Origin of the sequence: Rhodanobacter soli (assembly GCF_040548735.1) — a bacterium.
Taxonomy (GTDB): Bacteria; Pseudomonadota; Gammaproteobacteria; order Xanthomonadales; family Rhodanobacteraceae; genus Rhodanobacter; species Rhodanobacter soli_A.
This window is the reverse complement of the sequence record NZ_JBEPSD010000003.1, coordinates 342934-399566: the sequence shown is the minus strand read 5'-3', so window position 1 is coordinate 399566 and position 56633 is coordinate 342934. Positions and strand designations below refer to the sequence as shown.

Below are 56633 nucleotides of genomic sequence, written 5' to 3'. Positions count from 1 at the left end.
CCGGCGTTCGGCAGCAACAGCACGCTGCAGACGCTGAGCGCCGACATCCACAGCACCAGCAACGGACCGAAGGGTTACCTGGTGCTCGACGGCGTGTTCAACCACACCGGAGACACCCACAAGTGGTTCGACCGCTACAACTGGTGGACCAGCATCACCGGCGCCTACGAGTCGCAGTCCAGTCCGACCTACGGCTACTACACCTTCCAGAGCTGGCCCAACACCTATTCGGCCTTCTTCGGCTTCTCCAGCATGCCCAAGCTGGACTACGGCGCCAGCGGCTCGGCGGTACGCAACGCGATCTACGGCAGCGCCAGCTCGGTGGTGAAGACCTACCTGGCGTCGCCCTATTCGATCGACGGCTGGCGCCTCGACGCGGCGCAGTACCTCGACGCCGGCGGCGGCAACGGCAGCGATACCGCCAACCACCAGATCATGGCCGAGCTGCGCAGCGCGGTGAAATCGGTCAACGCCAACGCGGATATCCTCGGCGAGTTCTGGGGCAACGCCGGCCCGTGGACCAGCGGCGGCGACCAGTGGGACGGCGCGATGAACTACGACGGCTTCACCCAGCCGGTGTCGGAGTGGATCACCGGTCAGGACTACGGCGGCAACGCGGCGAGCATCCCGGTCTCGCAGTTCGACAGCTGGCTGCACGGCACCCGCGCGAACTACCCGACCAACGTGCAGCAGGCGATGAGCAACTTCCTCAGCAGCCACGACATCACCCGCTTCGGCAACCGCGCCGGCGGCGACATCTGGAAGACCTACCTCGCGCTGTTCTTCCAGATGACCTACGTCGGCACGCCCACGATCTACTACGGCGACGAGTACGGCATGCAGGGAGGCGCCGACCCGGACAACCGGCGAACCTTCGACTGGACCATCGGCAGCATCACCAACAGCGCGGTGGCGCTGACCCAGAAGCTGACCACCATCCGCAACGCCTACCCGGCGCTGCGCACCGGCTCGTTCATGACCCTGCTCACCGACGACGCCAACAAGCTGTATGCCTATGGCCGCTTCGACGCCACCAACCGCATCGCGGTGGCGCTGAACAACGACAGCGTGTCGCACACCGTCACCGTGCCGGTGTGGCAGCTGAGCATGACCAACGGCAGCACGGTCACCGAGCTGATCTCGGGCACGCACTACACCGTGCAGAACGGCCAGGTCAGCGTGGCGGTGAACGGCCACTATGGGGCGATCCTGGCGCAGTAGACCGGATTCATGGCGACGGGCGGATTCGCTCCGCCGCCGCGAGACCGCTTTCGATCCCGCGGAATCCGGCTGCGGATGGCTGGACGCGGGTCCCCGACGTGTAGGAAACTCCATCGGGATGTAAACGTTTACATCCCGATGGTTGCAGGCCTCGCCCGGCCGGTTTCCGGGCCGTCGAACAGGATCCCGCCATGACTTTTTCCGGACAGTTGCGAAGCCTGGCCCTGGCGGTTTGCACCGCCGCCCTGCTGTTCACCAGTACGGTCAGCGCCGCGCCGCCGGCAACCACCACCCGCCTGCATATCGACGCCAGCGCGCAGGGCACGCCCTTCCCGCATTTCTGGGAGCAGATGCTCGGCTCCGGCCGCGCGTCGCTGGCGCTGCGCGACGACTACCGCAAGGATCTGGACGCCGTGCACCAGGCCACCGGCGTCGGCTACATCCGCTTCCACGGCATCCTCGACCACGACGTGGGCCTGGTGCAGCGCGACGCGCAGGGGAAGATTTCCTACAACTTCTCCTACGTCGACCAGATCTACGACGGCCTGCTCGAGCACGGCTTCAAGCCGTTCGTCGAGCTCGGCTTCATGCCGCCGGAGCTGACCTCCGACCCGGCCGCGTTGCAGGCATTCTGGTACCGCCCGAACGTTGCGCCGCCGGAGGACTACGCCGAATGGGACGCGATGATCGGCGCGCTGGCACGACACCTGGTCGAGCGCTACGGCATCGACGAGGTGGCCAGCTGGTACTTCGAGGTGTGGAACGAGCCGAACATCGGCTTCTGGGTCGGCAAGCCGGCGCAAGCCAGCTACTTCACCCTGTACGACCACACCGTGCGCGCGCTCAAGGCGGTGAATCCGCGCATCCGCGTGGGCGGTCCGTCCACGGCGCAGGCCGCGTGGGCCACCGATTTCCTCGCGCACACGCACAAGAACAACGTGCCGGTCGATTTCGTCAGCACGCATGTCTACGGCGACGACACCGCCGACAACGTGTTCCACACCAGCGAAAAAATTCCACGCGCCGACATGGTCTGCCGTGCGGTGGACAAGGTGCACAAGGAAATCGCCGCCTCGCCCTACCCGCACATGCCGCTGATCTTCAGCGAATACAACGCCAGCTACGCCAACCTGCCCAACGTCACCGACACCGTGTTCATGGGCCCGTGGATCGCCAACACCATCCGCCTGTGCGCCGGCAAGGTCGAGGCGATGAGCTACTGGTCGTTCTCCGACGTGTTCGAGGAACAGGGCGTCGTGCGCAACCCGTTCTACGGCGGCTTCGGCCTGATCGCCGCCAACCGCATTCCCAAGCCCGCGTTCAACGCATTCGCCATGCTGCACAAGCTGGGCGACAAGCGCCTCGCGGTGAATTCCGACTCCGCCCTGGCCACCCGCCGCGACGACGGCAGCGTGGTCATCGCGCTATGGAACTACGCCCCGCCCATCGGCAACACCGCCAGCTACACGCCAGGCGAACCCGCCGGCACGCCGAAGCACTTCAGCATCGACGTACGACACCTGCCTGCCGGCGCCCACGCCACCGTGTGGCGGCTGGACGAAAGCCACGGCAACGCCATCGCAGCGTTCGACCGCATGGGCCGTCCCGACTCCCCCAGCCGCGCGCAGATCATGCAACTGCGCGAAGCCGGCAAGCTGGCCGCGCCGGCATCGTCGAGCGTGCGCGACGGCCGGTTCGAGATCACCGTGCCGGTGCAGGGGTTGGTCGTGGTGGAGTTGCGTTGAGTCGGGCCCGCCGGCTCAACGCGAAACCCACGCTAACGGCTTGTCACATCCTCGCCTTCGCGGTGTCGAAGATTTTCCTCGCTTTCGCCGGCGCGTCGTCCACACCCGAAAATACGATCTGCACAAAGTCCTCGCCGCTGCGAATCCACAGTGACGTTCCGACGGATACCGCCTGGTCGCCGATGCCCGCGTAAGGGTCGTCTGCGCCCGGTTTGCCGTGGCCCATCGCGCCCGCCGCCCTCATCGCCGTCTCGGCTTCACCCCATTCGACCGAGAACTCGACGTAGGGGCTGGCCCCATCGGCCGGCTTGTAGATGCATTCGGTCTTGCCGGACGATTTGTGGCTTGGCTCGGCACCGACCACGGCGCTGCCTAGAATCGCGGACATTTCCTGCGGGGTGACCAGATCGCATGCCCGGGCATCTTCCCTGGGTGGTTTTCCCGGGACCGACACGGATGGTGGCGATACAGCAACCGCCGCCGGTGTCGCCTCGGCGGGACGTTTCGAACAGCCATCGAGGGCCGGGAGCGTCAGCAGCACGCCAGCGAAAACGAGACGGGTCAATTGCATGGGAGGCTCCAGTAGGATCGCGCCAAGACCGGGTCAGGGTGAGTTTCCGGCACTGCGGCGGGGCTGCCACCCGATCAGCCATCCGCCCCGACAAGCCTGTCCATCTTCCGCTGCACTTGCTCGCGGCACAATTGCTCGACCAGGGCACGGTGGTCCGGGAGGTCGTTCAACGCATGGCCGGCCATCTGCCGGATCATCGCGAACTCGCGCTGCGCCGCCTCCATCTGCGGGTAGGCGCTGCGCATCGGTTCGAGGTCGGTGCGGAACTCCATGCCGTACAGCACGTATTGCCAGCTGGCCGGCATGAACATCTCCAGGTCGGTGACGAAGTCCAGCCGGTGCGGCGGGCGATGGCGCCATAGCGCAAGTCTGTCCTGCAGGGTCTGCGGGATGCCGGCCGGGTCGGTGTTGTCGATCCAGAACGCGCTGTCACGGCGCTGCGTGAGGCAGTAGTGCATCTTGATGAAATCGATGACGCGCTCGTAGCGCGCCACCATCATGTCGTTGAAGCGACGCGCGGTGCGTTCCATGTCGTCGACGTCGCCCGGCAACAGATGGGTGATCAGGTAGGCGGCCAGTTCGACCAGGGCAATGCCGGTGGATTCCAGCGGTTCGACGAAGCCGCCGGCCAACCCCACCGCCACGCAGTTGCGACGCCAGTGTTCCGGTCGATAGCCGGTCTCGAACTTGATATGCAGTGCTTCCAGTCCCGCCGCCTGCTCGCCAACGTAGTTGCGAATGACTTCTTCCGCGCGGTTCGCATCGCTATGCCGCGACGAATAGACGTAACCGATGCCGCGCCGTTTCTGCAGGCCGATGTCCCAGATCCAGCCGGCTTCCTGCGCGGTGGCGCGGGTGAACGGCAGGATCGGCGCGTCTGGGCGTGGATACGGCACCTGCAACGCCACCGCGCGGTCGGCGAACAGCACGTCGCGCCGGCTGTGGAACGGCGACTGCATCGCTCCGCCGATCAGGGCGCCGCGCAGGCCGGTGCAATCCACGTAGAGGTCGGCGCTCAGTTCGCCGATTTCTCTGGTGACGATGCGCGCGATCGCGCCTGATCCGTCCAGTTCGGCCCGTTCCACCGTGGCCAGGTGACGCCTGACGCCCAGGCTCTGGCCATGCTCGGCCAGCACGGCGGCGAAGCAGGCCGCATCGAAGTGATAGGCGTGATTCATCGGTCCCTGGTAATCGGGATCGGTGGCGCGCTTCGGCGCCCGGCCGTGATCGATCAGGCGTTGCTGCATGGTCACCGCCTCGGCGAAGGCCATGCCGCCGGGGGCGCCGCCGAGCAGCCAGTACGGCAACAGCTCCGGGCTGCCGCTGCGCTGGCTAGGCAGGCTGAACGGGTGGAAGAAACGGTCCGGCCCCGGTTCGCCGGGCGGGCGCACCCAGTTCACGTACTGGATGCCCTGCTTGTAGGTTGCGCTGGCACCGACCAGGAAGCGGCGCTCGTCCAGGCCGATCGCGGCCAGCGTGCCGCGGATCGACGGAAACGTGGCCTCGCCCACGCCGAGCAAGCCGATGTTCGGCGATTCGACCAGTTCGACCCGGATGCTTTCCGGCGCCGCGGTATTCAACGCCTTGGCCAGATAACAGGCCGTCAGCCAGCCGGCAGTACCGCCGCCCACGACCAGAATCCTCTGAATGCGCGCCATGCCACTCCCCTCCCCGCTTGTTGCTGCGCAACAAGCCAATTGTCGAATTTCGCAGTAGGATCGCCCTCGATGACAGCGCTGTCATTTAATTTGACAGCGCTGTCATGCAAAGATTACCGCATGTCCACGACCACTGCATGTCCACGACAATTTGGGGAGAGGGTGAAATGAAATTACGCTACTCGGCTTTGTACGTCGCCATGACCGCCATATTTGCCTCGGGCGCCGTCTACGCTGCGGCACAGGACCCTGCCCCGAAAGACACGGCGGCCAGCAGGAAGGTGAAGGATCTGGACAGCGTCCAGGTCACCGCGACCAAACGCGAGACTCCGCTGCAGAAGACTCCGGTCGCGATCAGCGCGATCAGCGCCGACACGCTCGACAAGGAGCGGGTGATGACGGTGCAGGACATCACCAAGCTGGTGCCGGGCTTCCAGGCCACGTCGCAAGGCGATCATGGCGTGGTCACCCTGACCATGCGCGGCATCGGCAACGACAGCGCCAAGACCGAGTATGCCGATCCGGAAGTGGCGATGTTCATCGACGGTGTGTATTCGCCGCGCCCGGAAGCGGCCGCCGGCCTGCTGCTGGACATCGAAAGCGTGGAAGTATTGCGCGGTCCGCAGGGCACGCTGTGGGGGCGCAACTCCACCGCCGGCGTGGTCAATTTCCAGACCGGCAAGCCGGACACCAGCGGCTTCTATGGCAATGCACAGATCGAGGCCGGCAACTACAGCCACGTCGGCACCCGCGCCACGGTGAATCTGCCGATCAGCAGCACCTTCGCGATGCGCGTGGCGATGGCGCAGGAGCAGCATGACGGCTACGTGGATTTCCAGAACCCGTCGCAGCAACTGCCCAGCGTGGCGCAACAGCAGGCGGCCTACCTGGCCAGCGGCGGCACGCTCGCCACATTCCAGCCGATCAACGCCAGCAACTACGTGACCGGCGGCGACAAGTACAACGCGCAGGACCAGTCGGCGGCGCGCGTCAGCGCAATGTGGCAGCCGAGCGACGCGTTCACCTGGAACCTGTCCTACGAATACTTCCGCGACCGCGGCACGCCCGGCATGAGCCTGATGCAGCAACCGCGCGCAGGCCAGGATTTCTGGTCGGCCCTGATCGACACCGCGCCCTACCTGAAGCGCGACTCGCACACGGTGCGCAGCCGCATGGACTTCAACATCAACGACGCGATGACGCTGAGCTACGTCGCCGGCTTCAACCGCTTCTCCGGCAAGAGCAACTTCGACCAGGACAACGGCGTCCAGGTGCCGACCAGCTTCACCACCGGCGCGTCCTACCAGGCCGACCGCACCAACTTCTCCAACTACAAGAACTACAGCCACGAACTGGACCTGAAGTCGGCCGGCGACAACGCGGTGGACTGGATCCTCGGCGCCTACTACGCGGCGGAGGACAACAACATCCGCTTCGACATCCCGATCCTCAACGGCACCGCGCAGGGCACCGTGGCCTGGCAGGGTTCGTTCATCCAGCCGAAGGAGACCGTGGAAACCACCGCCTTCTTCGGCCAGGCCACCTGGCACATCACCGACGGCCTGCGCCTGACCGGCGGCGCGCGCTGGTCCAACGACGTCAAGAAGAACGAGGGTGGCCGCGGCTGGGGCTGGGCCTACGACCCGACGGTGCCGCAGGTGCCGATCTCGCCGGACGTCGAACCGGGCAACGTGGGCTTCAACGTCTCCACCGTCAACGATGCGAAGTACGACAAGAGCAAGGTCACCTGGCTGGCCAGGCTGGATACCGACATGGGCCAGCACGGCCTGCTGTATGCCAGCGTATCCACCGGCTACAAGTCCGGCGGCACCCAGGACGCCGGCACGCTGTACGAACCGGAGACGCTGACCAACTACGAAGTCGGCTCGAAGTTCAGCTTCCTCGACGGCCACCTGACGTGGAACAGCGCGATCTACTACGAGCAGTTCAAGAACTTCCAGTTGGCCGCGCCGATCACCTACCCCGACGGCAACCGCGGGCTGGGCTTCTCCAACGTCAAGGGCACCACCAAGGTGATGGGCTTCGAATCGGAGCTGGCGCTGTCCAGCGAGAACGACCGCCTCAACCTGGTGTTCTCGGCGATCCCGAAGAAGGAACTGGGCACGCTCAAGTATGCCGGCAGCAACGACTACCAGGGCCTGCCCGCCTGCGACCCGGCGTCCGGCATCAGCGCCTGCATCGACGTCAGCGGCAACGACCTGCCGCATGCGCCGAACGCCTCGCTCACCGCGATCTACGAGCACGACTTCCGCCTGGCCAACGGCGGCCGGCTAACTCCGCGCATCTCCGCGCAGTACCAGAGCTCGCAATGGCTGAGCACGTTCAACCTGGGCGACGGCGACAAGCAGAAGGCGTACGGCCGCGGCGACATCTCGCTGCGCTACAACGAGCCGCAGGACCGCTGGTGGATCGGCGCCTACGTGCAGAACGTCAGCGACAGCAAGGTGCGCACCAGTGCCGGCCGTTTCGCCCTGCCCGACGGCAGCTTCGCCTACACCTCGCAATACCTGCCGCCGCGCACTTACGGCGTCAACGTCGGCGTGTGGTTCTAGGTTTCACCCTTCCCCCCTGGCGACCGATCCTCCCCTGTCGCCACTGGATGCCCCGGCAACGGGGCATCCTTTTTTTTGCGGGACATGGCGCAGGCGGTAATCCCGAACGCACAGTCGGACCGGAGATCCGTCCGTCCCAGCACAGGTCAGCCGGACCCCGCGCCGGCACGCGAGGCGGTGTCGGGCAAAGGCGATGGCATTCATCGGTCGATCCCGGCCGCGCAGCGTCCGGGTCGGAGCCACCGTATGGCGGGTGGCCTAGTGCGCGCGGCAGTCCAGCGTCCGGTCCGCCACCGTGCCCAGCGAGACGTCGGTGACGGCGATGCGTTCGCCCGGGCCGCTGGTCCATTCGAACGGCCGGTCCAGCTTGCTCATGTCGGCGCCGGCGTCGCGGAAACATTTCAACGGCACGCCCACGCGCAGCCACTGCCCGCGCGGCAGTGCAGCCAACTGCTTGCCGATCGGCACCGCGGCGCCGCAACCGCTGCCGCAGGCGACGCCGACCGTGGCGCCTTGCGCCGATACCGCGTCGATACGCAGGGTGGTCACCAGCATCACGTCGCCATTGGTCTCGCGCTCCACGTCCAGCGGCGCCGGCGCCACCAGCGCGGCGCGCGCGGTGCCGCGGCCCGACCAGTCCAGGCTGCGCGCGTCCTCCTGAGCCTTGTAGTCGAGCGCGACGATGCGCAGGCTGCCATCCGCCGTCGCGGCGGGCGTGGCGGTGACGTTGGCGGCCGCGCCGTTGGCGCCGGTCAGGCGCAGCGTGAAACCCTGCGCCGGCTTGCCATGGGTGAAGTAGACGCCGGCCCGCGCGCTGCTCAGTTCGATCCCGGCATCCTCGGACAGCGGGCCGGTGTCGCCGCGATCGGCATAGGTCAGGCCGAAGCCGTAGGGAAACTGCGGCTGCTCGCCGCGCGCGGCCGCGGCGACCGGAATCTGCACCGCCGTGCGCGGCCACGCGTACGCCAGCTTGCCGTGGAAGTCATGCGCGACGCGGCCGTCGCGCGTGCGCAGCAACACGTCGGCGATGCCCTCGCCTTCGCTGCCGGGCAGCCACGCCACCACGAACGCATCCGATGCATTGATCTCGCGGTTCATCCATAGCGGCCGGCCGGTGAGGAACACCGCCACCACCGGCACGCCCTGCGCGTGCAGGCGACGCAGCAGGTCGAGGTCGTGATCGTTGCCGGGCCGGTACGCCAGGTTCGGCAGGTCGCCCTGGAATTCGGCATAAGGGTCTTCGCCGAACACCACGATGGCGACGTCGGGTTTCTGCTTGTAGCTGCCGTCGACCGACAGCTCCGCGGTGCCGCCGGCCGCCTTCACCTGCGCCTGGATACCGGCAAAGATCGAGGTCGCGCCCGGGAAATTCGCATTGGTCAGGCCGGTGCCCTGCCAGGTCAGCGTCCAGCCGCCGTTCTGCTTGGAGATGTTGTCGGCGCCGTCGCCGGCGACCAGTACGTGCTTGCGCGGATCGATCGGCAGCACGCCGTCGTTCTTCAGCAACACCAGCGACTCGCGCACGGCCCGGCGCGCCAGCGCGCGATGCGCGGGACTGCCGACCACCTGCGCCGACTTGATCACCAAGGGGTTGGCCGACGGCAGTCCGGCCTCGAACATGCCCAGGCGCAGCTTCACGCGCAGGATGCGGCTCACCGCGTCGTCGACGCGGGCCATCGGGATCACCCCGGACTTCACCTCGGCCAGGGTGTTCTTGTACAGGCCCTTCCAGGAATCGGGCGCCTCCAGCATGTCCAGCCCGGCGTTGTACGCCACCGGGCAATCCTCGTTGGTGCAGCCGGGCACCTGGCCGTGCGCGTTCCAGTCGCCCAGCACGATGCCGCCGAAGTCCATGCGGCCCTTCAGCACGTCGGTGATCAGCGCCTTGTTGCCGGCCATCTTCACCCCGTTCCAGCTGGAGAACGAGACCATCACCACCTGTACGCCGGCCTCGATCGCCGGCGGATAACCGGCCGCGTGCACGTCGCGCAGCACCGCTTCGCTGACTTCGGCGTCGCCCTGGTCCTTGCCGTCGCGGGTGCCGCCATCGCCGACGAAATGCTTGGCCGTGGCGATCACGTGGTCGGCATCCAGGTAGTGCGGCGTACCGAGCCTGCCTTCCAGGCCCTCGACCACGGCGCTGGCGTATTGCGCCACCAGCGCCGGGTTCTGCGAATAGCCCTCGTAGGCACGCCCCCAGCGGCCATCCTGCGGCACCGTGAGGGTGGGTGCGAAGGTCCAGTTGATGCCGCTGGCGCGCAGTTCCCGCGCGGTGACGTCGCCGATCGCGTGGATCAACTGCGGATCGCGGGTGGCGCCCAGGCCCACGTTCTGCGGGAACAAGGTGCTGCCGACCAGGTTGTTGTGGCCATGCACCGCGTCGATGCCGAACAGCACCGGGATCGCCAGGCGCCCGCCCGAGGTATCCATCGACGCGCGGTAGAACGCATCGGAAAGTTTCTGCCACTGCGCGGCCGTGCCGTATTGCTGGCCGTCCGGCCCGGAATTGCCGCCGGCCAGGATCGAGCCGAGACGATACGTGCGCACGTCATCCGGGGTCACGTACTTGATGTCGGCCTGGATCATCTGGCCGACCTTGTCCTCCACCGACATCTTCGCCAGCAGCGCCCTGACCCTGGCCTCGAGCGCGGGATCCGGCGGCAGCGGCCAGCGGCCCTGCGGCCACGATGCGGGGTGGACCGTGGCGGCGGTGTCCGCGGCCAGCACGAAATGAATGGGCATGATCAGCGCGCCAGCGAGGGATGCGGTCAGGAAAATGCGACGCAGGAACAGGGGCGATGGGGACGACAAGGGCACAGCATGGCTCCAGGCTGGCGCACCGGCGGCACGCGTCGAAACCGCATACTGACAGGAATGACAGCGCTGTCAATTTGCTGCGCAACATGGCCGCGATCCGCGGGTGGCCGTTGTAGGGCGGGCACTGCCCGCCGGCTCTCCGATGCGCCTCGGCAAGAGCAGCGGACATTGCCCGCCCTACGACGCGAGGCATCGCGCACGACCGAAGGAGGTCCCACGTGGAGGGGGCGCTCTTGCAGGAACTCAGGGAGCGCGGGCGGTGGAGCCGCGGATCTGCAGGGCGAACGGCACCTGCACCAGTTCACCGGGCCCGCGGCCGCGCAGCACGCCCAGCAGTTGCTGGGCGGCGATCCGGCCCATCTCGCGGCTGGGTTGCTGGATGGTGGTGAGCGCGGGCCACAGCTGGCGCGCCAACGGGGTGTCGTCGAAGCCGCAGACGGAAAGGTCGTGCGGCACCTTCAGCCCATACTCGCCGGCCGCCCACATCACGCCGGTGGCCATGTCGTCGTTGGCGGCGAACACGGCGGTGGGTCGCTGCTGCAGCGCGAACAGTTCGCGCGCGGCGGTGACGCCGGAGCCGAACGTAAACGCGCCCTGCACCACCAGTGCCGGGTCCTCGGGCAGGCCCGCGGCAGCCATCGCCTCGCGATAGCCGGCCAGGCGCCAGCGGCTGGCGCCGTGGTCGGCGATGCCGACGACATGGGCGATGCGCCGATGGCCCAGCGCCAGCAGGTGCTCCACGATCGCCCGCGCGGCCGCCTGCTCGTCCATGCTCACGCCGATGCCGCCGCCGCTTTGCGGCGACACGCTGGCATACGGCACGTCGCGTTCGCGCAGGCGTTTCAGCAGCGGCGCGTAGTCGGTGATCGGCGGCGTCAGCACCACGCCGTCGGGGTGGTGGTCTGAAATCAGCGCGTCGAGGCGGCGGATGAAGTCGTCGCTGCGCATGCGCAGCGGGCGCACCATCATGCTGTAGCGATGCGCATCGCAGGCCTCGAGCACGCCGTCCTGGATCTCGGCGAGGTAGGTCGAGGCGGGGTTGTCGTTGTTGTCGTACAGCATCGCCACCAGGAACGAGCGGTTCCCGGCCAGGCTGCGCGCCGACGGATGCGGGCGGTAATCCATCGCCTCCATAGCGGCGCGCACGCGCTTGCGCGTGGCATCGCTTACGTTGGCCTCGTCGTTGAGCACACGGGACACCGTCTTGGGCGATACGCTCGCTGCGCGCGCCACATCTTCGAGGCGTACCCGCATGGAATCTCCCGCTGTCGTTGCTGGTGTCGATCGACTATGCCGCCATCGCCCTGCGCTTTACAAGAACCGACCCGGCGCGGAAGGCGCGGCGAACGGCGCCGCGCGCCGCCGACCGCCATGAATACGTATGCAACCACTGGTTGCTGCATTGCGACGCTACCTACCATGCAGGGCTCATCCCCACGCCGGCCGGTGGCCGATGTTGCGACCGCAACATGCGGGACATGCCGCACCGTGACATAACAGCTGCCGGAGGGCTCACGTCGATGACCAGCACGATCCGCATCCCGCTTCACTGGACCCGCCCATGCTGAGCCTGCTGCTGACCGCGGCGATGGCCGCCAGCGCGGGCGCACCGGCCTGGCACGACGGGCTGGACTGGCATGGCGTGCACGTCGCCATCAGCCGCGACGCACAGCACAACTACACGCTGGCGTGGCCATACGGCGAGCGCGTGATCGCCGCGCAGCCACTGCGCACCGAGACCGCCAGCGCGTTGTTCGACGGTCTGTTCGCGATGGCGCAGGACGACCTGGCGCTGGATTCGGTCAGCGCGATCCGCGACGGCGCGTTCGACCACGGCCAGCCGATTCCCTGCCAGTGCTTCGTGACCGGCCTGAAGTGGCCGTACGTATGGACGCGCGACCTGTCCTACGCGATCGACCTGGGCCTGTGGCGTTTCGACCCGGCGCGCTCGCTCAACGGGTTGAAGTTCAAGCTGTCCGACGTGCGCGTTCCGTCCGCGCCGCAGGGCCTGTACCCGATGCAGGACACCGGCTCCGGCGGCAGCTGGCCGATCAGCACCGATCGCGTGGTTTGGTTCCTCGGCGCGCGCCACCTGCTCGGGGACAAGGCCTTTGCCGGCGACGTCGACAAGGCGCTTGGCGCCACGCTGGCGCAGGATCGCCAATACGCGTTCGACGCCACGTTCGGCCTGTACCGCGGCGAGACCTCGTTCCTCGACTGGCGCGAGCAGAGCTACCCCGCGTGGACAGCGGACGAGGTGACCTTCATCGCGCAGTCCTACGCGCTGTCCACCAACGTGCTGCACTACCAGGCGCTGCAACTGGCCGCCACGCTGGCCGACGGGCGGCACGACGCGAAGACGGCGGCCGGCTACCGCAGCCAGGCCGCCGCGCTGAAGAGCGCGATCAACGCGCATTTCTGGCGCGCCGACCGCGGCATGTACATGAGCTACATCGGCGGCGACGGCACGCCCTACGACACCTACGATCTGCTCGGCATTGCGCTGGCGATCGACAGCGGCGTGGCCGACGGCGAACGCGCGCGGCAGGCGCTGGCGAACTATCCGACCTGGCCCGCGGGCAGCCCGGTGATCTGGCCCGAGCGTTCCGACCAGCCGATCTACCACAACCGCGCTATCTGGCCGTTCGTCAGCGCGTACGCGTTACGCGCCGCACGCATGACGGAACAGCCCGCGCGCATCGCGCACGAGATCGAATCGGTGATGCGCGGCGCGGCACTGTACGGTTCCAACATGGAAAACTACGAGCTGCTCACCCAGGGCCAGCACGTGGACGAAGGCAAGCTCAGCGGCCCGGTGGTGAATTCCCCGCGACAGCTGTGGTCGGTGGCAGCCTATTTCGCGGTGGTCACCGAAGGCGTGTTCGGTCTCGGCGAAGACGGCCGGGTGGAACCGAAGCTGCCCACCTCGCTGGTGCCGATGCTGTTCGGCCAGCGCCGCGCGATCACGCTCGACCTGCGCGACCGGCAGATCACCTTGCAACTGCCCGAAAAGATCGCCGGCAACCTGCTCGTCGCCGACCACACCGCCACACGCGGCACGGCCACCACGGTTACGCTCAAGGCGATACAGGTGCCGGACGCGCCGCTGCGCACCGATGCGCCGCTGTACGCACCCATCGCGCCTGCCGCGCCGCTGCTGCGTGCCGATGGCGACGGCTGGAAGATCACGACGGACGGCAAGGTGCGGCTCTACCTCAACGGCCGCGTCCACGGCAGCGTCGACGGTGACGGCCATCTCGCGCGGCAACCCGGCCTCGCCTGCCTCAGCGCCACGCGTGTGGATGCGCACGGCCTGGAGTCGCTGCACAGTCCTGCCACCTGCGTGGGCGAGGTGGCGAAGGTCGCCGGAAACTGGCCACGCTCGTGGACTGCATCGGCCGGCGGCAGCTATCGCGTCGCGCTCGACTACGCGAACGACCACGGCCCGATCAATACCGGCATCACCGCTGCGGTGAAGATGCTGGTGATCCGCTGCGCGGGCAGCGACGAGCAGCGTCTGCCGATCGTGATGCCGCACAGCGTGCGCACGCAGCCATCCACCTGGGGCCGCTTCGACGCCAGGGCGGGCGCCACCTGCCGGTTCACGCTCGAGGACGGCTTCAATATGAGCTACCTCGGCCACTTCGCCCACTACACCGGCGGCAGCGGCGGCAGCGACGGCGCCTTGAACCAGGCCGACGTGCACGCCCTGCTGATCGCCCCGCTCGCCACCGGCCACGCCACCCCATGAAGGACGGCACCCTCTTGAACAACAAACCGGCGCTGTCGTTCTGGCAGATATGGAACATGTGCTTCGGCTTTCTCGGCCTGCAGTTCGGCTTCGCGTTGCAGAACGCGAACGTCAGCCGGATCTTCCAGACCCTGGGCGCCGACGTGAACGACATCCCGGCCCTGTGGATCGCCGCGCCGCTGACCGGGCTGATCGTGCAGCCGATCATCGGCCACTTCTCCGACCGCACCTGGAACCGGCTGGGCCGGCGCCGGCCGTACTTCCTGATCGGCGCGGTATTCGCGTCGCTGGCCCTGCTGTGGATGCCGAACGCGCCGGTGCTGTGGATGGCCGCCGGCCTGCTGTGGATCCTGGACGCCTCGATCAACGTGTCGATGGAGCCGTTCCGCGCCTTCGTCGGCGACCAGTTGCCCACGCAGCAGCGCCCGAGCGGCTACGCGATGCAGAGCTTCTTCATCGGCGTGGGCGCGGTGGTGGCGTCGGCGCTACCGTGGATCCTGGCGCAATTCGGCGTGGCCAACGTGGCCGCGGACGGCGGCATCCCCGACACGGTGAAGTACGCGTTCTACGCCGGCGGCGCGGTGCTGCTGGGCGCCGTGCTGTGGACGATCCTGCGCACGCGCGAGTACCCGCCCGCCCAGCTGCAGTCGTTCACCGACAACGTGGCCGCGCAGCCGGCGGTGGATGCGTCGCGCGCCTGGAAACTCGGCCTGCTGCTGCTGGCGGCCGGCGTGCTGGTGCTGTTCGCGATCCGCCACTTCGCGCTGGAGAAGGAGTTGTACCTGCTCGCCGGCGGCCTGATCGTGTTCGGCCTGCTGTTTGCCTGGCTCACCTTCACCCGCAGCCGCGGCATGCTGCGCGAGGTGATGGGCGACCTGTACAGCATGCCCGGGCCGATGCGCCGGCTGGCCTGGGTGCAGCTGTTCTCGTGGTTCGCGCTGTTCGCGATGTGGATCTACACCACGCCGGGCGTGACGCAGACCATCTACGGCACCACCGACGTCGGTTCGGCCCTCTACAACGAGGGCGCCAACTGGGTCGGCGTGCTGTTCGCCGCGTACAACGGTTTCGCCGCGCTGGCGGCGGTGGTGATCCCGCTGATGGTGCGCCGCTGGGGCCTGCGCATCAGCCACCTGCTGAACCTGGGGCTGGGCGGCGCAGGACTGCTGTCGTTCCTGGTCATCCGCGACCCGCAGTGGCTGCTGGCCTCGATGGTCGGCGTGGGCTTCGCCTGGGCGTCGATCCTGTCGCTGCCGTACGCCTTGCTGTCGGACAACCTGCCGGCAGCGAAAATGGGCGTCTATATGGGCATCTTCAATTTCTTCATCGTGATCCCGCAGCTGCTCGCCGCCAGCGTGCTCGGCCTGCTGCTGCGGCTGTGCTTCCACAACCAGCCGATCTGGGCGCTGGCGCTGGGCGGCGCCTGCCTGCTGGTCGCCGGCCTGTTCACCCTGCGCGTGCGCGAGCCGGTCTACGCGCCGCCCGCCGCTCTCGCTACCGGAACCCCGACATGATCAAAAGGACCACCCTGCTGGCCGGCGCGCTGACGCTGGCCTGCGGCTGCGCGCAGGCCGCCACGCCGGAATTCGTCGGCACCGATGCGCCGTTCGCATCGAACGCGATCTACTTCGTGATGACCGACCGCTTCGTCAACGGCGATCCGTCGAACGACCAGCGCGACCAGGGCGGCGCCCACCCCACCTTCGACATCCCGGTGGCCGGCGCGCCGAAGGGCGAGAGCGCGAACATCGGCTACCTCGGTGGCGACTTCAAGGGCGTGCTGGACAACGCCGGCTACATCCGCGGCATGGGCTTCGGCGCCGTGTGGATCACCCCGATCGTGGACAACCCGAACGAGGCGTTCACCGGCGGCGACCCGGTGAGCTGGGGCTCGAAGTTCACCGACCGCGGCAAGACCGGCTTCCACGGCTACTGGGGCGTCAACTTCTACAAGCTCGACGAACACCTGCCCAGCAAGGGCCTCGACTTCGCGCAGTTCACCGCGAAGATGCGCGCGCACGGCCTGAGGACCGTGCTCGACATCGTCGCCAACCACGGCTCACCCGCCTTCACGATGCCCAAGGCGCAGCCGATGTTCGGCCAGATCTACGACCGGGACGGCAAGCTGATCGCCGACGAACAGAACCTGCCGCCCTACCGGCTCGACCCCGCGCGCAACCCGCTGCACCGCTTCTACCACGCCTACGACGACCTGGTGCAGCTGTCCAACAATGACGACCAGAACCCGGCCGTGCTGGACTACTTCGTCGGTGCGTACAATCAGTGGGCCGACCAGGGTGCCGACGCATTCCGCATCGACACCATCAGCCACATGTCCACCGCGTTCTGGAAACAGTTCGCCGCGCGCATCCGCGCGAAGCACCCCGGCTTCTTCATGTTCGGCGAAGCGTTCGACTACAGCCCCGATAACATCGGCCAGTACACCTGGCCTTCGAGCGGCAGCATCAGCGTGCTCGACTTCCCGCTGCGCGGCCGCATCGCCGACGTGTTCGAACACCCCGGCAGCGACTACGCGAAACTGCTCGACCGCCTGTACCTCACCAATGGCCCATACCAGAACCCGTACGAGCTGGTCACCTTCTACGACAACCACGACATGGCACGCCTGAACGCCAGCGACAACGGCTTCATCGACGCCAACAACTGGCTGTTCACCGCCCGCGGCATTCCCGCGATCTACTACGGTTCGGAAACCGGCTTCGAACGTGGCAAGGCCGAACACCAGGGCAACCGCAACTACTATGGCCAGCAGCGCATCGACGCCGCATCGAAAAGCCCGATCTACCGCCAGCTCAAACGCATCGTCCAACTGCGCGAGAACACCCCCGCCCTGCAACGCGGCCTGATGCTGCCACTGCGCTTCGCCGGCAACCAGGCTGCGTTCTACCGCGTGTACCAGAAAGGCGACACCCACCAGATCGCGCTGGTCCTTCTCAACAAGGGCGACGCCGCCGCGCAGTTTGACATCAGCGACTACCTGCAGGCCGGCCACTGGCAACCGGCGCTCGGCGGCACCGCGATCGATGTGCCCGAAGGCGGCCACCTGCGCACCAGCGTCCCGGCGCACGACGTGCAGGTCTATCTGCTGGATGCCGCAGCGAAGCGCGCGGACCTGGTGGCTGAGCTGACGCGACTGATGCAGGAGCGGGGGCATCCGGAGCGCTGATCCACCCAATTCAACGCAGAATCGAGGTTCGGGATCGGGCTTTCACGGCCTTAACTCAACTGTCCGCGAAAACGAGGTAGAACCCATCATTGCCGCTGATACCAATTTAAGACCTTGCGTTCCAGGCGATGAGGCCTCTCTTGCTCTCGTAGGCCAAGCCACGTTCCTGGAGACCTTTGCCGGCATCCTTGCTGGTACGGACATAGTCGCCCATTGCGCACAGGCTCATACCGCCGAGATCTATCGTGAGTGGTTGACGGATCCAAGGTACGCCTTGTGGCTGGTCGAGAGTAACCCTGGCAACGCGCCTGTCGGATTCATGGTTGTCGCGCCGCCACAACTGCCTCTACCGGACACAGCAGGAGACCTGGAGCTAAAGCGAATCTACTTGCTAGGCAAGTTTCAGGGCGGTGGTATCGGCAAGCGACTGGTTACAACTGCAGTGGCACACTCCATTGCCGCCGGCGCCAGGCGCCTGCTGCTCGGCGTTTACGCGCGCAACCAATCCGCCATTGCCTTCTATGAGCGCGCCGGCTTTAGCAAGCTCGGGACTCGCAAGTTCAACGTTGGTGGCAAAGACTATGATGACAACATCATGGGGATGCCGCTCAACACGTAACAATTTATCCAGGGTGGACGGCTTCGTTGCCGCTTAACTACAGCGTTGGCCCCGCGAGAGAAACATCATGGATTTGGCGCAAAAATCAGACGTGGAAATTTTGGCCGTCGCTGCCCCCATCATGGACAACCTGATGGATGCCTCCACAGCCATCGACTACGAGAGGCACACTCGGGACTTCACCGAACGTGCAAAAAGCGTTCTATCCAAAGATGCACTTCAGTCGATTTGCGAGCAATACCAAAGTACCAAGGGATTCTTTGCCGAGCGCGAGTTCGTGGCGGCCTTCAAGCGTCCGGAGTCGGTCGCCGTGGTTTGGCGGCAACGGTTCACAAAAGTGCCGGGCGAATTCGTAGCGGAGCTCGTCTTGGTTCAGCGTGAGGGCAGGTACTTGGTCGACCATGTGATGGTCTTCTAGTTGCCGCTAGCCACTCTGTAAGAAACTTCCAATCAATACCGAGCGTGGTTGCATCACCGCAGAAGAACGGACCTGGCATGAACGCGAAATTCGGGAGGTCGGCAATGAACTACAAGGGAAGCTGCCACTGTGGCAGGGTCGCATTCGAGGTGGAAGGCGAGATCGAGGGCGCCCTGGCGTGCAACTGCTCGATTTGCCAGCGCAAGGGTTCGCTGCTCTGGTTCGTTCCGCGGGAGAAGCTTCATCTCCTCACGCCCGATGATGCGGCAAGCAGCTACACGTTCAACAAGCACGCCATCAAGCACAGGTTCTGCCCGGTCTGCGGCGTGCATCCGTACGGCGAAGGCACGGACCCGAAGGGCAATGCCATGGCTGCCATCAACATCCGTTGCATCGAGGGCATCGACCTTTCAGCCATCCCGGTCCGGCACTACGATGGCCGTTCGGTGTGAATCGGCTTCGGCCCTTCCTTCCGCGGAACGGCCTGCAGCCGTCCGTGAAGCCACGCGCAGTGCGCTACGCCATGAGGTGAACCCATGCGGCACTTGATCACTTTCGCCATCTTCCTCGCGGCTGTCGCGGCCTATGCCCTCGGCATCGGGCCGCTGTTTTTTGGCACTCCGCTGGTCGGCGCCGTACTGGTTCTCGCCGGCGTGCTGCTCGAGCTGGCGTTCTGGCTGCGGCTGTTTCGCACGGCACCTGCAGCGCCAGCATCGACGTCGGCGAGCAAATGATCCGGCGCCGATAGCTGCCCGGGCATCAGGGCAAGGGGCTGGGCAAGCGCATCATGCGGGAGATCATGGATTACCTCGACGCGAACGTGCCGCCCAGCGGCTATGTCAGCCTGATCGCGGACGGCAAGGCGCAGGAGTTGTATGCCCAGTTCGGTTTCGAACCGACTGCCCCGGCGGGAGCCGGGATGGCGTACAAGCCCAGGGCTGCGCAGCCGGCACGCTGATCGATCACGCCCCGAGGATCAGCCGCCATGAGCAACGCCGTCTCGGACCTCGCCGAACTGCTGCACTCGATGAACCCCGTGTTGAATCGCGGCATGTATGCGTTCGTCTCGCTGCCCGTGGGCGGCGTGCCGGATCGGATCGAGCCGATCGCCACGTTCCGCGAGAGCGAGGGACTTACCCTGATCGTCGAGGAGCAGCAGGCGAAGGATGCGGGACTGCCGATCCTGTTCCGCGCCGCATGGATCACCCTGACCGTGCACTCCGACCTGCAGGCGGTCGGCCTGACCGCCGCCGTCGCGACCGCGCTGGCCGAGGCCGGCATCAGCTGCAACGTCGTCGCCGCCGCGTATCACGACCATCTCTTCGTGCCCGTCGAGTCGGCCAGCCAGGCGATCGCCGCCTTGCGAACGCTGCAGGAGCGTTCCGGTCCAGATCCCGGCACGACCTGACCAAGTCGCGCTACGCCGCGTTCTTCCGGCAACGCTGCGCGGCAACGTCGAGTGATCGGGCCCGAAGCCCACCCGCCCCGTGGAACGCGATCCGGGTTTGATGGCGCGCTCCGTCGCGTCGCATACTGCCGCGACCTGGTCCGGGAGAGCCACGATGCGAAGCAGGCTCGCGCTGCTGTGGATGGGCTTGCTGCTGGCCGGTTGCCAGACCGCGCCACGCCGTGCGGCGCCACTCGAATTGATCGGTACGGCGACACCGCCTGGATTCCCGCCCAGCGTGCGGCTGGTCACCACCGACCAGCGCACGTTCAGCGCGTTGGCGCCGGATTTCTTCGGCGGCATTCGCGACGCGGCGAACGACGGCACGGTCGACATCCTGGCGCTGTCCGGCGGCGGCTCGGGCGGCGCCTACGGCGCCGGCGCCTTGACTGGGCTGAGCCGGGCGCATGCAAGGCCGCAATTCGAGATGGTGACCGGGGTGAGCGCCGGCGCGCTGCTGGCGCCGTTCGCGTTCCTGGGACCGGAGTGGGACGCGCGCATGCGGGAGGCTTTTACCGGCGAGCGCAGCGCGCACCTGCTGCGCTCGCCCACCCGCACCATCCTGGCGCGCCTGCTATCGCCGCGCGGGCGGCCGCGTCACAACCCGCTGTTCGAACTGGTCGACCACTTCGTCACGATGGAGATGATCGACGCCGTGGCGCGCGAGGCCGACAAGGGCCGCCGGCTGGTGGTGGCCACGACCGACCTGGACAAGCACGAGACCGTGCTGTGGAACCTGGGCGAGATCGCGCAGCACGGCGGCGACGCGGCGCGCACGCTGTTCCGCGACGTGCTGGTCGCCTCGGCCAGCGTGCCGGGCGTGTTTCCGCCGGTGTTGATCCACGTGCGCGACGGCAGCCGCGAGTACGACGAGATGCACGTGGACGGCGGCGTCACCACCTCGGTGTTCAGCACGCCGCTGATCGCCGGCATCCAGTCCACCGAATTGCCGCTGCTGCGCGGGGCGCACCTGTACATGATCGTCAACGGACAGCTCGCGCGTGCGCCGCAGACCACGCGCTACAACACCGTCGACATCCTCTCCAACGCCTTCGCCGCCGAGCTGACCTACAAGACCCGCGAGGCGATCATCGACAACATCGCGGCGGCGAAGCGGCTGGGCATGCAGTTCCGTCTCACCGAGATCCCGGTGGACTACCCGCAAGCCAGCTTCATCGACTTCGACCAGACGCACATGCAGGCGTTGTTCGACTACGCCGCCGACTGCGCGGCACGCGGCCTGCTGTGGCTGACCCCGGCGCAGTCGGTACGGCGCAACATGGGCTTGCGGCGCACCGCCACCTCGAACCGCCCCGCCTGCCCCGTGGCGGCGTCGCCCGGCACGGCAAGCCGGTGACGCCACCCGGATAACGGCGGGCTCAAGGCTCGCCGTCGACGAAGCGCTCCCCGGCCTGCGGCGTGCGCAATGCCGGGCCGAGATGGTTGCCCTGCAGTTCGTCGCAGCCGGCGGCGGCGAGGAAGTCCGCCTGTGCCTGGCTCGCCACGCCTTCGGCCGCCACGCACATGTGCAGTTCGTGCGCCATCGCGATGATGGTGCGCACGATCGCCGCATCGGCGGCGTCGGTCGGCAGGCCGCGCACGAAAGCCTGGTCGATCTTCAGCTTGTCGATGGGAAACTGCTTGAGGTACGCCAGGCTGGAATAACCGGTGCCGAAATCGTCCAGCGACAACTTGATGCCCAGCGCCTTCAGCTCGGCCAGCGTGCGCTGCACGCGCCACACGTTCTCCATGAACGAGCTTTCGGTGATCTCGATGTCCAGCATCGCCGGCGGCACGTTGTGCCGTTGCAGTGCCGCGCCGACCTGCGCGACCAGGCCGTGACGCTGCAGTTGCTGCGCCGACACGTTCACCGCAACGGTGAAGTCGCGATGGCCGCGGTCCAGCCATGCGCGCAATTGCCGGCAGGCCGCGTCGAGCACCCATTCGCCGATCTCGTGCATCAGGCCCAGCGCCTCGGCGATCGGGATGAAGCGGGCCGGCGGGACCTGGCCAAGGTTCCGGCTGTTCCAGCGCAGCAGCGCCTCGAAGCCGGTCAGCCGGCGATCGGCGGCGCGATACTGCGGCTGGTAGTGGAGCTCCAGCTCGCCGTGCCGGATCGCGTCGCGCAACTGGTTGCCCATCACCAGGCGGTCTTCCAGGTCGCGCATCTGCTCGACGGAGAACTCGGACACCCGGTCGCGCCCTTCCCGCTTGGCCAGGTTCATCGCGGCCTCGGCCCGGCGCAACAGGTTGTTCGGGTCGGTGCCGTGATCGGGCGAATGGCTGATGCCCACACTGGCGGTCAGCAGCAGCCGGTAATCGCTGCCCTCGACCGGTTCGGCCACGGCGGCACGTAGGCGCTCGGCCAGCGCATGCGCGCCATCCGCCGACAGGCCGGCCACGGTCACCACGAACTCGTCGCCGGCGAACCGGGCGATCCGGCCCTGCCCGGCCAGCGCTGCCTGCAGGCGGGCGGCCAGTTGCCGCAGCACGTCGTCGCCGGCGAGATGGCCCACCGATTCGTTGACGCCCTGGAAGCGGTCCAGCCCGATCACCAGCACCCAGACCGGGGCCGGCGTGTCCTCCAGCATGGCTCGCAGCGCCCGCCCGAGTTCCAGGTGCTGCGGCAGCCCGGTCACCGGATCGTGGCTGGAGGCGTGGGCCAGTTCCGCCTGTACCCGGCGCCGCTCGGTAATGTCGCGCGCCACCGCGTAGACCAGCCCGTCGGGCGCGGCGAACGAAACCCACTCCAGCAGCCGTTCGCTCCCGTCGCGGCAGCGGCAGCGGTTGACGAACTCGTGGACCCGCTCGCCGGAGCGGCCCAGCACCACCATCGGATCGGAGCCGTCGCCGGGACCCTCCGGCTGCAGGAATTCGCGGTAACTGCGCAAGGTCAGTTCGCCGGTGCCGTAACCGGTCAGGCGCGGCAATGACGGATTGAACTGCAGCAGCCGCTCGCTGCGCGGGTCGAGGATGCAGAAGATTTCCTGCGACATGTCGAAGAAGCGGTTGCGCGCGCGCAGGCGCTCGACCAGGCGCGCGCTTTCGATCGCGATGCCGGTGATCGGCAACATGCGGTCGATGCTGCGCAGTTCCTCTTCACGCGGTTCGCGCGGCTCGCGGAAATACACCGCAAAGGTGCCCAGCACTTCGTGATGGCTGCCGAACACCGGCGTCGACCAGCACGCCTTGAGGCCATGCGCCAGCGCCGGCCCGCGGTAGTCCTCCCAGTACGGGTGACTGGCGATATCGGCCACCACCACGCGCTCGCCATGCCACGCGGCGGTACCGCACGAGCCGTGCGCCTCGCCGATCTCCAGCCCATGCAGGGTGCGGTTGTACGTTTCCGGCAAGCTCGGCGCGGCGCCGTGCAGTACATGCCGGCCGTCCTCGTCGAGCAACAGCAGCGAGCACAGCGCGCCGGGGTTCATCGTTTCGTGCAGGCGGGCGATCTGTTCGAGGCTTTCCACCAGTGGCCGTTGTGCGGCGATGCCCTCCAGAATCTCGTGCTGGCCGGCATCCAGTTGCTCGGCGCGCTTGCGCTCGGTGATGTCGTGGAAATAGATCGTCAGCCCGTCCGCCGACGGATAGATGCGGTTCTCGAACCAGCGGTTGTACGGCGGATAGAACGCCTCGATCTGCAGCGGGCGCTGTTCGGCCATCGCCTGTTCGTAGGCGTGATGGAACGGCTGGCCGGCGCCTTCCGGAAATTCCGTCCAGATGTGCCGGCCGATCAGTTCCCCGACGGCGCGCCCGAAGAGCTGGCAGGCCTTCGCATTGGCGTAGGTGTAGCGCCAGTCCCGATCCAGCGCCACGTAGGCATCGGTGACCCGCTCGAACACCTGATGAAAGTCCAGTTCCAGCCGCGGGTGATCCATGGTGCGAGCGTCCCGTCATGCAAGTGGGTAGGCAGCCAAGGCAGGTTAAGCGATCGCGCATGAAGGCCGCAACGACTACGCCACGGCGCTTTCAGCGCAGGCTCGACCGCCGCACCACCAGCTTCACCGACAGCACCTCGCTGTCCACCGGTTCGCCGCGGATCAGGCCGAGCAGGCTGTCCACCAGTACCTCGCCGGCCTGCTTGGTGTCCTGCAGGACAGTGGTCAGCGGCGGATTCACGAAGCTGGCCATGGGGATGTCGTCGAAGCCGGCCAGCGCCACATCCTGCGGTATGCGCAGGCCGTGGTCGCTGAGCGCGCGCATGGCACCGATCGCGATCAGGTCGCTGGCGGCGAATACCGCGTCGAAGCCGGCCTCGCGCAGGATCAGGCTGCGCATCGCCTCATAGCCGAAGCGCTCGGTGCTCTCGGCGTTTTCCTGCAGCGCGGGGTCGACTTCCACCCCGGCCCGCTGCAGGGCATCGACGTAGCCGCGATAGCGCCCGAAGAACTCCGGGTAGTGGCTGGACGCGTCGCCGAGGAAGGCGATGCGGCGGCAGCCGCGCTCCAGCAGGTGTTCGGCCACCGCCTGGCCGCCGCGGAAATTGTCGCAGCCGATCGACACGCCGGGCTGGTCCGGCAGCACCGCGCCCCAGCGCACGAAACGGGTGCCCTGGGCAACCAGCTTCTCCAGCTTGTCGCGGTAGGCCAGGTAGTCGCCGTAGCCGAGCAGGATCAGGCCGTCGGCCTTCTTGCTGTCGGCGAAGTCGGCGTGCCAGTCGTGCGAGAACTGCTGGAACGAGATCAGCAGGTCATAGCCCTGCAACGCGCAGGCGCGGGTGATCGAGCCCAGCATCGACAGGAAGAACGGGTTGATGTGCGACTCGTCGGCGGTGGGGTCCTCGAAGAACAGCAGCGCCAGCGTGCCGGAATGCATTCGGCGCAGGTTGGAGGCGTTCTTGTCGACCTTGTAGTTGAGCTGCTCGGCGGCGGCCTGGATGCGCCGCCGGGTTTCCTCATTGACCAGTGGGCTGCCGCGCAGCGCGCGCGACACCGTGGCCTGGGATACCCCGGCCAGGTGGGCAATGTCGATCGATGTGGCTTTTGCCTTCATCCGCAGCGCGACCCGCAAGCTTTTGCGACGGCGCCATGCCGTCCGTGCCAAATCCTAGCCGGTTTGCGCGCCGCTTGTCGTATACCGTCCGCCGCTGGTCGAGGCAGGTGCATGTCGCCATGGACGCTGGCCGAGAGATGATCCTCATGCGCGCATGTCCTCCAGCTCGATGCCCTTCGTCTCGCGCACGCCGGCCAGCACGAACAGCAGCGACAGCAGCGCGAAGCCGGCGTACAGGCCGTAGGCGAAACTGAGGCCCAGCTCGGCCAGCGCGGGGAACGTGCTGGTGATCGCGAAGTTCGCCAGCCACTGCGCCGCCGCGGCCACCGCCAGCGCGGTGGCGCGGATCCGGTTCGGAAACATCTCGCCCAGCAGTACCCATACCACCGGGCCCCAGCTCACGCCGAAGAACACCACGTACGCATTCGCCGCGACCAGCGCCACCATGCCGGTGGCGCCGGGCAGGCTCAGCGTGGCACCGCTGCCAGTGGCCTGCGAGAAGCACCACGCCATCAACCCCAGGGTGATCGCCATGCCGGCCGAGCCGATCACCAGCAGCGGCTTGCGTCCGATCTTGTCGACCAGCGCGATCGCCACCAGGGTCACCAGCACGTTGACGATCGAGGTGACCACGGTGATGGTGAACGAGTCGGCTTCGCTGAAGCCCACCGAATGCCACAGGGTGGACGAGTAGTAGAAGATCACGTTGATGCCCACGAACTGCTGGAACACCGACAGCAGGATGCCGATCCACACCACCGGCAGCAGCCCGGCGGTCTTGCCGCACAGGTCGCGCAGGCGTGGCCGGTGCTCCGAGCGCAGGCTGTCCTTGATGTCGCGCAGCTTGTTGTCCAACGCCGTCTCGCTGTGCATGTTCAGCACCTTGCGCAACACCACGCGGGCCTCGTCGATGCGGCCCTTGGCGACCAGGTGCCGCGGCGATTCCGGCACGCCCAGCACCAGGGTGCCGTAGACCAGCGCCGGCAGCGTCGCCACCAGGAACATCCAGCGCCACGCGGCCAGCCCGAACCACAGCGGTTCCGCCGCGCCGCCGGCCACGCCGGCCAGCCACGCATCGCTGAGCAGGGCGGCGAAGATGCCCAGCACGATCGCCAGCTGCTGCATCGAGCCGAGCCGGCCGCGGATGTGCGCGGGCGAGACTTCGGCAATGTAGGTGGGCGCGATCACCGAGGCCACGCCCACGCCGATGCCGCCGACCAGGCGCCACAGGATCAGGTCCCACACCGCGGTCACCAGCCCCGAGCCCAGCGCACTGGCGACCAGCAACACGGCCGCCACCTGCATCGTGCGCACGCGGCCGAAGCGGTTGGCCAGCATGCCGGCATACCACGCGCCCAGCGCCGAACCGAGCAGCGCGCAGGACACCGCGAAGCCGATCTGCGCCGCGTCCAGCGCGAAGCCGCCGCGGACCGCGTCGACCGCGCCGTTGATCACCGCCGTATCGAAACCGAACAGGAACCCGCCCAGCGCCGCCGCCGCCGAGATCAACACCACCCGTGCGGTGGCGCGCTGGCCCAGCCCGTCGCCCGTCATCTCCATCGTGCTCATCGCGTCTCCCCAACGTCATGGCATCCAGATGCGCCCGAGTCTGCACTGCAGCCCTTACCGTGTCCGGCTGAATACGTATGCAGGCGCAAAATGCAAAGTCACCGGCGCCTGCCCCGAAGGGTGCATCGGTTGCCCGTGTCGGCCGCCACTATGACAGCGCTGTCATTATTCGCCAAGCCTGTCTTTCAAGTCACGCGCAGCGCGTCCGATGAGGGAATCGCGAATGGGGAATCGAAGCACCCGTTGGCGCACGGCAAGTGGCCTGGATGCCAGGAAATTTATGAACGCAGTACCACGCGCGTCGGTTATTCCGCGGCGTTGATCACGGCCAGGAAATCGCCGCCGTAGCGCTTGAGCTTGGCTTCGCCGACGCCGCTGATGGTGGCCAGCTCGTCTTCGTTGGCCGGCATGGCGCGCAGCATCGCCAGCAGGGTGGCGTCATGGAACACCACGTACGGCGGCACGCCCTGCTGCTTCGCCAGCTGCGTGCGCAGGGCGCGCAGCGCGTCCCACAATTCCTGCTCGTAGGCCTCGATGCCGAGGCTGCCGCCGCCGGTGACCAGCTTGCTGTCGCGCCGGCGACGGCTGGCGCGTTCGGGGCGCGCGTCCTCGCGCAGCTTCACTGGTTTGCCGCCGCTGAGCACGCTGCGGCTGGCGGCGGTGAGGCGCAAGGTGCCGTAGCCTTCGGCGTCGGCTTCCAGCAGGCCGGCGGCGAGCAGCTGGCGGAACACCGAGCGCCATTGCTTCTCGTCCATCTCGGCGCCGATGCCGAAGGTGCTGAGGCGGTGATGGTCGAGGCTGAGCACGCGCTCGGTCTCCTCGCCGCGCAGCACGTCGATCACGTGGCCGGAGCCGAAGCGCTGGCCGGTGCGGTACACCGCCGACAACGCCTTCTGCGCGGGCACCGTGGCGTCCCAGGTTTTCGGCGGCGCGATGCAGTTGTCGCAATGGCCGCAGGGGCCGGGATAGATCTCGCCGAACGCGCCCAGCAACAGCTGGCGGCGGCAATCGGTGGCCTCGGCGTAGGCCAGCAGCGATTCCAGCTTCTGCCGTTCCACGCGCTTGCGCTCGTCGGCTGATTCGGACTGCGCGATCATCTGGCTCATGGTGACCACGTCGGACAGGCCGTAGATCATCCATGCCTCGGCCGGCAGGCCATCGCGTCCGGCGCGACCGGTTTCCTGGTAGTAGCCCTCGATGCTGCGCGGCAGGTCCAGGTGCGCCACGAAGCGCACGTCCGGCTTGTCGATGCCCATGCCGAACGCGACGGTGGCGACCATCACCACGCCGTCCTCGCGCAGGAAGCGCTGCTGGTTCTTCGCCCGGGTCGCCGCATCCAGTCCGGCGTGGTACGGCAGCGCCTCGACGCCGAGCTCGGCCAGCCATTCGGCGGTGTCGTCCACCTTGCGCCGGCTGAGACAATAGACGATGCCGGATTCGCCCGGGTGACCCTGCAGGAACTCGGTAAGCTGGCGCTTCGCGTTGTGGCGCAGGCCGACCCGGTAGCCGATGTTCGGCCGGTCGAAACTGGACACGAACTGTCGCGCATGGCGCAGCGACAGCCGCTCGACGATCTCCTCGCGCGTGCGCGCATCGGCGGTGGCGGTGAGCGCAATCCGCGGCACCTGCGGGAAACGCTGGTGCAGGATCGCCAGCTCGCGGTACTCGGGACGAAAATCGTGGCCCCACTGCGACACGCAGTGCGCCTCGTCGATCGCGAACAGCGCCACTTCGGTACGTTCGAGCTGGTCGAGGAAGCGCGCGGTGAGCAACCGCTCCGGCGCCACGTACAACAGGTTCAGCTCACCGGCCAGCAGCTGGCGCTCGACCTCGCGCTGATCTTCCGCGCCGAGGCTGGAATTGAGATAGGCAGCGGCCACGCCGGCCTCGCGCAGCGCGTCCACCTGATCCTGCATCAGCGCGATCAGCGGCGACACCACGATGCCGGTGCCCTGCCGCAGCAACGCGGGAATCTGGTAGCACAACGACTTGCCGCCGCCGGTCGGCATCAGCACCAGCGCGTCACCACCTTCGTTCAGATGTTCAACGACGGCGGCTTGCTCGCCGCGGAAACTGGGGTAACCGAAAACGCTTTGAAGAATGTCGAGTGCGCTGGAATTCATCGACGCATGCTACCAAACCCGACCGCCGCGCCCGACGGAAACGGCCGTGATCCAGCGTCAGAGCGCTCGATGCTCAGTTGTCCGGAATGCCCCACAACGCATGATCGAGATCGGCGTCCAAGCCGAAGCGCGACAACGGCACGCGGCCGTTCTTCACCTCGATGCCTTCGGCGCGCAGGCGCCGGGATTGCTCGCGGAAACCGCGACTGCCCGGCGGCATCGCGATATGCCCGCTGGAGCGCAGCACGCGGTACCACGGCAATGCCATGCCGTCGGGCACCTCGCCGAGCAGCCGGCCGACCAGCCGCGCCCGCCCCGGCAGCCCCGCACGGGCGGCGATCGCACCGTAGCTGGCGACGCGGCCGCGCGGAATCGCGGCGATGGCGGCGTAGATACGGGCGGCAGCCTCATTCATGGTTCACGCGACGCTAGCAGGGATACGTGGCAGAGTAGCTTCCGACCCTCGCCGACGGAAGCCGCTGCATGCGCCATTTCGAAGCCGTGCGTTCCCACATAGGCAGCCTGCACGAGCTGCGCCAGAACGATCCCTACCTGATCAGCTTCGACCTGAAGCTGTCGCCGGATCGCTACCAGGGTGTCTACCTGGCCGAACTGGAGGACGAGGCGGGGCGCCGCTACCTGCGCGTGTCCACCCCGATCGGCCCGCTTGCCGGCACCGATCCCATCCGTTGCCTGCGCTTCAACTGGCAGCAGCGCACCGGCTTCCTCGCGGTGGCCGACCTGGATGGCTCGCCGTACCTGCATCTGTGCGAAAACCGCCCCTACGAATTCCTCGATCGCGCCGAGCTGCAGCGCGTGGTGCGCGAACTGGGCGTGCTCGGCGATCAGCTGGAGCAGCTCATCGCCACCGGCAGCGACTCGCTATAGGCGCGTCGGCCTGTCAGAACACCAGCCGGAAGAGCACCACCAGCCCGTAGGCGAACAGCGCGGTGATCGGCAAGGTCAGGATCCACGCCCACACCATGCGTTCGACCACCGACCAGCGGATCGAGCTGAAGCGCTTGGCCGCGCCCACGCCCATGATCGAGGCGGACACGTTGTGCGTGGTCGACACCGGGATGCCGAACGCCGAGGCACTGAGGATCACCATCGCGGAACTGGTCTCGGCGGCGAAGCCGTTGATCGGGTGCAGCTTGACCATCTTGTGGCCGAGCGTCTTGATGATGCGCCAGCCGCCGCCGGCGGTACCGGCAGCCATGGTCAGCGCGGAGACCACCTTCACCCACACCGGAATGGCGAAACCGCCGGCGGGATTCTCGGCAATGCGCAGGAAACCCAGCCACGCCGGCAGGTGATCGAACTGGTGCGCGGCGGTGGCGCCGGCCAGCGCCAGCGCGATGATGCCCATGCTCTTCTGCGCGTCGTTCATGCCGTGCGCCACGCCCATGGCGCTGGCCGACACGATCTGCGCCTTGCCGAAGAAGAAGTTCACGAACGGCGTGCGCCCGAAGCGGCGCGACCAGCCGTGCCGGTTCGCGAACCAGGCCAGCAGCGCATACAGAGCGCCCATCAGGATGAAGCTGATGATGAAGCCGGCCAGCGGCGACAGCACCATCGGGATGATCACCTTGGGGATCACGCCGTGGCCCTTCAGCCAACTGCCCTCGACCCAGATCACCGAGGAGAAATTGTTGTCCGAGGCGGCCAGCGCCGCGCCCACCAGCGAGCCCACCAGGGCATGGCTGGAACTGGACGGCAGGCCCAGCCACCAGGTGATCAGGTTCCACACGATCGCCGCCAGCAGCGCGCAGATCAGCAGCTGCGAACTCATCTCGATCACCCCGGCGTTGATCAGCCCGGAGGCAATCGTGGCCGCCACCGCCGTGCCCATGAACGCGCCGACCAGGTTGGTGCCCGCCGCCAGCAGTACGGCCTGGCCGGGAGTGAGCACCTTGGTCGCCACCACCGTGGCGATCGAGTTGGCGGTATCGTGGAAACCGTTGATGTAGGTGAAGACAAGGGCGATCACCACCACCGCGATGACGATGCTCATGCGCGGCCCCCGGCCTGGGACGGGCGGACGCTCGGTGCCGGCGCCGCCGGGCAGTGCGGAATGCGCAGGGTCACGGGCGCGGCCTCAGGAGTTCTTCAGGACGATCGAATAGACGATGTTGCCGACGTCGCGGCACTTGTCGATGGCCTTCTCGATCAGCTCGAACAGGTCCTTGGCCAGCATTGCCCGCATCACGTCGCCGCCTTCGATGTACAGCGTGCGGTACGGCGCCAGCAGCATGCGGTCGCCTTCCGATTCCAGCGCCTGCAGGCGATCCTGCAGCTTCTTCACCGGGTCGATGCGCAGGCCGCGGCGCAGCTCGCCGATCATCTCGGCAACCACCTCGCTGGAACGCTGCAGCACCAGGGCGCGCTGCGCGAAATCCACCCCGACCAGGCGATCGGAGACGATTTCGTAACGCTCGGCAAACTTCTCGATGCTCTTGGGGATCTTGTACAGCGACGAGTTCAGCGCCTCGATGTCCTCGCGATCGAGCGCGGTGACGAAGGTGTTCACCAGCTCCTCGCTGATCTGCGCGGCCAACGCCTTCTCGCGCGTCCGGGTGGCGGTGAACGCGGCCATCACCGCGCCCTGGTCGGGCTGGGTCAGCAGTTCGTGCAGGGCCTTGGCGCTTTCGCAGACGGTGGCTGCACTCTGTTCGAGCAGCCCGTAGAACTTGTCGCCTTTGCCGAAAATCGTCTGCAGTGAAAACATGCTGGCCATGCCTGAGGGAACGGGATGACGGGAATGTTACAGGACTGTCGTGCTGCCCCGCATCAATACCCGGCCCTGCCGGGGTGATGTGGAAGCCCCGCAGCCCTTACACTGTGCCCATGCAGCCTCCCCCGTCATCGCCGCGATGCTGACCGAAATCGCGCTCGTCCTCGTACTGGCCCTGTGCAACGGCTTCTTCGCCCTGTCGGAGATGGCGCTGGTGGCCTCGCGCAAGAGCCGCCTCAAGCAGATGGCCCGGAACAGCCGCAAGGCCGCCACGGCCTTGCGGCACGCCGAGGCGCCGGAGCATTTCCTGTCCACCGTGCAGGTCGGCATCACCCTGGTCATGTTGATCACCGGCGCGGTGGCCGGCGACGCGTTGGGCGGCCATATCGCCGCCGCCCTGCAGGGCGAGTACCTGGCATGGCTGCTGCCGTACGCGCGCGTCATCGGCATCGCGCTCGGCTTTGCGTTGATCTCGTTCATCCAGATCGTGGTCGGCGAACTGGTGCCCAAGCGGCTGGCGCTGGCGGCACCGGAAAAGGTGTCGGCGTACGTGGCGATCCCGATGCTGCTGCTGTCGCGGCTGACCGCGCCGTTCGTGTGGCTGCTGAACGCGTCGAGCAACCTGCTGCTGCGCCTGCTGCGGGTCAACCGGCAAGGCAGCGGCGTGGTCACCGAGGAGGAGATCCGCCTGCTCGTCGCCGAGAGTGCCGAACAGGGCGTGCTCGACCCGGACGAACACAACATGGTCAACCGCGTGCTGCGCCTGGGCGACCGCACGGTGGACAGCGTGATGACCCCGCGCATGCGCATCGCCTGGCTGGACATCGCGGCAACCCGCGAGGAGAACTTCGAGGTGCTGCGCGAAACCCCGTATTCGTGCTACCCGGTGTATCGCGGCGATGAGAGCGACGTGGTCGGCGTGGTCGAGGTCAAGCGCCTGCTGCGCAGCTTCGCCGAAGGCACGCCGGAACTGTTCGGCCACCTGGCCAAGCCGCTGTTCGTGCCGGCCACCGCGCGCGCGCTGGACCTGCTGGAAGAATTCCGCGACGCCGAGACGCCACTGGCGCTGGTGGTGGACGAGTACGGCGACATCGAGGGCGTGGTCACCGTCAACGACCTGCTCGCGGCCGTGGTCGGCGCCAGCCAGATCGGCCACGGCGGCGGTAACGAGGACAGCCCGATCATGCAGCGCGCCGACGGCAGCTGGCTGATCGACGGCAGCCTGTCCACCGACGATCTGCGCGAACTGCTGCAGATCGGCGAACTGCCCGGCGAGGAAGAGCACGAGTACCGCACCGCTGCCGGCATGGTGATGACCGCCCTGGGCCATATCCCGCAAACCGGCGAAGTGTTCGCCTGGCGCGGCATCCGCTTCGAGGTGGTCGACCTGGACGGCGCCCGCATCGACAAGCTGCTGGTCACGCCGGCGCCATCGCTGGAGCTGTCGGACGACGAGCAGTAGCACCCAAGCCCTCTCCCCTGCTGCGCAGGGGAGGGAGGAAAGCCATCACCTGCCCTTCGCCAAGCCGGCCATCCGCTGCGCATCGGCGAGGATGCCGTGCAGCACCCGCAGTTCGCGCTCGTCCGGCTGCGCGCGCTGGAACAGCTTGCGCAGGCGCAGCATGATCGTGGTGGGTTCGCGGCCCTTGTGGAAGTCGATGTCGTCCAGCGTCTGCGCCAGGTGGCGGTAGAACTGCTCCATCTGCGCTGCGTCGGCGGGTGGCTCGTCGTGCGCGGGCGGCGCGGCGGACGGCTCGTCGCCAAGCATCGCCACGCGCAACTCGTAGGCCATCACCTGTACTGCCTGCGACAGGTTGAGCGAACTGAAATCGTCCACGCTGGGAATCCGCACCATCGCGTGGCAGTGCGCCAGCTCCTCGTTTTCCAGGCCGGTGCGCTCGTTGCCGAACACCAGCGCCACCTGCTCGCCGCGGGCGGCGGCAGCCAGTACTTGCTGCGCCGCCTCGCGCGGGGAGACCTCCGGCAGGTTCACCCCGCGCCGGCGCGCCGACAGGCCCAGCGCCAGGCTGCTGCCGGCCAGGCTGTCCACCAGGTCGGCGTGGATGCCGGCGTTGGCCAGTACGTCGTCCGCGCCGGCAGCGAGCGCATTCGCCTCCGGATCGGGGAAACGGTACGGGCTGACCAGTTCCAGCCGCGCGAAGCCCATCGTGCGGATCGCCCGCGCCGCGCTGCCGATATTGCCCGGGTGCGAGGTGCGCACCAGCACGTAGCGGATGCGGGCAGCGAGGTCGTGGAGATCGGTCATGCGAGGGGTGTGATTTTTCGGCTGGAGCGGACAAGGATAGTGGACGCGGGGCGGCCCGGGCCCGCCTCTGCTAGAATCGCCGGCCGCAACCCCGCTCTCTTCCAAAGTCGAAACCATGGCCAGACCACACGTCACGATCGCGGCGCGCGCCGCGCGTTCTGCAGGCAATGTGATCCTGCGCTACATGAACCGCATCGACGGCCTCAACATCGTCGAGAAGCAGCAGATGGACTTCGTCTCCGAAGTCGACAAGCTGGCCGAGGCGGAAATCATCAAGGAACTGCGCCGCGCCTATCCTGATCACGCGATCCTCGCCGAGGAAAGCGGCGCGACCGGCAAGGGCCCGCTGACCTGGGTAATCGACCCGCTGGACGGCACCCACAACTACCTGCGCGGCATCCCGCATTTCAGCGTGTCCATCGCGCTGCTGGAAAAGGGCGTGCCGATCCATGCGGTGGTGTTCGACCCGCTGCGCGATGAGCTGTACACCGCCAGCAAGGGCGACGGCGCCTACCTCAACGATCGGCGCATGCGCGTATCCAAGCGCGAGAATCTGGGCGGCGCGATGATCGCCACCGGCTTCCCGTTCCGCCAGCGCGAGCACCTGGCGCCGCAGCTCGACATGACCCGCGCGATCCTCGGCCAGGCCGAGGACATCCGCCGCTCCGGTTCCGCCGCGCTCGACCTGGCCTACGTCGCTGCCGGCCGCTACGACGGCTACTTCGAGATCGGCCTGAAACCGTGGGACATGGCTGCCGGCGTGCTGCTGGTACACGAGGCCGGCGGCCGCTACTGCGACTTCGCCGGCCGCGACGGCATCCCGGAGAGCGGCAACCTCGTCGCCGGCAATCTCAACGTGGCGAAGGCCATGGTCGACGCGATCGGCCAGCAGGCGACACCGGGATTGCTCAAGGCTTGAGTGGTTCGACCCGTTGAAAAAGCAAAGGCGCCCTTGGGCGCCTTTGCTTTTTTCGCCACTCGACAACCGTCCTGCACCCGGCAGGGAACCTGCAGGGAGCAGGTCCATCTACTGGGATGAAGGCCGGGCGCGAGATGCCAACACAACCGACTCCGCGCTGCCGTACCAAGCCGAACCGGTTGCCACCGATCGCCCAGGTTTGCGAACGTATATCCCGAACCGCTCCATCCCCATCGCCGTCCGTCGCGGCGAGACGCCGGCTTCCACTTCAACCGGTGCGGCGCGAGCCACCATGCCGGGAGTGTCCGATGAACCGCATCACGCAACGACTGGGCAGTGCGCTGGCGCGTTATCTCAATCATCCGGCGCGCGGGCCGTATCCGCACTTGCCTGCCGACCTGGCGACCTTGCGATGCATCCTGCGCCCGGCCGACGTGATCCTGGTGGAAGGCCGCGCACGCATCAGCAGCGCCATCAAGTACCTGACGCAATCGACCTGGTCGCACGTTGCGCTGTATGTGGGCGACTACGCCGGACAGTCCCTGGCCGGCCACACCGATCTGGTAGTCGAGGCGGACACCGAACTCGGCGTGCACCTGCTCGACCTGCAGCAATTGGGCGGCTATCACCTGCGGATCTGCCGACCCGCGGGGCTGAGCGACGCCGACGCCCATCGCGTGGTCGACTATGTGATAGCGCGGCTGGGCCAGCGCTACGATCTGAAAAACGTCTTCGATCTGGCCCGCTACCTGCTGCCGACACCACCGGTGCCCGGTCCATGGCGGCGGCGGCTGCTGGCGCTGGGCAGCGGCGACCCCACCCGAGCGATCTGCTCCACCCTGGTCGCCGAAGCATTCCAGTCGGTGCCCTTCCCGATCCTGCCCGTCATCCGCACCGAATCGGCGGCTACCCCCGAATGCTGCGATTGCATCCGCGAGATCTTCCACATTCGCGACCACAGCCTCTACACCCCGCGCGATTTCGACGTTTCACCGTATTTCGAGGTGATCAAGCCAACCCTGGCCAAGGGCTTCGACTACCACCAGCTGATTTGGGACACCGGTCCGTCCCCTCAATCCTGAGGCACGCCATGCCGTCCGGCATCGACTCAGGACGGTGCCAGCGAAGCCTGGTCGAGGGTGTCGGGCAAACAGAAGGCTCGATAGCCGCGCCGTTCAGGGCGCCGTTTCGCCGCCTTCGCGCAGGAACCCTCGCAGGAACGGAATGGTGATCCGCCGCTGCGCTGCCAGCGACGCCGCATCCAGCTTGTCGAGCAGATCCAGCAGCGCGCCCAGGTCGCGCGCGTAGCGGGCGAACAGCCAGTCCAGCACGCTGTCGTCCAGTTCGATGCCGCGCGCGGCAGCTTGCGCCTTCAGTACAACGCGGCGTTCGTCATCGTCGAGCGGCTTGAGTGCAAACTGGGTGCAGGCGCCGAGGCGCGAGCGCAGGTCGGGCAGGTCGAGGCCGAGCTGGGTCGGGGTGGCATCGGCGGCGAACAGCAGCGCGCTGCCTTCGGCGCGGGCACGGTTGTACAGGTCGAACAGCGCGTGTTCGGCCTCGCGCTTGCCCGCGATCGCGCCGAGGTCGTCCAGCGCCAGCAATTCGCTGCCGGCGACGCCGCGCAAGGCCGCGGCGTGATCGGACAAGGTGGCCAGCGGCAGATACTGCACGCGCCGTCCCGCTGCACTTGCCGCCTGGCAGGCGGCCATCAGCAGGTGGCTGCGGCCGCTGCCGTCGGCGCCGTGCAGGTAGATCCACGGCGCGCCGGGTTCCCGTGCCAATGCCTGCACCGCGGCCAGCGCGGCGGCATTGGCGCCGGCATGGAAATATTCGAAGCGCTGGCGGCGCGGCCAGCGCAAGGCCAGCGGCAACTGCGGGATCATGGTTCGGCCCGGTCGTCCCGCGGCGGCTCGACCCTGGCCTCGACCTCGCCATCGCGATGCACGGCGACCTCCACCTCGGCGACCACCGGATCCTCCGGCCCCGCCTGGTTGTACAACTCGCTCATGCGGTAGCGCTCGATCAGGTAGCGCAGCAGCACCATGATCACCGACGCCGCCGGCAGCGCCAGCAGCACGCCGAGGAAACCGAACAGGTAGCCGCCGGCCAGCACCGCGAACATCACCGCCACCGGGTGCAGGCCGATCTTGTCGCCGACCAGCTTGGGCACCAGCACGTAGCCTTCCAGCAACTGGCCGATCACGAACACGCCGCAGACCAACAGCACGTGAGTCCAGTCGCCGTATTGCACCAGCGCCGCCACGATCGCCGCGACGAAGCCGATGATGAAGCCCAGGTACGGCACGAAGCTGAGCAGGCCGGCGACCATGCCGATCAGCGGTCCCACGGTCAGCCCGACCACGCCCAGGCCGGCGCCGTAGAACACGCCCAGCGCCAGCATCACCAGCAGCTGGCCGCGCACGAACGCGCCCAGGATCTTGTCCGACTCGCTCGCCAGGTAGGCGATGGTGGGCTGGATCGAGCGCGGCAGCATGCCGTCGATCTTGGCCACCAGCCGATCCCAGTCGCGCAGCAGGTAGAACGCCACCACCGGAATCAGCACCAGGTTGGTCAGCCACATCGCGATGCCCAGCCCGGAACGCGACACCTTGCCCAACACTGCCGTGGCGACACCACCGATCGAAGCCATGTGCTCCTTGATCGCGGTCAGCAGGCGGTCGCTGTCGAACGTGTGCGGGTCCAGATGCAGGCGCGCCTGCAGCCATGGCCATACGGTGTTCTGCGCCCAGTCGCCGTAGCGTGGCAGGTTGTTGATCAGGTTCTCGACCTGGCGCGCGATCAGCGGGATCAGCAGCACCAACACGCCGACCACCACGACCATGATCACCACGAAGACGATCGTGGCCGCCCACATCCGGTTCAGCCCCAGCCGTTCCAGCCGGTCGGCCAGCGGGTCGCCCAGGTAGGCCAGCATGGCGGCCACGGCGAACGGCATCAGCACCGGCGCGAGCAGCCAGATCAGGTAAACGATGACCGCCGTGATGGCGAACAGCTGCCAGCGGCGCGAGATGTCCTTGTCTTGATTCACTCGGCACGCCCCGGCAAGGATTGGTTATACGTCACTTGAATAGTCCGCACAGGGATGTGCGGGGTTTTGCGAGGGACTCGCATCCAGTCACCTCAGCCAGCGCAGGTTCGCATCCGCGCCCGGATGCGGCTCGCCCTGCAGCAGCAGGTGGCCGCCGGCGGCGAGGTTCGCGGCCAGACCGCTCATCGGCACGGAAGCCTTCACGTACAGCAACACGCCGTCGTTCTGCGCGCCCAGGGTCAGCACCTGCTTCACCGACGGATCATCCTCGAGGGTTGCCACCAGGTTCGCGTAATCCATCGCCGAATCCAGCCCGCTGACCCACAGCTTGCCCTCGCTGGGGCCGGCGCCGATCACGTTGAGCTGCTTGCCGATGCGATCGACCATGCCGTTGCCGGCATCGCCGAGCAGCGCATCCGCGCTGGTGCCCTGGCCGCTCCAGCGCTGCGCCTGGCCACCGGAGATCAGCGTCCAGTCCGCGCTGCCGTCGCGCAACTTGCCGAGCAATACCAGGCCGGTGTGGTACTGCCGGTTGACCGCCGCCAGCGCGGCCGGATCGGCGGCGGCGACCTTGGCCGGATCCGGCGGATTGCTGTCGGGATAGACCAGGTTGGTGCCGCGCGCGCCGGCTGCCGCGGCCAGGCTGGCCAGGGCCGCCTGGTCGAGCAGGTGCCCATCGCTACCCTGCACCAACAGCAGCACCGGCGGCTTGATCCCCGCGCTCTGCACGCCCAGCTTCGACACCAGCCGGCGCACCGAGCCCGGCTCGAACTCCACGTCCAGGATCAGTCCGGTCGCGGCGCGCTGGTACTGGAACTTCTGCACCATCGAACCGGCCTTGCCCAGCGCGTCGCCATAACCGGGGTTGCTGCGCAGGTCCTGGCCGCCGGCGATCCGCGTCAGCACCTGGCCGAGCGCGGTGGCGAACGCCTGGTCGCGCTGGACGTCGCTGGTGTCGGCGACCGGCACGACCACCGAATACGGCGAGCCGGCAACCTGCGCGCGCAGCGGCGGCAACGCCGCAAGAAACAGCAGCAGGGTGGCGATCAACAGACGGGACAGGCGCATGGGTGTGGGCATCTTCTGGGTGGAAGCTCACGGGAAGTCTGCCCAATCGCGCTCCCAGCGTCCATCGCGGCCGTCACGCAGCCCGTCATGCCCGGCCGGCAACGGCGCCACAAGCTGGTAAACTTGCGCGTTTCACCCACGCCGGTTTTCGCCATGTCTGACGCCCTCACCTACCGCGCCGCCGGCGTCGATATCGACGCCGGCAATGCGCTGGTCGAACGCATCAAGCCGCTGGTCAAGCGCACCTCGCGCCCCGAGGTGATGGGCGGACTGGGCGGTTTCGGCGGCCTGTTCGACTTGAGCGGCCGCTACCGGGAGCCGGTGCTGGTGTCCGGCACCGACGGCGTGGGCACCAAGCTGAAGCTGGCGCAGATCCTGAACCGCCACGACACGATCGGCATCGACCTGGTCGGCATGTGCGTCAACGACGTGCTGGTGCAGGGCGCCGAACCGCTGTTCTTCCTCGACTACTTCGCCACCGGCAAGCTGGATGTGGACACCGCGGTGGCGGTGGTCGGCGGCATCGCGAAAGGCTGCGAACTGGCCGGCTGCGCGCTGATCGGCGGCGAAACCGCCGAGATGCCGGACATGTACCCGCCGGGCGAATACGACCTGGCCGGCTTCACCGTGGGCGCAGTGGAGAAGTCGCAGATGCTGACCGGCGCGGCGATCGTCGCCGGCGACGTGGTGCTGGGCGTGGCCTCCAGCGGCCCGCACTCAAACGGCTATTCGCTGGTCCGCAAGATCCTCGAGCGCGCCGGCAATCCACTCGACCTCGACCTCGGCGGCGTGAAGCTGGCCGATGCGCTGATGGCGCCGACCACGATCTACGTCAAGTCGATGCTGGAATTGATGAAGGCGAGTCCGGTGCACGGCATGGCCCACATCACCGGCGGCGGCCTCAAGGAAAACATCATCCGCGTGGTGCCGGACGGCCTCGCCATCGCGCTGGACGCGTCCGCCATCGTGTTGCCGCCGGTGTTCGACTGGCTGATGCGCGAAGGCAACGTGGCGCGCGAGGAAATGTGGCGCACGTTCAACTGCGGCGTCGGTTTCACCGTGATCCTGCCGCGCGACGCGGTGGCCGGCGCATCCGCGCTGCTGGCGAAGCATGGTCTGGCCAGCTCGGTGATCGGCGACATCGTGCCCGCGAAGAACGACGAACGCGTGCATATCGGCTGAACCGCTCCGTGACAGCCGCACCTGCCAAAGTCGCCGTGCTCGCTTCCGGGCGCGGCAGCAACCTCGCTGCGATGCTCGACGCGCGCGAGCGCGGCGAACTGCCGGTCGAGTTCGTGCTGGTCGGTAGCGACAAGGCCAGTGCCGGCGCGCTGCGCCTGGCCGAGGCGGCGAACATTCCCACCCTGGCGCTGGATCCGCGCGGCTATCCGGACCGTCGTGCGTTCGACCTGGACCTGTTCCAGCGCATCGCCGCCAGCGGCGCCGACTGGCTGGTGCTGGCCGGCTTCATGCGCATCCTCGACGGCGAGGCGCTCAAGCCGTGGGTGGGGCGCATCATCAACATCCACCCTTCGCTGCTGCCGAAATACCGCGGCCTGCACACGCATCGCCGTGCGCTGGAAGCGGGCGACCGCGAGCACGGCGCCAGCGTGCATTTCGTCACCGCCGAACTGGACGGCGGCCCGGTGATCGCACAGGCATACCTGCCGATCGAAGCCGGCGATGACGAGCAGTTGCTGGCGCAACGGCTGCTGCCACTGGAGCACCGCTTGCTGCCCACGGTGCTGGCCCTGCTGGTCAGCGGGCGCCTGCAATGGGACGGCCAGGCAGCTCGCTTCGACGGCCAGCCGCTGGCGTCGCCGTTGCGGCTGGGTGAGCACGGACTGCAGCCTTAAAGCCGGTTCAGCCCGGCCTCGGCAGACTCGGCGCATGACTATCCGACCCCTGCTCGCTCCCCTGCTCGGCCTCGGCCTGCTGCTCGGCACCCCGGCCGCACGCGCCGCCACGCCCTCCGCGTTCACCGCGACCTACGACGTGTCGCAGGGCGGTTCGCCGATGGGCCAGGCCACGGTGACCCTGCGCGCGGCCGGCAACGGCGAGTGGATCTACAGCAAGGACGTCAAGGGCACCGGCGGACTGGCCGCCCTGCTCGGCGCCAGCGTCACGGAAAGCTCGCGCTTCCGCTGGAAGGGCGACGTGCCCGAGGCGATCAGCTACGACTACCAGCTGCAGGCGGCAGTGAAGACCAAGCAGCGCCACATGGTGGTCGACTGGGCGAAAAAGCAGGTCACCGTCGACGAGGGCAAGGGTCCGCAGACCTATCCGAGCAGCCCCGGCATGGTCGAGCGCAACACCCTCGCGCTGGCGCTGGGCCTGGCCCTGCGCGACGGCAAGCAGCAGGTCGCGCTGCCGGTCGCGGTGCGCCAGGAAGTGCAGGTGCAGAACTTCAAGGTGACCGGCAAGGAAACGGTCAAGGTTCCCGCCGGCAGCTTCGGCGCCGAACGGATCGAGCGCACCGACGCCGACCGCGGCTTCAGCGCGTGGTACGCGCCCGACCGCTATCCGCTGCCGGTGAAACTGTCGCAGCACGACGGCGGCGACATGGTGATGGAGCTGGTGAGTTACAAAGCCGACTGAGTTTCTCATGCCCAACCAGCACCAAAAAGCCCGGCAATGCCGGGCTTTTTGCCGTGCGCGATACGGAGCCGATCAATTCGGCAGGCGGCGGATCTTTGCGCCGAGCACGCCGAGCTTTTCCTCGATGTTCTCGTAGCCGCGGTCGATGTGGTAGACGCGATCGACCGTGGTGTCGCCCTTGGCGACCAGGCCTGCCAGCACCAGGCAGGCCGAGGCGCGCAGGTCGGTGGCCATGATCGGCGCGCCGCTCATCTGCGCGACGCCCTGCACCACCGCGGTATTGCCCTCGAGGCGGATGTCCGCGCCTAGGCGCTGCAGCTCGTGCGCATGCATGAAACGGTTCTCGAACACCGTCTCGGTGACCACGCCGGTGCCCTCGGCCACGCAGTTCAGCGCGGTGAACTGCGCCTGCATGTCGGTGGGGAACGCCGGGTACGGCGCGGTGCTGATGTTGACCGCCTTCGGCCGGCGCCCGCCCATGTCCAGCTCGATCCAGTCGTCGCCGGTGGAAATGTGCGCGCCGGCTTCCTCCAGCTTGGCCAGCACCGCCTCGAGCGTGTTGGCGCGGGCGTGGCGCGCGCGCACCTTGCCGCCGGTCATCGCCGCGCCGACCAGGAAGGTGCCGGTCTCGATGCGGTCGGGCAGCACTTCGTACTCGGCGCCGTGCAGGCGCTCGACGCCATGGATCACCATGGTCGACGTGCCGGCACCCTCGATCTGCGCGCCCATCGCGATCAGGCAGTGGGCCAGGTCGACCACCTCGGGCTCCTGCGCCGCGTTCTCGATCACCGTGGTGCCCTGGGCCAGCGTGGCCGCCATCATGATGTTCTCGGTACCGGTGACGGTGACCATGTCCATCACGATGCGGGTGCCCTTCAGCCGCGACGCCTTCGCCTTGATGTAGCCGTTCTCGACCGTGATCTCGGCGCCCAGCGCCTGCAGGCCGCGGATGTGCTGGTCGACCGGACGCGAGCCGATCGCGCAGCCGCCCGGCAGCGAGACCTCGGCCTGGCCGAAGCGCGCCACCAGCGGGCCGAGCACCAGGATCGAGGCGCGCATCGTGCGCACCAGGTCGTAGGGCGCCACGCAGGTGCTGGTGGTGCGTGGGTCGACGTGCATCTTCATGCGGTCGTCCAGCACCAGTTGCACGCCCATCTGGCCGAGCAGTTCGATGAACGTGGTGACGTCGTGCAGATGCGGTACGTTGCCGATGCTGACCGGCTCATCGGCCAGCAGGCAGCCGGCAAGGATCGGCAGCACGGCATTCTTGGCGCCGGAAATGCCGACCTCGCCATGGAGCGGCGTGCCGCCGCTGATCAGGATCTTGGCCATCGTGGTTCCTAAACTTGGGCGCTCTTCCATGAGCGCAGAAGAAGAACCGGCATCCATGCCGGACTTTTAATTCGAGCGGAGATCACCCTTGGCGCGCTGCGGCTTCCTCGGGAGTCAGGGTCTTCAGGGCCAGCGCGTGGATCGCGCCGCCCATCAATTCGCCCAGCGTGGCATACACCAGCCGATGCCGCGCCAGCGGCAGCTTGCCGGCGAACTGACTGGCGATCACGGTGGCCTCGAAATGCACGCCATCGGCCCCGCTGACCTCGGCCCGGGCACCGGGCAGGCCATTTTCGATCATCGCCTGGATGCGGGCGGGGTCCATCGGGGAGTGTTCCATGCGGGGCTCGGGCCAGCCGGGAGCGGATTCCGTCACGACTGGAATCCATTGCGCTGGCTTATGACGTTAAAATGCGGATATGCCATGGTAATGGAAATCCGCTGGCGCAGAAATGACAGCGGTTCCAGATCGGCCCGAACGGGGCCGCCCGCCACGGCTACCCGGGCCTTCGTCCCGCCCTTTCATCGAGCCCCCATGAACGCACGCATCGCCCCGCCCGCCCCGATCGACCTGAACCCGGACGTCATCACGCGCAGCGCGCGCACGGTGATCGCCACCGAAGCGGCCGCCGTCGAGGCGCTGGAAGCACGGATCGGACCGGCCTTCGTCGAGGCCTGCCGGCTGATCCTGGGCTGCAAGGGCCGCGTGGTGGTCAGCGGCATGGGCAAGTCCGGGCATATCGGGCGCAAGATCGCCGCCACCCTGGCCTCCACCGGCACGCCGGCGTTCTTCGTGCACCCGGGCGAGGCCAGCCACGGCGACCTCGGCATGATCCTGCCGCAGGACGTGGTGCTGGCGATCTCCTATTCCGGCGAGACCGACGAGCTGCTGCTCATCCTGCCGGTGATCAAGCGCCAGGGCATCCCGCTGATCGCGATCACCGGCCGTCCCGGTTCCTCGCTGGCAACCCAGGCCGACGTGCACCTGGACGGCAGCATCTCCAGCGAGGCCTGCCCGCTCGGCCTGGCGCCGACCACCAGCACCACGGTGGCGCTGGTGCTGGGCGACGCGCTGGCGATCGCGCTGCTGGAGGCGCGCGGCTTCACCTCGGACGACTTCGCCCGCTCGCACCCGGCCGGCGCGCTGGGCCGGCGCCTGCTGCTGCACATCAGCGACGTGATGCACACCGGCGACGACGTGCCGCGGGTATCGCCGGACGCCAGCCTCACCGCGGCCCTGGTCGAGATGACCCGCAAGCACCTGGGCATGACCGCCGTGGTCGACGCCGAACAGCGCCTGCTGGGGGTCTTCACCGACGGCGACCTGCGCCGCGCGCTGGACGACGAGGGCGTGGACCTGCGCGGCGCCACCGTGGCCGAACTGATGACGCGCGGCCCGAAGACGATCGGCGCCGACAAGCTGGCGGCGGAAGCGGCGCAGCTGATGGAGAAGTACCAGATCCACGCGCTGCTGGTGGTCGACGACGAACAGCACGTGGTCGGCGCACTGAACATTCATGATCTGCTCCGTGCCCGCGTGGTCTGATCCCTCTTCGAACCCCGTCCCTTCCTGGCACGAACCCACGATTTGCGCATGCATCTGGCCAACCTCACCGCCGATATTCTCGAGCGCGCCGCGCGGATCCGCCTGGCGGTGTTCGACGTGGACGGCACGCTGACCGACGGGCGCCTGTGGTACGGCGAAGACGGTCGCGAGACCAAGGTGTTCCACGTGCACGACGGGCTAGGCCTGAAGCGGCTGCAGGCGAACGGCGTGCAGGTGGCCATCATCACCGCGCGGATCAGCCACCCGGTCGCGCTGCGTGCCGAGGAGCTGGACATCGCCCACGTCTACCAGGGCCAGAGCGACAAGCGCGCCTGCCTGCGGGAATTGCTCGATGCGTTGAACCTCACCCCCGAACAGGCCGCCTTCACCGGCGACGACCTGCCCGACCTGCCGCCGATGCGCATCGCCGGGCTGGCCGTGGCGGTGGCGAACGCCCACCCGTGGGTGGCCGAGGCGGCGCACTGGCAGACCACGCGTAGCGGCGGCATGGGCGCGGCGCGCGAGGTCTGCGACCTGATCCTGCATGCCCAGAGCAAGAGCGACGCCGAGTGGGAGCGCTGGCAGTGAGCCTTCGCCGCTACCTGCGCGACCGGCGCCTGCCGGCCGCGACCCTCGCCATCGCGCTCGCCGCGGGCGTGGCCCAACTGCTGCTGTGGTGGTTCGGGCCAGCACCGAAGACCAGCGATTTCGTCGGTCCGCCGCGCTCCAGCTACACGCTGACCGACGCCCGGATGACCGAATTCAACGCCACGGGACAACCCAGTTTCCGCCTGCAGGCGCCGCACCTGGAGCGCCGCGAAGGCGACGATTCGCTGTATCTCAACTCGCCCACCTTCCAGTTGCCGGCCAGGCAGGCCGGTACACCTGACTGGCAGGGTGAATCGTTGTACGGCTGGGTCAACAAGGATGGCAGCCTGCTCAAGCTGCAGGGTCCGGTGACCATGCACAGGCCGGCATTCGGCAGTACGCCGGCCACCGAGATGCATACTTCCGATGTCACCGCCTGGCCGAAGGAAAACCGCCTGGAGACCGCTGCACCGGCACGGATCGTTCAAGGAGCATCTACAATCAGCGGGGTCGGCATGCGCGCCAACCTCACCAACAAGCACCTGGAGTTGCTCGATGATGTCCACAGCACGTTCATGCCAGCCAAGCCGAGCCGTTAAGCTCGCGATCCTGGGCTTGGGACTGGCCATGCTGCAACCCGCGCTTGCCCGCAAGGATGACCGCCAGAAGCCGGCGAACATCGCGGCGAAATCATTCGACGCAACCCAGCAAGCCAATGGCGTCATTCACTACAAGGGCAACGTGCTGCTCACCCAGGGCACCCTGAAGGCAACCGGCGCGCTGGCCACCGCTTACCTGGACGCGGACAACAGCGTCACGCGGGTGGTCATCACCGGCACGCCGGCCCACATCGAACAGCTCGATGACAGCGGCAACCTCATGCAGGGCGATGCCACCGCGATCGACTACGACAACGTCAAGCAGGTCGCCGTGCTGACCGGCAATGCATCGGTCAAGCAGAAAGGCCGTGGCGAAGCCCAGGGCGACAAGCTGACCTACAACACGCAGACCAGCCAGATGACCGGCGAGAGCAGTGGCGATGGCATGGTGCACATGACCTTCCAGCCCAAGCCGAAACCGGCCACGCCTGCCGCATCCTCATCCACGCCGGCCTCTACCTCGCCGGCCCCGGCGCAGAGCAGTCCGGCCCCAGCGCAGGAACAACCCTGACGTGCTCTCCGCCGAAGGTCTGCAGAAAAGCTTCAAGGCGCGCCAGGTCGTTCGCGATTTCGGCTTCTCGATCCGCGAAGGCGAGGTGGTCGGCCTGCTTGGCCCCAACGGCGCCGGCAAGACCACCTGCTTCTACATGGTGGTCGGCCTGATCGAGGCCGATGGCGGCACGATCAAGCTGGACAAGCGGGACATCACCGGCCTGCCGATGCATGCGCGCGCCCGGCTCGGCATCGGCTACCTGCCGCAGGAGGCGTCGGTGTTCCGCCGGCTCAGCGTGGCCGACAACATCATGGCCGTGCTGGAACTGCGCGACGGGCTCAGCGAACAGCAGCGCGGCGCCGAGCTGGAAAACCTGCTGGACGAACTGAAGATCGCCCACATCGCCGGGCAGAAGGGCATCAGCCTGTCCGGCGGCGAGCGGCGCCGGGTCGAGATCGCCCGCGCGCTGGCCGCCAACCCGCGCTACATGCTGCTGGACGAACCGTTCGCCGGGGTCGACCCGATCTCGGTCGGCGAGATCCAGCGCATCGTGCGGCACCTGAAGGAGCGCGGCATCGGCGTGCTGATCACCGACCACAACGTGCGCGAAACCCTGGGCATCTGCGACCGCGCCTACATCCTGAACGACGGCGAGGTGCTGTCGCGCGGCACCCCGGCGCACATCCTCGCCGACGAGAAGGTGCGCGAGGTTTACCTGGGCCGCGAATTCCGGCTCTGAATTACCTGTCGCGGTCCGCTTTTGCTGCGGACCGCAGCTATGGCCGCACCTGCGGGCAAGCGTTACGATGGTCGCGACTTCCTTCGATCCGGCTGGCATGAAACCCGCGCTACAGTTTCGCCTCCACCAGCAACTGACCCTGACGCCGCAACTGCAGCAGGCGATACGCTTGCTGCAACTGTCGCAACTGGAGCTGGAAACCGAACTGCGGCAGATCGCCGAAAGCAACCCGCTGCTGGAATTCGCGGAGGAAGTCGAGGACGACGAGGCGACCGAGAGCGTCGAGACCGAAAGCGAATACCCCAGCGTCGAGGCGGTCGCCGCCAGCAACAATGACGACGGCGACGCCGGTGACTGGTCGGACGGCGGCGGCGTGGCCGAAACGCCGATCGACTTCTCCAGCAACAACGGGGGCAACAGCAACAGCAGCGCGCGCGGCGACGACGATTTCGAGCCGCAGAACGCCGCGCCGGAAACGCTGCAGCAGCACCTGCTGTGGCAGCTCAACCTGGCCTCATTCAACCCGCGCCAGCACCTGATCGCCACCGTGCTGATCGACGCGCTCAATCCCGCCGGCTACCTGGGTGAAGGGCTGGAGGCGGTGCTCGCCGCCCTGCCCGCCGACTTCAACGCCAGCGTCGAGGAGGTCGAGGCCGTGCGCCGCCGGCTGCAGGGCTTCGATCCCACCGGCGTGGGCAGCCTCGACTTGCGCGACTGCCTGCGCGTGCAACTGGAGCAGTTCGACCCGGATACGCCGCAGCGCGACCTGGCGCTGCGCATCGTCGACGCCGAACTCGACCTGCTCGCGCGCAACGACGTCGCCCGACTGGCGCGGCGCCTGCGCGCCAGCGAAGACGACGTGGCGGCGGCCGCCGTGCTGATCCGCAGCCTCGATCCGCGTCCGGGTGCAGCGCTCGACGCCACCCCGGTGGAATACGTCGCACCGGACGTCTACGCGCTGCGCGACGGCAGCCGCTGGCGGGTCAGCCTGAACCCGGACGCGCAGCCGCGGCTGGGCCTGAACCAGCACTACTGCGGCCTGATCGCCCAGGCCCGCGGCGAGGATGCCAGCTGGATGCGCGGCCAGCTGCAGGAGGCGCGCTGGCTGATCAAGAGCCTGGAATCGCGCGCCGAGACCCTGCTCAAGGTCGCCGAGGCGATCGTGCGGCGGCAAAGCGCCTTCCTCGACTACGGCCCCGAAGCCATGCACCCGCTGGTGCTGCGCGAGGTGGCCGAGGAAGTGGGCATGCACGAATCCACCATTTCGCGCGTCACCACCCGCAAGTACATGCACACCCCGCGCGGCACGTTCGAGTTGAAATACTTCTTTTCCAGCGGCGTCTCCACCGAGGACGGCGGCAGCGCCTCGGCCACCGCGATCCAGGCCATGCTGCGCAAGCTGATCGAGGCCGAGGACGTGCGCAAGCCGTTGTCCGACCTGGCGATCGCCGAGGAATTGCAGCGCAAGGGCATCCAGGTCGCCCGCCGCACCGTCGCCAAGTACCGGGAAGGACTGCGCATTCCCACGTCCAGCGAGCGCCAGCGCGCCAGCTGATTGTCACCAGGGACACACGCGGGAACTTGGTTAACGGAAAAGCGCTCCCATACCTGCTAGAGAGTGATTGACGATGTGCCCGGCCCCCGGGCCCGGCATGTCCACCCCGCCGCGAAAAGCGGCACTGCACCACCAGAGGAGGCGCCCCATGCAATTCCAACTCAGCGGCCAGCAGATTGAAGTCACCCCGGCCCTGCGCGACCACGCCACCGCCAAGCTCGACCGCCTCACCCGCCTCGACGACAAATTGAAGAGCCTTGCGATCGTGCTGTCGGTCGACAAGCTCCAGCACCGCGCGGACGGCACCCTGGGCGTCATCGGCGCCACCCTGCACGCCGAAGCGACCGAGGCCGACATGTACGCCTCCCTCGACGTGCTGTTCGACAAACTGGTCGCCCAGTTGCGCAAGTACCGTGAAAAGGTCGCCGACAAACACCAGCGCGAAGCGCGCGAAGAGCGCCAGTACGGCTGATCCCGGCGGCGTCCGGTCGATCGCGGCCCGCCCGTTCCAGGGCGGGCCGTTTTCCGCTCTGAACACGCGTATCCGTCCAAGCTGGCACAATGGTCATGCCGCCGCAAAGGCCCGTCGGGCATCGACATGCGGCGAAAGGACCCCAGGTTTGGATCGGATCAGCGCGCGACAACTCTACGATGGCGTTCACGAACGCATGGCCCTGCGCTGGGTGTCCGGCATGCGCGGGGAGTCGCGCGTGCTCGAGCCGGGCGTGGCGCAGGCGCGCCGGCCGTCGCTGATCGGCTACCTCAACGTCATCTATCCGAACAAGATCCAGATCATCGGCTCGGAGGAGCTGAACTTCCTCGACGGGCTGGACTCGCGCCAGCGCTGGGAGGTGATGCACAAGATCGCCGCCTACCAGCCGGTGGCGCTCATCGTGACCAAGGACCAGACCGTGCCGGCCGACCTGCGCGAGGTGGCTGAGGAAACCAACACGCCGCTGTGGATCAGTCCCAAGCGCGGCCACGAACTGCTGACTTACCTGCAGTACCACCTGGCGCGCATGCTGGCGGCCAAGACCACCCTGCACGGCGTGTTCCTGGAAGTGTTCTCCATCGGCGTGCTGATCACCGGCGAGGCCGGCTCCGGCAAGAGCGAGCTGGCGCTGGAACTGATCAGCCGCGGCCACCGGCTGGTCGCCGACGACGCCACCGAATTCACCCTGATCGCACCGGACGTGATCGACGGCACCTGTCCCGAGCTGCTGCAGGACCTGCTGGAAGTGCGCGGGCTGGGCGTGCTCAACGTGCGCGAGATGTTCGGCCACATGTCGGTCAAGACGTCCAAGTACCTGCGCCTGGTGGTCCACCTCAAGCCGCTGCGCGACGGCGAGGAGACCGACGCGCTGACCCGCCTCACCGGCGACATCGGCCACCGCGAGATATTCGACGTGCAGGTGCCGATGATCACCCTCCCGGTGGCGTCGGGCCGCAACCTGGCGGTGCTGGTCGAGGCCGCCGTGCGCAACCATGCGTTGAAGAGCAAGGGCATCGACCCGGCGCAGACCTTCATCGACCGCCAGGCGCACCAGCTGCGCCGTTTGCCTCCATGGTGAAAGCATGAGTGACGACATCCCCCCGCCCAACCCGCTGACCGACCCGCACGAGGTCCACCTGATCGTGCTGACCGGCATGTCCGGCGGCGGCAAGACGGTGGCGCTGCGCGCGCTGGAGGACCTGGAGTTTTACTGCGTCGACAACCTGCCTTCGGTGCTGCTGCCGCAACTGGTCAACGCAGCCATCAGTGGCGACCGCCGCGGCCGGCCGCGGCGCATCGCCGTGGGCGTGGACGTGCGCAACCGCGGCACCGATTTCGCGCACATGCCGACCGTGCTGTCGGAACTGGCCGCGGCCGGCGTGCAGGTGCATCTGATTTTTCTGGATTGCCGCGACGAAGTGCTGATCAAGCGCTATTCGGAAACCCGCCGCCGTCATCCGCTGGCCACCCGTGGCGTATCGCTGGCGGACGCGATCGTCGAGGAACGCCGGCTGCTGCGCCCGCTGATGGCGATCGCCGAAAAGGTGATCGACTCCAGCGAACTCAATGTCCACCAGCTGCGCCGGCTGGTCGCCACCGGCTACGCGCAGGCCACCGAAGGGCTGACCCTGATGTTCCAGTCGTTCGCGTTCAAGCGCGGGCTGCCGCTGGACGCGGACTTCGTGTTCGATGCGCGCTGCCTGCCGAACCCGCACTGGCACCCGCGCCTGCGCCCGCTGTCGGGCAAGGATGCGCCGGTGCGCGAGTTCCTCGATGCGGAACCGCTGGTCGGCGAATACTTCGCCGACACCGCGCGCTGGCTGGACGCCTGGCTGCCGCGCTTCGAACAGGACGACCGCAGTTACGTGACCATCTCGATCGGCTGCACCGGCGGCAGGCACCGTTCGGTCTACCTGGTCGAGAAGCTCGCCGCGCACTATCGCGATCGCCGCGAAGGCGTGCTCACCTTCCATCGCGAGCTGGAGTGATGATGACGGCTCCTGCAAACATCTCGGGCCGCCGGCCATGAGCGTCGGCGTGCTGCTGATGACCCATGAGGCGGTCGGCCACGCGCTGATCTCCGCGGCGCATCACGTGATGCCGAGGCTGCCGCTGCAGGTGGCCGCGGTGGAAGTGCCGCCCAGCGCCGACCCGGACGTGATGCGCACGCTTACCGCACATCACGCGCGCGAACTCGACCAGGGCGACGGCGTGTTGATCCTGGCCGATCTGTACGGCGCCACGCCGTGCAATATCGGCCTGTCGCTGGGCGCGCTCGGCGTGCATCTTCGCTGCGTCTCCGGCCTCAACCTGCCGATGCTGCTGCGCGTACTCAACTATGCGGAAAAACCACTGGACGAACTGGCCGAGATCGCCGCCAGCGGTGGCCGCGGGGGAATCTTCATCGACCATGCGTGAGCAAGACATCGTCATCACCAACAAGCTGGGACTGCACGCCCGCGCCTCGGCCAAGCTGGTGCAACTGGTACAGGGTTTCAAATCCACCGTGTGGCTGGTCAGCAAGGGCCGCGAGGTCAACGCGCAAAGCATCATGGGCGTGATGATGCTGGCCGCCGGCCTCGGCAGCCCGCTGACCGTTCGCGTCGACGGGCCGGACGAGGAATCCGCGCTGGCCGCCGTGGTTCAGCTGTTCGAACGCAAGTTCGACGAGGGAGCATGACTGGTATGGGAATCGGAAATCGGGAATGGGGAACCGGTGGAAGCAGAGCGCGCGCGGGCTGGCGGTTCGCCGTCGGCCTCATGCTGCCGGCTTTGCCAACTCCCCGTTCCCGACCCTCGATTCCCGGCTCCGCAAGGAGCCACCGGTGAGACACATCCTCCACGGCACCATCGCCGCTCACGGCATGGCGCTGGGCCGTGCCCGGCTGGTGCAGCCCAGCCGCTACACGGTGGACACCCGCCCGCTGGCCGAGCACGAGATCGAGGGCGAACTGGCGAAGCTGCACCAGGCGCTGGACACCGCGCGGCAGGAACTGCGCGAGCTGCGCGGCAAGCTGCACGGCGCGCTGGCGCGCGAGGTCAACGAATTCATCGACGCGCACAGCCTGCTGCTGGACGATGCGGAACTGCTGCGCGGACTGGACGACCTGGTAAAGATCGGCCACTACCGTCCCGGCGCCGCGCTGAAGAAGCAGCGCGACCGCCTGTCCGCCGTGTTCGAGGCGATGGACGATCCCTACCTGCGCAGCCGCAAGGAAGACGTCGAGCAGGTGATCAACCGGGTGATCTCCGCGCTGCAGCGGCAGACCAGCCCGGAGGAGCGCAAGCTGGCCGCGCGCGTGGGCGAGATCCTGATCGCCGACAACATCGCGCCGGGCGACATGGCGCAGCTGGCCGGCAACGGCCTGCTCGGCGTGGTCGCCAGCTCCGGCAGCGCGTATTCGCACAGCGCGATCCTGGCGCGCAGCCTCGGCCTGCCGATGCTGGTGGGCACCCGCGACGCGCTGTCGAACATCCACGACGACGACCTGATCCTGCTCGATGCCGAGCGCGGCGAGGCGATCGTGCATCCGGCCGCGCAGGACCTGTCGCGCTATCGCGCATGGCAGCGCGAGGCCGTGGCCGAAGGCCGTCGCCTGGCCAAGCTGGCGAACGCGCCCACGCGCACCCGCGACGGCGTCGAGATCGCGCTGCTGGCGAACGCCGAAACGCCCGCCGACGTGGCGATGGCGCGCGCCCGCGGCGCCGACGGCGTGGGCCTGTACCGCACCGAATTCCTGTTCCTCAAGCACAAGGGCCTGCCGTCGGAAGACGAGCAGTTCATCGCCTACCGCGACCTGGTGATGGGCATGGGCGGCCTGCCGGTGACCATCCGCACGCTGGACCTGGGCGCCGACAAGGCCGATGCCGCCGGACTCACCCTGCGCGGCGAGGACAATCCCGCGCTCGGCGTGCGCGGCGTGCGCCTGTCGCTGCGCTATCCGGCGGTGTTCACCACGCAGATCCGCGCGATCCTGCGCGCCGCCTGCTACGGCCCCATGCGCGTGCTGGTGCCGATGGTGACCCAGCCCGACGAGCTGATCGCGGTGCGCACGCTGTTCAAGCTGGCACGGCAGGACCTGAAGCGCGAAGCCATCGACCTGCCGGAGAAACTGCCGCTGGGCGCGATGATCGAGGTGCCGGCGGCGGCGATCAACGTGCGCGCCCTGCTGGAGCACGCCGACTTCCTGGCCATCGGCACCAACGACCTGGCCCAGTACGTCCTCGCCGCCGACCGCGGCAACGACGCGCTGGAAAACATCTACAACCCGCTGCAGCCGGCGCTGCTGCGGCTGATCTCGCACGTGCTCAGCGCCGGCCGCCGCGCCGGGAAGCCGGTCAGCCTGTGCGGCGAGATCGCCGGCGACGTGAACTTCACCGCGCTGCTGCTGCTGCTCGGGCTCGATGAATTCAGCATGCACCCGGCGCAGATCCTGCAGGTGCGCGACCGCCTGGCCACGCTCGACCACGCCCACCTGCGCCGCCACGCCGCGCAGTTGCTGCGCGCACATACCCACGAGCAGGCCGAGGCGATGTTGAACGACATCGTGGACGCAGCCGCCACGAACTGAGCCCCTGCTTCCGACGAAGGCTCATCCCCCCTTTTCGTCACGAATCGTTTCGCTGCGCTTTACATTTCCCGGCGCATTGTCAGCGGTTCAGGGGAAAACCAGCTGCGTGCACGCTCTTCACCGCCCGGACTCCGGCACGACAACTCCGCATCTCATCGAACCGATCCACGGCCATGGGGAGTGTCATCATGAACAAGTCACTTGTCGCTGTACTTCTGGGAGGGTTGCTGGGGGCATGCCTCATGCCCTCGCCGGCCACGGCGCAAAGCGCCTTCGACGGCACCTGGAAGATCGACCTGAAGAAGGTCGAGATGCCGAAGAAGCCCGACGTCCTGCTGCTGCAGAACGGCATGTACCACTGCAAGACCTGCGTTCCACCGGTCAGCGTGAAGGCCGACGGCACCGACCAGCCGGTCAGCGGCCATCCGTACTACGACACGATGGCGGTTACCGTCGTCGACGACCACGCGATCCATGAGATCGACAAGAAGGACGGCAAGGTCATCTCGAACTCGACCATGACCGTGGCCGCCGACGGCAAGACGGCGAACTTCGAGTTTACCGACAGCAGCAACAACAGCACCGACCCGGTGACCGGCAACGGCACCATGGTGCGCGTGGCGAAGGGACCGGCCGGCGCGCACGCGGTTTCCGGCTCGTGGCGCACGCAGAGCTACGGCAGCGTCTCGGACAACGCGCTCACCCGCAGCTACAAGGTCGACGGCGACACGTTCAGCATGAGCGCTCCAACCGGCGAGTCGTACAGCGCGAAGATGGACGGCAGCGACGCCCCCTACAAGGGCGATCCCGGCGCAACCAGCGTCTCGGTGCGAAAGCTGGGCCAGCACGTCATGCAGGAAACCGCCAAGCGCGACGGCAAGGTGATCAGCGTGGCGAAGATGACTGTCGCGCCAGATGGCAGGAGCATGACCATCGCCGTCGACGACAAGCTGCACGACACCCACATGTCGTTCGTGGCGATGAAGCAATAAGTCCCGGCGCGCGCAGGCCAGGGACGGCCTGCCGCCGGCTCAGCGAGCACGATCGAGGTCGATCCCCTCGAGGAACGCGTCCAGCAGCGCGCCGCGGTACTTCCGTCGGTGCAGCAGCAGCGAGAGCTTGCGGCCCAGGTCGAGGAACGGCGTCTTCAGCGCCTTCAGCCGCCCGGTCGCCAGCGCGTCGGTGACCGCCACCGCGGGCAGGCAGGCGATGCCCAGCCCGGCCACCACGGCCTGCTTGATCGCTTCGATCTGATCCAGTTCCAGCACGGTTTCGCCGGGCGGCAACTGCGCCAGCACGCGCTCGCTGGTGGCGCGCGTGGCCGAGCCGGGCTCGCGCAGCACCCAGCGTGCACCGGCGAAATCCGCAGGCTTCAGCCCGCGCCGGCGCGCCAGCGGATGTTCCGGCGGCGCACATACCACCAGCAGGTCGTCGCGCCACGGCCGCACTTCCAGCAGCGGATGCGCCACCGGGCCTTCGACGCAGCCGACGTCCAGGCTGTGTTCGAGCATGGCGGCGGCAATCGTCTCGGTATTCGCCACGCGCAGGCGGATCGCCACCTGCGGGTGCGCGCGCACGAATCCGCCGAGCAGTTCGCCGACCAGGTAATTGCCCACCGTGTTGCTGGCGCCGATGCGCAGTTCGCCGCCCAGCTCGGCGCCCTCCTCGCGTCCGCGCCGGCCGAACTCGGCATGGCGTTCCAGCAGTTCCTGCGCCAGCGGCAGCAGCTCGCGGCCACGGGCATTCAGGCGCAAGCGGCCGCGCTCGCGGTCGAACAGCGCCGCATCCAGCTGCCGCTCCATCTCCGCCAGCGCCATGCTGGCCGCGGGCTGGGTCAGGTGCAGCCGCTCGGCGGCGGCACGCACGCTGCCGTGCAGCGCAATCTGCACGAACACGTCCAGCTGGCGCGGGCTGATGTTCATCATCAGCCGATCTTATCAGCTTTCCTTATACGTCCCATCACATATTCCAAATTTTCCTGATTGATGTACGGGCAGACAATGGCGCGATTGCCGGAGTCCATGCATGAACGCACCATCCCTTGCGGTTACCCCCACGCTCGTTCGACAACGTGTCCCTGGCCTGCTGCTGGCGGTGGGGATCGGCCTGCTGGCGTTGCTGCTGGGGCGCTGGGCGCCGCTGATCGGCGGCCCGGTGATCGGCATCGTGCTGGGCATCGTGGTGCGCAACCTGTTGTCGCCGGGCGAACGCTACAACCCCGGCATCGCGTTCGCCGGCAAGAAGGTGCTGCAGTGGTCGATCATCGCGCTGGGCTTCGGGCTCAGCCTCGACCAGGTGGCGAAGACCGGTCTCGAGTCGCTGTCGGTCACCCTGGTGACGATGACCGTGGCCTTCCTCGCCGCCTGGCTGCTCGGTCGCTGGCTCGGCGTGCACGACAAGCTGAAGATCCTGATCGGCGTGGGCACCGCGATCTGCGGCGGCTCGGCGATCGCCGCGGTCACGCCGATCATCCGCCCGGACGACCACGACACCGCGTTCGCGATCTCCACCATCTTCCTGTTCAACCTGGTCGCGGTGCTGCTGTTCCCGCTGCTCGGCCACCTGATGCATTTGAGCGACCTGGGCTTCGGCCTGTGGGCCGGCACCGCGATCAACGACACCTCGTCGGTGGTCGCCGCCGGCTACAGTTTCAGCAAGACCGCCGGCGACTACGCCACGATCGTCAAGCTCACCCGCGCTACCCTGATCATCCCGGTCTGCCTGGTGCTCGCCTTCGCCGTCGCCGCACGCGAGAAGCGCAGGCATGCGCAGGCCGGCAGCGTCGGCCACTTCAGCCTCGCCAGCATCTTCCCGTGGTTCATCCTGTGGTTCCTCGTCGCGTCCGCCATCCGCACCGCCGGCGTGATCCCCGTGGCGATCCAGCCGTCCATCCACATGCTGGCCGAGTTCCTGATCATCGTGGCGCTCACCGCGATCGGCCTGTCCGCCAACCTGCGCAAGATGGCCGCCAGCGGCGCGCGGCCGATCCTGCTGGGGCTGGGCGTGTGGGTTGCGGTGGCGGTCAGCAGTTTGCTGGTGCAGTGGGTGATCGGGCAGCTCTGACGGCCGCCACGTCCCGCGTTCAAGCATTGCGAAACATGGCAGGCCGATGGATCTCCCACGAACCGGCGGCCCGCAGCCAACGTTCCTGTGCAACGGCCGCGGTGCAAGGTCCAAGCGTGCAGATGCGGATCTCGCGCCGGGCCGCCTCCGCCTGCAGCATGTCCAGCACTTCGCGCAGCATCGCGCCTTCGAACGGCGTGTACAGATAGAACACCGTGCCGGCCGAAAGATCGGCCGCTCGCACATCGCCTTGCACAAACGTCACCTGG

Annotated in this window: 53 protein-coding genes (2 of these 53 only partly in view); 34 read left to right on the top strand and 19 right to left on the bottom strand. The window is 67.6% G+C overall.

Going from position 1 to position 56633, the window contains the following annotated elements; genetic code table 11:
- Positions 1-1221, top strand: the 3' portion of a protein-coding gene (locus tag ABIE04_RS15825) for a glycoside hydrolase family 13 protein (protein WP_354552358.1). Its footprint begins 807 nt before the window's first position; the window shows 1221 of its 2028 coding nt (coding positions 808-2028); its start codon lies off the left edge, out of view; the stop codon is at positions 1219-1221.
- A gap of 191 nt (positions 1222-1412) precedes the next feature.
- Positions 1413-2966: a GH39 family glycosyl hydrolase gene (locus ABIE04_RS15820; protein ID WP_354552356.1), complete on the top strand. Its 1554-nt coding sequence runs from the start codon at positions 1413-1415 to the stop codon at positions 2964-2966.
- Between the two features lie 43 nt (positions 2967-3009).
- Here the strand turns inward: ABIE04_RS15820 and ABIE04_RS15815 are convergent, their stop codons facing one another.
- Positions 3010-3537, bottom strand: coding sequence for a hypothetical protein (locus tag ABIE04_RS15815; RefSeq protein WP_354552354.1), 528 nt, complete (start codon positions 3535-3537; stop codon positions 3010-3012).
- 74 nt (positions 3538-3611) lie between these two features.
- Complete coding sequence (locus ABIE04_RS15810; RefSeq protein WP_354552352.1) at positions 3612-5195, bottom strand: tryptophan halogenase family protein; 1584 nt, start codon at positions 5193-5195, stop codon at positions 3612-3614.
- Positions 5196-5362: 167 nt separating this feature from the next.
- Here ABIE04_RS15810 and ABIE04_RS15805 point away from each other — a divergent pair, with 167 nt between their 5' ends.
- The gene (locus ABIE04_RS15805; protein WP_354552350.1) at positions 5363-7768 is read left to right on the top strand and encodes a TonB-dependent receptor; all 2406 of its coding nucleotides are present in this window, start codon (positions 5363-5365) and stop codon (positions 7766-7768) included.
- 258 nt (positions 7769-8026) lie between these two features.
- Here the strand turns inward: ABIE04_RS15805 and ABIE04_RS15800 are convergent, their stop codons facing one another.
- A complete protein-coding gene (locus tag ABIE04_RS15800) occupies positions 8027-10510 on the bottom strand; it encodes a glycoside hydrolase family 3 protein (protein ID WP_354552348.1) in 2484 nt (827 codons plus the stop codon).
- A gap of 318 nt (positions 10511-10828) precedes the next feature.
- Positions 10829-11839: a LacI family DNA-binding transcriptional regulator gene (locus ABIE04_RS15795; RefSeq protein WP_354552345.1), complete on the bottom strand. Its 1011-nt coding sequence runs from the start codon at positions 11837-11839 to the stop codon at positions 10829-10831.
- A gap of 307 nt (positions 11840-12146) precedes the next feature.
- On the opposite strand from ABIE04_RS15795, the gene ABIE04_RS15790 reads away from it, so the two are divergent.
- The 10 genes from ABIE04_RS15790 (at position 12147) to ABIE04_RS15745 (ending at position 21364) form a co-directional block, all read left to right on the top strand.
- Positions 12147-14336 carry a Six-hairpin glycosidase-like protein gene (locus tag ABIE04_RS15790; RefSeq protein WP_354552343.1) on the top strand — a complete coding sequence of 730 codons (2190 nt, stop codon included), beginning with the start codon at positions 12147-12149 and terminating at the stop codon, positions 14334-14336.
- On the top strand, positions 14333-15850 hold the full coding sequence (locus ABIE04_RS15785) for an MFS transporter (protein ID WP_354552341.1): 1518 nt from the start codon (positions 14333-14335) through the stop codon (positions 15848-15850). Before ABIE04_RS15790 ends, ABIE04_RS15785 begins: the two co-directional genes overlap by 4 nt.
- Entirely contained in the window at positions 15847-17523 is a 1677-nt protein-coding gene (locus ABIE04_RS15780; protein WP_354552339.1) for an alpha-amylase family glycosyl hydrolase, read from the top strand. Before ABIE04_RS15785 ends, ABIE04_RS15780 begins: the two co-directional genes overlap by 4 nt.
- Positions 17510-18142, top strand: coding sequence for a GNAT family N-acetyltransferase (locus tag ABIE04_RS15775; RefSeq protein WP_354552776.1), 633 nt, complete (start codon positions 17510-17512; stop codon positions 18140-18142). The genes ABIE04_RS15780 and ABIE04_RS15775 overlap by 14 nt, the downstream gene beginning before the upstream one ends.
- A gap of 67 nt (positions 18143-18209) precedes the next feature.
- Positions 18210-18560, top strand: coding sequence for a hypothetical protein (locus ABIE04_RS15770; RefSeq protein WP_354552337.1), 351 nt, complete (start codon positions 18210-18212; stop codon positions 18558-18560).
- Positions 18561-18637: 77 nt separating this feature from the next.
- Positions 18638-19012: a GFA family protein gene (locus ABIE04_RS15765; protein WP_354552335.1), complete on the top strand. Its 375-nt coding sequence runs from the start codon at positions 18638-18640 to the stop codon at positions 19010-19012.
- Between the two features lie 84 nt (positions 19013-19096).
- Positions 19097-19294, top strand: a complete 198-nt coding sequence (locus ABIE04_RS15760; protein WP_354552333.1) for a glycosyl transferase family 39 — start codon at positions 19097-19099, stop codon at positions 19292-19294.
- Between the two features lie 14 nt (positions 19295-19308).
- Positions 19309-19518, top strand: coding sequence for a GNAT family N-acetyltransferase (locus ABIE04_RS15755; protein WP_436410395.1), 210 nt, complete (start codon positions 19309-19311; stop codon positions 19516-19518).
- Between the two features lie 27 nt (positions 19519-19545).
- A complete protein-coding gene (locus ABIE04_RS15750) occupies positions 19546-19968 on the top strand; it encodes an ACT domain-containing protein (RefSeq protein WP_354552331.1) in 423 nt (140 codons plus the stop codon).
- A 154-nt stretch (positions 19969-20122) separates the two neighbouring features.
- Complete coding sequence (locus tag ABIE04_RS15745) at positions 20123-21364, top strand: patatin-like phospholipase family protein (RefSeq protein WP_354552329.1); 1242 nt, start codon at positions 20123-20125, stop codon at positions 21362-21364.
- A 22-nt stretch (positions 21365-21386) separates the two neighbouring features.
- On the opposite strand, the gene ABIE04_RS15740 is transcribed toward ABIE04_RS15745, so the two are convergent.
- From ABIE04_RS15740 to ABIE04_RS15720, 5 genes are all read right to left on the bottom strand, one after another.
- A complete protein-coding gene (locus ABIE04_RS15740) occupies positions 21387-23885 on the bottom strand; it encodes a sensor domain-containing protein (protein ID WP_354552326.1) in 2499 nt (832 codons plus the stop codon).
- A 91-nt stretch (positions 23886-23976) separates the two neighbouring features.
- Positions 23977-24999: a LacI family DNA-binding transcriptional regulator gene (locus tag ABIE04_RS15735; RefSeq protein ID WP_354552324.1), complete on the bottom strand. Its 1023-nt coding sequence runs from the start codon at positions 24997-24999 to the stop codon at positions 23977-23979.
- A gap of 144 nt (positions 25000-25143) precedes the next feature.
- Positions 25144-26568, bottom strand: coding sequence for a sugar porter family MFS transporter (locus tag ABIE04_RS15730; protein WP_354552322.1), 1425 nt, complete (start codon positions 26566-26568; stop codon positions 25144-25146).
- 305 nt (positions 26569-26873) lie between these two features.
- Positions 26874-28691, bottom strand: coding sequence for a DNA helicase RecQ (gene recQ, locus ABIE04_RS15725; RefSeq protein WP_354552319.1), 1818 nt, complete (start codon positions 28689-28691; stop codon positions 26874-26876).
- A 73-nt stretch (positions 28692-28764) separates the two neighbouring features.
- Complete coding sequence (locus tag ABIE04_RS15720) at positions 28765-29106, bottom strand: MGMT family protein (protein WP_354552317.1); 342 nt, start codon at positions 29104-29106, stop codon at positions 28765-28767.
- Positions 29107-29174: 68 nt separating this feature from the next.
- On the opposite strand from ABIE04_RS15720, the gene ABIE04_RS15715 reads away from it, so the two are divergent.
- Complete coding sequence (locus ABIE04_RS15715) at positions 29175-29579, top strand: hypothetical protein (protein ID WP_354552315.1); 405 nt, start codon at positions 29175-29177, stop codon at positions 29577-29579.
- 13 nt (positions 29580-29592) lie between these two features.
- Here ABIE04_RS15715 and ABIE04_RS15710 read toward each other — a convergent pair whose 3' ends face one another.
- Together ABIE04_RS15710 and ABIE04_RS15705 are read right to left on the bottom strand one after the other, a co-directional pair.
- Positions 29593-30705, bottom strand: a complete 1113-nt coding sequence (locus ABIE04_RS15710; protein ID WP_354552312.1) for an inorganic phosphate transporter — start codon at positions 30703-30705, stop codon at positions 29593-29595.
- An 84-nt stretch (positions 30706-30789) separates the two neighbouring features.
- Positions 30790-31419: a DUF47 domain-containing protein gene (locus ABIE04_RS15705; protein WP_354552310.1), complete on the bottom strand. Its 630-nt coding sequence runs from the start codon at positions 31417-31419 to the stop codon at positions 30790-30792.
- 145 nt (positions 31420-31564) lie between these two features.
- Between ABIE04_RS15705 and ABIE04_RS15700 the strand changes: the two genes are divergently transcribed.
- Entirely contained in the window at positions 31565-32887 is a 1323-nt protein-coding gene (locus tag ABIE04_RS15700) for a hemolysin family protein (RefSeq protein ID WP_354552308.1), read from the top strand.
- A 45-nt stretch (positions 32888-32932) separates the two neighbouring features.
- On the opposite strand, the gene ABIE04_RS15695 is transcribed toward ABIE04_RS15700, so the two are convergent.
- Entirely contained in the window at positions 32933-33691 is a 759-nt protein-coding gene (locus ABIE04_RS15695) for an RNA methyltransferase (protein WP_354552306.1), read from the bottom strand.
- A gap of 115 nt (positions 33692-33806) precedes the next feature.
- Between ABIE04_RS15695 and ABIE04_RS15690 the strand changes: the two genes are divergently transcribed.
- Both ABIE04_RS15690 and ABIE04_RS15685 read left to right on the top strand, forming a co-directional pair.
- Complete coding sequence (locus ABIE04_RS15690; RefSeq protein WP_354552304.1) at positions 33807-34610, top strand: inositol monophosphatase family protein; 804 nt, start codon at positions 33807-33809, stop codon at positions 34608-34610.
- Positions 34611-34918: 308 nt separating this feature from the next.
- Positions 34919-35692: a YiiX/YebB-like N1pC/P60 family cysteine hydrolase gene (locus ABIE04_RS15685; RefSeq protein ID WP_354552302.1), complete on the top strand. Its 774-nt coding sequence runs from the start codon at positions 34919-34921 to the stop codon at positions 35690-35692.
- Between the two features lie 93 nt (positions 35693-35785).
- On the opposite strand, the gene hda is transcribed toward ABIE04_RS15685, so the two are convergent.
- From hda to ABIE04_RS15670, 3 genes are all read right to left on the bottom strand, one after another.
- A complete protein-coding gene (gene hda / locus ABIE04_RS15680) occupies positions 35786-36493 on the bottom strand; it encodes a DnaA regulatory inactivator Hda (protein ID WP_354552300.1) in 708 nt (235 codons plus the stop codon).
- Positions 36490-37659 carry an AI-2E family transporter gene (locus ABIE04_RS15675; protein ID WP_354552298.1) on the bottom strand — a complete coding sequence of 390 codons (1170 nt, stop codon included), beginning with the start codon at positions 37657-37659 and terminating at the stop codon, positions 36490-36492. The genes hda and ABIE04_RS15675 overlap by 4 nt, the downstream gene beginning before the upstream one ends.
- A gap of 87 nt (positions 37660-37746) precedes the next feature.
- Positions 37747-38727, bottom strand: coding sequence for a DUF2066 domain-containing protein (locus ABIE04_RS15670; RefSeq protein ID WP_354552296.1), 981 nt, complete (start codon positions 38725-38727; stop codon positions 37747-37749).
- 153 nt (positions 38728-38880) lie between these two features.
- Here ABIE04_RS15670 and purM point away from each other — a divergent pair, with 153 nt between their 5' ends.
- Genes purM through ABIE04_RS15655 form a run of 3 tightly spaced genes read left to right on the top strand, consistent with a single transcriptional unit; the run spans position 38881 to position 41325 of the window.
- Positions 38881-39909 carry a phosphoribosylformylglycinamidine cyclo-ligase gene (gene purM / locus ABIE04_RS15665; RefSeq protein WP_354552294.1) on the top strand — a complete coding sequence of 343 codons (1029 nt, stop codon included), beginning with the start codon at positions 38881-38883 and terminating at the stop codon, positions 39907-39909.
- Between the two features lie 8 nt (positions 39910-39917).
- A complete protein-coding gene (gene purN / locus ABIE04_RS15660; RefSeq protein WP_354552292.1) occupies positions 39918-40583 on the top strand; it encodes a phosphoribosylglycinamide formyltransferase in 666 nt (221 codons plus the stop codon).
- A gap of 34 nt (positions 40584-40617) precedes the next feature.
- Positions 40618-41325 (top strand): DUF3108 domain-containing protein, encoded by a 708-nt coding sequence (locus ABIE04_RS15655; protein ID WP_354552290.1) that lies wholly within the window; start codon positions 40618-40620, stop codon positions 41323-41325.
- 72 nt (positions 41326-41397) lie between these two features.
- Here the strand turns inward: ABIE04_RS15655 and murA are convergent, their stop codons facing one another.
- Positions 41398-42657 carry a UDP-N-acetylglucosamine 1-carboxyvinyltransferase gene (gene murA, locus ABIE04_RS15650; protein ID WP_056390199.1) on the bottom strand — a complete coding sequence of 420 codons (1260 nt, stop codon included), beginning with the start codon at positions 42655-42657 and terminating at the stop codon, positions 41398-41400.
- An 82-nt stretch (positions 42658-42739) separates the two neighbouring features.
- Entirely contained in the window at positions 42740-42982 is a 243-nt protein-coding gene (locus ABIE04_RS15645; protein WP_354552773.1) for a BolA family protein, read from the bottom strand.
- 210 nt (positions 42983-43192) lie between these two features.
- Here ABIE04_RS15645 and ABIE04_RS15640 point away from each other — a divergent pair, with 210 nt between their 5' ends.
- The 13 genes from ABIE04_RS15640 to ABIE04_RS15580 all read left to right on the top strand — a co-directional run bounded on the left by ABIE04_RS15640 (position 43193) and on the right by ABIE04_RS15580 (position 54293).
- Positions 43193-44203 (top strand): KpsF/GutQ family sugar-phosphate isomerase, encoded by a 1011-nt coding sequence (locus tag ABIE04_RS15640; protein ID WP_354552287.1) that lies wholly within the window; start codon positions 43193-43195, stop codon positions 44201-44203.
- Between the two features lie 48 nt (positions 44204-44251).
- Positions 44252-44791: a KdsC family phosphatase gene (locus ABIE04_RS15635; protein ID WP_354552284.1), complete on the top strand. Its 540-nt coding sequence runs from the start codon at positions 44252-44254 to the stop codon at positions 44789-44791.
- Positions 44788-45390: an LPS export ABC transporter periplasmic protein LptC gene (gene lptC, locus ABIE04_RS15630; protein WP_354552282.1), complete on the top strand. Its 603-nt coding sequence runs from the start codon at positions 44788-44790 to the stop codon at positions 45388-45390. The genes ABIE04_RS15635 and lptC overlap by 4 nt, the downstream gene beginning before the upstream one ends.
- 28 nt (positions 45391-45418) lie before the next feature.
- A complete protein-coding gene (gene lptA, locus ABIE04_RS15625) occupies positions 45419-45961 on the top strand; it encodes a lipopolysaccharide transport periplasmic protein LptA (RefSeq protein WP_354552278.1) in 543 nt (180 codons plus the stop codon).
- Between the two features lies 1 nt (position 45962).
- On the top strand, positions 45963-46682 hold the full coding sequence (gene lptB / locus ABIE04_RS15620) for an LPS export ABC transporter ATP-binding protein (protein ID WP_354552274.1): 720 nt from the start codon (positions 45963-45965) through the stop codon (positions 46680-46682).
- A 97-nt stretch (positions 46683-46779) separates the two neighbouring features.
- Positions 46780-48237 (top strand): RNA polymerase factor sigma-54, encoded by a 1458-nt coding sequence (locus tag ABIE04_RS15615; protein WP_354552270.1) that lies wholly within the window; start codon positions 46780-46782, stop codon positions 48235-48237.
- 148 nt (positions 48238-48385) lie between these two features.
- Entirely contained in the window at positions 48386-48709 is a 324-nt protein-coding gene (gene hpf / locus ABIE04_RS15610; protein WP_354552266.1) for a ribosome hibernation-promoting factor, HPF/YfiA family, read from the top strand.
- Positions 48710-48857: 148 nt separating this feature from the next.
- Positions 48858-49808 (top strand): HPr(Ser) kinase/phosphatase, encoded by a 951-nt coding sequence (gene hprK / locus ABIE04_RS15605; RefSeq protein WP_354552261.1) that lies wholly within the window; start codon positions 48858-48860, stop codon positions 49806-49808.
- A gap of 4 nt (positions 49809-49812) precedes the next feature.
- The gene (gene rapZ, locus ABIE04_RS15600; protein ID WP_354552257.1) at positions 49813-50718 is read left to right on the top strand and encodes an RNase adapter RapZ; all 906 of its coding nucleotides are present in this window, start codon (positions 49813-49815) and stop codon (positions 50716-50718) included.
- A 37-nt stretch (positions 50719-50755) separates the two neighbouring features.
- Complete coding sequence (locus tag ABIE04_RS15595; RefSeq protein ID WP_354552252.1) at positions 50756-51148, top strand: PTS sugar transporter subunit IIA; 393 nt, start codon at positions 50756-50758, stop codon at positions 51146-51148.
- A complete protein-coding gene (locus ABIE04_RS15590) occupies positions 51141-51410 on the top strand; it encodes an HPr family phosphocarrier protein (RefSeq protein ID WP_354552247.1) in 270 nt (89 codons plus the stop codon). Before ABIE04_RS15595 ends, ABIE04_RS15590 begins: the two co-directional genes overlap by 8 nt.
- A 145-nt stretch (positions 51411-51555) precedes the next feature.
- Entirely contained in the window at positions 51556-53301 is a 1746-nt protein-coding gene (gene ptsP, locus ABIE04_RS15585; RefSeq protein WP_354552243.1) for a phosphoenolpyruvate--protein phosphotransferase, read from the top strand.
- A 188-nt stretch (positions 53302-53489) separates the two neighbouring features.
- Complete coding sequence (locus tag ABIE04_RS15580; protein ID WP_354552239.1) at positions 53490-54293, top strand: hypothetical protein; 804 nt, start codon at positions 53490-53492, stop codon at positions 54291-54293.
- 39 nt (positions 54294-54332) lie between these two features.
- Here the strand turns inward: ABIE04_RS15580 and ABIE04_RS15575 are convergent, their stop codons facing one another.
- Complete coding sequence (locus tag ABIE04_RS15575; RefSeq protein WP_354552235.1) at positions 54333-55226, bottom strand: LysR substrate-binding domain-containing protein; 894 nt, start codon at positions 55224-55226, stop codon at positions 54333-54335.
- 100 nt (positions 55227-55326) lie between these two features.
- On the opposite strand from ABIE04_RS15575, the gene ABIE04_RS15570 reads away from it, so the two are divergent.
- Positions 55327-56364 carry a YeiH family protein gene (locus ABIE04_RS15570; protein WP_354552231.1) on the top strand — a complete coding sequence of 346 codons (1038 nt, stop codon included), beginning with the start codon at positions 55327-55329 and terminating at the stop codon, positions 56362-56364.
- A 19-nt stretch (positions 56365-56383) separates the two neighbouring features.
- Here the strand turns inward: ABIE04_RS15570 and ABIE04_RS15565 are convergent, their stop codons facing one another.
- Positions 56384-56633, bottom strand: partial view of a class I SAM-dependent methyltransferase gene (locus ABIE04_RS15565; protein ID WP_354552226.1) — the 3' portion only. The gene runs 623 nt beyond the window's last position; only the last 250 of its 873 coding nucleotides appear in the window; its start codon lies off the right edge, out of view; the stop codon is at positions 56384-56386.

Excerpts from the sequence above, each read along its gene's own strand:
- ABIE04_RS15695 (WP_354552306.1), bottom strand. The coding sequence starts at position 33,691 with ATGACCGATCTCCACGACCTCGCTGCCCGCATCCGCTACGTGCTGGTG.
- ABIE04_RS15700 (WP_354552308.1), top strand. The coding sequence starts at position 31,565 with ATGCTGACCGAAATCGCGCTCGTCCTCGTACTGGCCCTGTGCAACGGC.
- ABIE04_RS15685 (WP_354552302.1), top strand. The coding sequence starts at position 34,919 with ATGAACCGCATCACGCAACGACTGGGCAGTGCGCTGGCGCGTTATCTC.
- lptA (WP_354552278.1), top strand. The coding sequence starts at position 45,419 with ATGCTGCAACCCGCGCTTGCCCGCAAGGATGACCGCCAGAAGCCGGCG.
- ABIE04_RS15715 (WP_354552315.1), top strand. The coding sequence starts at position 29,175 with ATGCGCCATTTCGAAGCCGTGCGTTCCCACATAGGCAGCCTGCACGAG.
- ABIE04_RS15580 (WP_354552239.1), top strand. The coding sequence starts at position 53,490 with ATGAACAAGTCACTTGTCGCTGTACTTCTGGGAGGGTTGCTGGGGGCA.
- ABIE04_RS15740 (WP_354552326.1), bottom strand. The coding sequence starts at position 23,885 with ATGGATCACCCGCGGCTGGAACTGGACTTTCATCAGGTGTTCGAGCGG.
- ABIE04_RS15805 (WP_354552350.1), top strand. The coding sequence starts at position 5,363 with ATGAAATTACGCTACTCGGCTTTGTACGTCGCCATGACCGCCATATTT.
- ABIE04_RS15705 (WP_354552310.1), bottom strand. The coding sequence starts at position 31,419 with ATGTTTTCACTGCAGACGATTTTCGGCAAAGGCGACAAGTTCTACGGG.
- ABIE04_RS15575 (WP_354552235.1), bottom strand. The coding sequence starts at position 55,226 with ATGATGAACATCAGCCCGCGCCAGCTGGACGTGTTCGTGCAGATTGCG.
- ABIE04_RS15795 (WP_354552345.1), bottom strand. The coding sequence starts at position 11,839 with ATGCGGGTACGCCTCGAAGATGTGGCGCGCGCAGCGAGCGTATCGCCC.
- ABIE04_RS15595 (WP_354552252.1), top strand. The coding sequence starts at position 50,756 with ATGAGCGTCGGCGTGCTGCTGATGACCCATGAGGCGGTCGGCCACGCG.
- ABIE04_RS15655 (WP_354552290.1), top strand. The coding sequence starts at position 40,618 with ATGACTATCCGACCCCTGCTCGCTCCCCTGCTCGGCCTCGGCCTGCTG.
- ABIE04_RS15640 (WP_354552287.1), top strand. The coding sequence starts at position 43,193 with ATGAACGCACGCATCGCCCCGCCCGCCCCGATCGACCTGAACCCGGAC.
- ABIE04_RS15765 (WP_354552335.1), top strand. The coding sequence starts at position 18,638 with ATGAACGCGAAATTCGGGAGGTCGGCAATGAACTACAAGGGAAGCTGC.
- recQ (WP_354552319.1), bottom strand. The coding sequence starts at position 28,691 with ATGAATTCCAGCGCACTCGACATTCTTCAAAGCGTTTTCGGTTACCCC.
- ABIE04_RS15570 (WP_354552231.1), top strand. The coding sequence starts at position 55,327 with ATGAACGCACCATCCCTTGCGGTTACCCCCACGCTCGTTCGACAACGT.
- ABIE04_RS15590 (WP_354552247.1), top strand. The coding sequence starts at position 51,141 with ATGCGTGAGCAAGACATCGTCATCACCAACAAGCTGGGACTGCACGCC.
- purM (WP_354552294.1), top strand. The coding sequence starts at position 38,881 with ATGTCTGACGCCCTCACCTACCGCGCCGCCGGCGTCGATATCGACGCC.
- murA (WP_056390199.1), bottom strand. The coding sequence starts at position 42,657 with ATGGCCAAGATCCTGATCAGCGGCGGCACGCCGCTCCATGGCGAGGTC.
- ABIE04_RS15810 (WP_354552352.1), bottom strand. The coding sequence starts at position 5,195 with ATGGCGCGCATTCAGAGGATTCTGGTCGTGGGCGGCGGTACTGCCGGC.
- ABIE04_RS15670 (WP_354552296.1), bottom strand. The coding sequence starts at position 38,727 with ATGCGCCTGTCCCGTCTGTTGATCGCCACCCTGCTGCTGTTTCTTGCG.
- hda (WP_354552300.1), bottom strand. The coding sequence starts at position 36,493 with ATGATCCCGCAGTTGCCGCTGGCCTTGCGCTGGCCGCGCCGCCAGCGC.
- ABIE04_RS15820 (WP_354552356.1), top strand. The coding sequence starts at position 1,413 with ATGACTTTTTCCGGACAGTTGCGAAGCCTGGCCCTGGCGGTTTGCACC.
- ABIE04_RS15760 (WP_354552333.1), top strand. The coding sequence starts at position 19,097 with ATGCGGCACTTGATCACTTTCGCCATCTTCCTCGCGGCTGTCGCGGCC.
- ABIE04_RS15735 (WP_354552324.1), bottom strand. The coding sequence starts at position 24,999 with ATGAAGGCAAAAGCCACATCGATCGACATTGCCCACCTGGCCGGGGTA.
- ABIE04_RS15730 (WP_354552322.1), bottom strand. The coding sequence starts at position 26,568 with ATGAGCACGATGGAGATGACGGGCGACGGGCTGGGCCAGCGCGCCACC.
- ABIE04_RS15615 (WP_354552270.1), top strand. The coding sequence starts at position 46,780 with ATGAAACCCGCGCTACAGTTTCGCCTCCACCAGCAACTGACCCTGACG.
- ABIE04_RS15750 (WP_354552331.1), top strand. The coding sequence starts at position 19,546 with ATGAGCAACGCCGTCTCGGACCTCGCCGAACTGCTGCACTCGATGAAC.
- ABIE04_RS15635 (WP_354552284.1), top strand. The coding sequence starts at position 44,252 with ATGCATCTGGCCAACCTCACCGCCGATATTCTCGAGCGCGCCGCGCGG.
- ABIE04_RS15815 (WP_354552354.1), bottom strand. The coding sequence starts at position 3,537 with ATGCAATTGACCCGTCTCGTTTTCGCTGGCGTGCTGCTGACGCTCCCG.
- ABIE04_RS15690 (WP_354552304.1), top strand. The coding sequence starts at position 33,807 with ATGGCCAGACCACACGTCACGATCGCGGCGCGCGCCGCGCGTTCTGCA.
- ABIE04_RS15785 (WP_354552341.1), top strand. The coding sequence starts at position 14,333 with ATGAAGGACGGCACCCTCTTGAACAACAAACCGGCGCTGTCGTTCTGG.
- ABIE04_RS15770 (WP_354552337.1), top strand. The coding sequence starts at position 18,210 with ATGGATTTGGCGCAAAAATCAGACGTGGAAATTTTGGCCGTCGCTGCC.
- ABIE04_RS15645 (WP_354552773.1), bottom strand. The coding sequence starts at position 42,982 with ATGGACCCCGCCCGCATCCAGGCGATGATCGAAAATGGCCTGCCCGGT.
- ABIE04_RS15800 (WP_354552348.1), bottom strand. The coding sequence starts at position 10,510 with ATGCCCATTCATTTCGTGCTGGCCGCGGACACCGCCGCCACGGTCCAC.
- ABIE04_RS15790 (WP_354552343.1), top strand. The coding sequence starts at position 12,147 with ATGCTGAGCCTGCTGCTGACCGCGGCGATGGCCGCCAGCGCGGGCGCA.
- ABIE04_RS15720 (WP_354552317.1), bottom strand. The coding sequence starts at position 29,106 with ATGAATGAGGCTGCCGCCCGTATCTACGCCGCCATCGCCGCGATTCCG.
- rapZ (WP_354552257.1), top strand. The coding sequence starts at position 49,813 with ATGAGTGACGACATCCCCCCGCCCAACCCGCTGACCGACCCGCACGAG.
- ABIE04_RS15710 (WP_354552312.1), bottom strand. The coding sequence starts at position 30,705 with ATGAGCATCGTCATCGCGGTGGTGGTGATCGCCCTTGTCTTCACCTAC.
- hpf (WP_354552266.1), top strand. The coding sequence starts at position 48,386 with ATGCAATTCCAACTCAGCGGCCAGCAGATTGAAGTCACCCCGGCCCTG.
- ABIE04_RS15780 (WP_354552339.1), top strand. The coding sequence starts at position 15,847 with ATGATCAAAAGGACCACCCTGCTGGCCGGCGCGCTGACGCTGGCCTGC.
- ABIE04_RS15745 (WP_354552329.1), top strand. The coding sequence starts at position 20,123 with ATGCGAAGCAGGCTCGCGCTGCTGTGGATGGGCTTGCTGCTGGCCGGT.